This is a genomic window from Vibrio sp. 10N.222.55.C6, assembly GCF_041473395.1.
Lineage (GTDB): Bacteria > Pseudomonadota > Gammaproteobacteria > Enterobacterales > Vibrionaceae > Vibrio > Vibrio crassostreae_C.
The window spans coordinates 76,483-134,153 of sequence record NZ_JBFRSD010000019.1 but is presented as its reverse complement, the minus strand read 5'-3'; the positions used below and the strand labels follow the sequence as shown (position 1 = coordinate 134,153).

Below are 57,671 nucleotides of genomic sequence, written 5' to 3'. Positions count from 1 at the left end.
AAGAAAGGAATCGCTAAGAGTGTGTAGTGGCCTGCAAATGCATTAAACAGCGTTTGTGCGACTGAAGCTAATGACGCATCTGAGTGCATCAATAAGAATATTACGCTCGATAAACCGAGGGAAATTGCAATTGGTACACCGACCAACATGAAAGCAATTACCATTAAAAATAGAAATAACATTGCCATGATTAGTCTTCCTTACCGTTAGATTTTGTACTCGACTCATTCGCTTTGTTCTGCGGAGTCGAATTCAATACCGCTGTTGCATCTTCGTCAGGGCCCGCTAGCACGTCTGCTTTCAGCGCATCCAGCTCTTCTTCGGCTTCGTGTCCTGCAATCATGCGGTCAAGCTTGCCTGTGACGACTTGGTAAGCAACTTGAGCAAAACGGAACGTTAGCATTGCCATACCAATCGGCAGCGCCATATAAGGAATAAAACGTGGCAGTTTCTCGTATCGCTCGCCTTCATTCAGCCAGTCAGCAAGAAACTGAAGCATCTCTGGCATTGGAATATCGTCGGTCTCGTACCATGCGCGATCGGTCGCGAATGGGTACCAATAATTCCAAGAACCGATAAGAAGTAAGATTGAAAATGCTAGGCAGCTTGTCACGGCGATGAGCGCATACACTTTGCGTAGCTTTTCTGGGGCAAGGTTGATGATCACATCAACACCAATGTGGAAGTGTTTTTTAACGCCATAAGATGCGCCCACTAACACCATCCAAGCAAACATGAACACGGTCAGTTCCAGTGCCCATAAGATGTTGTCATTGAATGCGTATCGAAATACCACGTTGGCAAAAGTAAGTAGCGTCATTGCGCCAAGGAAAAATGCGATTAGTGACTCTTCAATCACATCCGTAACTCTTCCGACTTTGGAAAAAAGAGAGGTTTCCAGTGCTGATTCGCTAGAATTTGGTTGTTCCATTTGAGGCTTTTCCATAATTGACTCCGCTTATAATTGTTTTAATAAGGAGTGACGAATACTCGCCACTCCCTTAGCGGTGTTATTGGTTTGAAGCTAACGCTGCATCGATAAGGTCTGAACCGATGTCTTTTTCAAACTTCTTCCATACTGGTTGAAGTGCAGCTACCCATGCTTCACGCTGTTCAGGCGTAAGTGTACGAACCTCACCACCCGCTTCGATGATGTTGTTTTTGTTCGCTAGGTTAACTTTTGAAGATTCTGCGTTACGCGTCTCAGACACTTCTTGAACGATAGTGCCAAGCTGTGTGCGTACATCTTCAGGTAGGTCTTTCCAGAAGTCGTTTGACGTTACAACTAGGTAATCCAAGATACCGTGATTAGTTTCGGTCACGCCGTCTTGTACTTCAAAGAACTTCTTACCGTAGATGTTTGACCATGTGTTCTCTTGACCATCGATAACTTTAGTTTGCAAGCCACCGTACACTTCTTTGAAAGACATCTTCTGTGGGTTAGCGCCTAGTTGTTCAAACTGAGCCACCAATACATCCGATGCTTGAACACGGAATTTCAAACCTTTTGCATCTTCAGGGCTGATAAGAGGTTTGTTCGCCGACATCTGTTTCATGCCATTGTGCCAAAACGCAAGACCTTGCAGGCCACGACGCTTCATCGCGTTCTTCAGCTTTTCACCAGATTCTGAGTTTTGGAAACGGTCAACGGCTTCTACGTCTTCAAATAGGAAAGGAAGGTCAAAAATGCGGTATTTCTTAGTGAACTTCTCAAATTTTGACAGCGATGGCGCCGCCATTTGAACATCACCATTTAACAGGGCTTCCAGTACCTTATTATCATCGTAAAGTGTTGAGTTAGGGAAAACTTGCATACAAGCTTTTCCATTCATTTCTGTGTTTACTCGCTCTTCCAGTAAAGAAGCGGCGATGCCTTTCGGGTGCTTATCGGTATTGGTTACATGACTGAATTTAATCACGATTTCACCAGGGTCACAGTTTGCAGCTGCATTAAAACTTGTGAGCGCCAGAGCAGATACAGACAGCAGGGTAAGAGGCTTAAACATTATTATTCTCCTTAGTAAACAAAACAGCCCTTCAATGGGAACTGCGTGCATTCACTAAGGCAATTAGCGCGCCACATTGACACAAATCATTAACAACCCTTTAACCATAAGGCTTCATGATATCTGCCTGCTGCAATCACCAACTCGCTGCAAAAATCAATGGGTGGGAAATGACACATAGAATATTTGTAAATGGGTGGGAGTTGACCAACGCATCACTAATGGATACGGCCGAATGAGGTCTGACCAAGAGCCACATTGCCGATGATACCTTGAAGTAATTTCGACCTATCCTGTAGAGTGCTGCACAACTTAGTCAGATTTACTGATCCACTACTTACCAAGAGTTGCTACCCATGAGTCAGATCTACCATCACCCAGTACAGATTTACTACGAAGATACCGATCACTCAGGTGTGGTTTATCACCCTAACTTTCTTAAATACTTTGAGCGTGCGCGCGAGCATGTGTTGGGCAGCGATAAACTGGCAGAGTTGTGGAATGAGCACGGACTAGGTTTTGCAGTCTATAAAGCCAACATGACTTTTCAAGATGGGGTTGAGTTCGCTGAGATCTGCGACATCCGAACCTCTTTTGAACTCGATGGAAAATACAAAACCTTATGGCGACAAGAGGTTTGGCGTAAAGATGCAACCAAACCTGCCGTGATTGGTGATATCGAGATGGTTTGCCTAGATAAAGACAAACAACTTCAGCCTGTACCCGCAGAAGTATTAAAAGCGATGCTTGGCGAAACGAGTTAGCCAATATTACGAATGGCTGAGAGCGAGCCGTGTTCAAGATTAGAAGCTAAAGGTTCTAGTGTAACGAACGTAAACTCAGCCAAGTAGCTTCGATTTGGGGAAGCACTTAATCTCTAATTGCATAGGAAGCGTTGCACCACCAAGCGTCACGGCAAATCGAAACTGGTTATCCAGCCTTCCTAAACTGCATTGCCAATCTGTTGAAGTATTGTCATTTTCAGCAGCATCCAACCCTACACCGTTATGGACAATGATTCCTCCATGTAACTCTGGTCGTAAACCCGACGAATGAACTGGCAGCGTTTGTTGAGTTAGATTGGAAAAATCGAACGAAAAACTTTTCAATGATGTGGCCAACCCCTTACCTGTCGCTTTGATGTACGACTCTTTCAGTGCCCACAAATCAAAAAAACGTTCTCTTTGAGATACCTCATCCAGCTCGAGTAAATCGTTAATCTCAAATTCCGAAAAGTAATGCTTCATGATCGCCGCGATATTGGTCGAACTTCTTGCGTGTTCAATATCAACACCCAATTGAACTTGCTTCCCTTCTCTCTGGCAAACTGCAATCAACAAATGTTCTTTGCTATGACTAATATTGAAATTTAACCCCGTCTTGAGTTGCTGTTTGGCGACTAAACTTGGCTTTCCTTTCTCGCCATATTCAAAGCGCCACGCTTCAGGCATCAAATCAGAATAGCGAGACAGAACTTTTCTTAGGTAATTTCGAACATACAGAGCCTGAATTTGAGATGAGGGCATTCGATAGCGCTCAACTTTAGCTATCTCATCGGCTGCCAGTCTCTTTTTGAGCTGCGATACATTGTCTGGCTGGTCATTTAAATGACTCAGAGAACATAGCCACAAATCAACAACGGAAGTTTTCATTTAACTCGAACTCACTTCTAGAAATCACTCTTCAAAACACGATTGGAACAACCAAATCGAACAAATTTAACTCATCTATGATTTAAGTGAAACCTAGAGAATACGGGAGGGAAACACCCTTCATATGCGGACTTAAAACTAATTTTTCAAATAATAACAAATTAAAACACAGATCACACTTAGCCTTACGGAACAGGCATCTATTAAATGTTACTTACAAAAATCTGACATAGATCTCACCAAGTCAAAAAATAGAGCATAAACACTAAAAAACTACTCACACCCATTAATTATCAATAAGTTAATTGCATTAAAAATACAAAAAACAAAAGTTCAGTAAAATCATCTGGTCTGAACAGATCATAGTGGCCTCTGGGAGCATTGTATCGGCCACTCACCTCGGGTAGCCTGCTCAACCATTAAACAAATTCACACGTTTTTATTGCGGATACCTGCTTTGCATAAAGCAGTACTTTGGACAGGATTTAAATGGACATTAACCTCACATTCGAATACCCCCTTCACGCATGAAACACGTTCTCAACGTCTGCAAGTCAATGAACTTCGCACCCCCTATTTCAGTCAGGTGGCCAACTTTCGGCAGCCTTACTCTTCAGCTGCGTTTGCCCAAATCTGTTTCAGATTTATTTTCGATTCAATTAAAAGCGCAGCCTCAAAACACGACATCGCCCTCAGTGATTTCAAGTGGAGACTCATAATGAGCCAACCCGAAAAAAATACACCGGAATCAGTCGACGACACTCGACTTAATAAACGTCTTAAAGACATGCCTATTGCTATCGTTGGTATGGCAAGCATGTTTGCGAACTCTCGCTACCTAAACAAATTCTGGGATTTGATCAGCGAAAAGATCGATGCAATTACCGAAGTGCCTGATACACACTGGCGCCCAGAAGATTACTACGATTCAGATCGTACTACGCCAGACAAATCTTACTGTAAGCGCGGTGGCTTCATCCCAGAAGTTGACTTCAACCCTATGGAATTCGGCCTTCCGCCAAATATCCTAGAACTGACTGATACGTCACAGCTGCTATCTCTGATCGTGGCAAAAGAAGTACTTGAAGATGCGAAACTTCCTGAAGGTTACGATCGCGATAAGATCGGTATTACACTCGGTGTAGGCGGTGGTCAGAAGATCGCTCAAAGCTTGAATGCTCGTCTTCAATACCCTGTTTTGAAAAAAGTCTTCAAGAGCAGTGGCATCAACGACGAAGACAGCGAAATGCTGATCAAAAAATTCCAAGACCAATACATCCACTGGGAAGAGAACTCGTTCCCTGGTTCATTGGGTAACGTTATTTCAGGTCGTATTGCTAACCGCTTTGACCTTGGTGGCATTAACTGTGTAGTAGATGCTGCGTGTGCAGGTTCTCTAGCCGCAATGCGCATGGCTCTGAGTGAGCTGGTTGAAGGTCGCAGTGAAATGATGATCACAGGTGGTGTGTGTACTGATAACTCACCAACCATGTACATGAGTTTCTCTAAAACACCTGCATTTACCACTAATGAAACCATTCAACCTTTCGATATCGACTCCAAAGGCATGATGATTGGTGAAGGCATTGGCATGGTTGCTCTTAAGCGTCTTGAAGATGCAGAGCGCGATGGCGACAGAATCTACTCAGTGATTAAAGGTGTCGGTTCTTCTTCGGACGGTAAGTTCAAGAGTATCTACGCGCCTCGCCCTGAAGGACAAGCAAAAGCACTAAAACGCGCTTACGATGATGCTGGTTTCGCACCGCACACGCTTGGCCTTTTAGAAGCGCACGGCACAGGTACCGCAGCAGGTGATGTGGCTGAATTTGGTGGCTTAAACTCGGTATTCAGTGAGAACAACGAAGAGAAGCAACACATTGCGTTAGGCTCTGTGAAATCTCAAATTGGTCACACCAAATCAACCGCCGGTACTGCAGGTTTAATCAAAGCTGCACTGGCACTACACCACAAAGTACTTCCGCCAACGATCAACGTGTCGAGCCCGAATCCTAAACTGGACATCGAGAACTCACCATTCTACCTAAACACACAAACGCGCCCTTGGATGCAACGTGTCGACGGCACACCGCGCCGTGCAGGTATCAGCTCATTCGGTTTTGGTGGCACTAACTTCCACGTTGTATTAGAAGAGTACACGCCAGAGCACGCTCGCGGTGACAAATACCGTCAGCGCCAAGTACCGCAAACTCTGTTATTCAGCGCAGAATCTCGTCAAGCACTGATCAATGAACTTAAACAGGTTTCAACTCAAACTGCAGATGCAGCGTTCAAACTGGAAGCGCTTGCTGAGCAACACGCTCTACGCGAAGTTGACGCTAAGCATGCTCGTCTTGGTTTAGTTGTCACTGACCAAGCAGACCTTCAAGCGCAGCTGACTCAAGCGGTCTCTATGCTTGAGAGCCAAACCAAAACACATTGGCAGATGCCAAACGGCACTAGCTACCGTGAATCGGCACTGATTGCTGGCAACGGCGCAGGTAAAGTGGCAGCGCTATTTGCAGGTCAAGGTTCGCAATATCTCAACATGGGTCGCGAGCTTGCTTGTCATTACCCTGAAATGCGCCAACAGCTTGCTCAAGCGGATCAAGTATTTGGTCAGCACAAGAAAACGGCTCTGTCGCAAATTCTGTTCCCAATTCCAACCTTCACACCAGAAGCAACCAAAGCTCAAGAAGCTGTGCTAACCAACACCGCCAATGCGCAAAGTGCAATTGGTACTGTGTCTATGGGTCAGTTCGACATCATGACTCAAGCAGGCTTCAAAGCAGACATGGTTGCAGGCCACAGCTTTGGTGAGCTAAGCGCATTATGTGCATCGGGTGTTATCTCGCAAGACGATTACTACCAGTTAGCTTTCGCTCGTGGCGATGCAATGGCGGCGACACCAGAACAAGGTGACAGCGGTACGATGTTTGCGGTCATCCTAGACGCAGACAAACTTCCAGCCGTTGAAAGCTGCATCAGCCAATTCGAAGGCGTGAGCATTGCCAACTACAACGCTCCGACTCAACTGGTTATTGCAGGTCCAACTGCGACGGTTCAACAAGCAGCACAAGCGCTAACAGAACAAGGCTTCAAAGCGATTGCTCTGCCAGTGTCTGGCGCTTTCCACACACCGCTTGTTGCTCACGCTCAAAAACCATTTGCTTCTGCAATTGATAAAGCTTCATTCAGCGCTCCAACACTGCCGCTTTACTCAAATGCAACGGGCAAGCTGCACAGCAAAGACGCTAAAGCGATCAAGAAAGCGTTCAAGCAACACATGCTGCAATCGGTTCGTTTTAGCGAGCAAATTGAAGCGATGTACGAAGCCGGTGCGCGTGTATTCGTTGAGTTCGGTCCCAAGAACATTCTTCAAAAGCTGGTTGAAAAAACACTGGCTGATAAGAACGAAGAACTTTATGCAATCAGCATCAACCCAAACCCTAAAGGCGACAGTGACCAACAGCTTCGTTTAGCTGCCGTTCAACTGTGCGTGGCTGGTGTTTCATTAGACAACATTGACCCTTACCAAGCTGACATTGCTGAACCTGCAAAGGCATCACCAATGAACATCAAGCTGAATGCAACCAACTACATCAGCCCTGCTACTCGTAAGAAAATGGATCAATCATTGGCTTCGGGCAACGTCACCGAAAAGACTGAGATTGTTGAAGTGAAAGTTGAAGTCGAGAAAATCGTGGAAAAAGAAGTGATTAAAACAGAAATCGTTGAAGTACCTGTGGCTGCTCCTCAAGCTTCAAATGTACAACAGTCAGTTGCAGCAGCGCCAAGTGCACAAGTAGCTCAGCAACCTCAAGTGGCGCAAGCTGCACCAGCGACTATTCAACCAACAGCTTCAGTAACGGTTGATGAGTCTTCACTGCAATCATTCTTCAATGCTCAACAACAAGCAGCAGAAGTACATCAGCAGTTCCTTGCGATTCCTCAGCAATACGGTGACACGTTCAACACCCTAATGTCTGAGCAAGCGAAAATGGCAACAGCAGGCGTAGCAATTCCTGAGAACCTACAGCGTTCTATGGAGATGTTCCACCAGCACCAAGCTGAAACGCTAAAAGCTCACGCTCATTACCTAGAAATGCAAGCGCACAGCAACAACTCAGCACTTAACATGCTGACGCAAGGTTCAGTCGAAACAGCACAACCAACCTTCATTGCTTCTGTAAATGCTCAGCCAGCGATTCAAGCTCCAGCTACTCCAACAGCTATCATCCAACAGCCTGTAGCTCAAGTACAAGCAGCACCTGTTCAAAATGTGGTAGCTCAGAAAGCTCCAGTACAGAAAGCCGTTCCTGCAGCTCAAGCAGCAGCGCCTGTTGCAGCCCAACCTGTACCAGTTAAAGCACAACCAGCTCCTGTAGCAGCACCAGTAGCAGTACAATCAGCCGATGCTGAAAAAGTAATGCTTGAAGTCGTTGCCGAGAAAACGGGTTACCCAACGGAAATGCTTGATCTAGAAATGGACATGGAAGCAGACCTTGGTATCGACTCAATCAAGCGCGTAGAGATCCTTGGTACCGTTCAAGACGAAATGCCAAACCTACCTGAGCTGAACCCTGAAGATCTAGCTGAGTGTCGTACTCTTGGTGAAATCGTTACTTACATGAACAGCAAGATGCCAGCATCAGCGCCTGTGGCAGCACAGCCAAGCGCAGCCGTTCCTGTTCAAGCCGCTAACGGTCTTGATGCGAAAGTCGTTCAACAAACCATGCTTGAAGTGGTTGCTGAGAAGACAGGTTACCCAACGGAAATGCTTGATCTAGAAATGGATATGGAAGCAGACCTTGGTATCGACTCAATCAAACGTGTTGAGATTCTAGGCACGGTTCAAGATGAACTGCCTACTCTTCCAGAGCTAAACCCTGAAGATTTAGCTGAGTGCCGCACTCTTGGCGAAATTGTTGCTTACATGAATACTAAAAGCATGAACAGTAAACTTCCGACTTCTGCACCAGTTGCAGCAAAAACGGAAGTAGTGGCGCCAGCAGCAGCTAACAATGGACTAGATGCAGCTGTTGTTCAGAAGACGATGTTAGAAGTGGTAGCAGAGAAGACGGGCTACCCGACTGAAATGCTAGATCTAGCAATGGATATGGAAGCCGACCTTGGTATCGATTCAATCAAGCGTGTTGAGATTCTTGGTACGGTTCAAGATGAACTACCGACTCTTCCAGAACTAAACCCTGAAGACTTAGCTGAATGTCGCACTCTAGGCGAAATCGTAGCCTACATGAACAGCAAGCTTCCAGCTTCTGCTCCAGTAGCAGCTCAAGCATCTGCGCCAGCAGTATCAAACGGTTTAAACGCAGAACAAGTTCAAAGCACAATGTTGAGCGTAGTAGCGGATAAAACGGGCTACCCAACAGAAATGCTCGACCTAGCAATGGACATGGAAGCTGACCTTGGCATCGACTCAATCAAACGTGTTGAGATCCTTGGTACGGTTCAAGACCAACTACCAACCTTGCCAGAGCTAAACCCTGAAGACCTAGCTGAGTGTCGTACTCTGGGTGAAATTGTAGACTACATGAACAGCAAGCTAGCTCCGAATTCGGAAGCAGCGACAGTAGCTCCTGCTCCAGAAGCCGCTGTAGAAAGCACGAGCAACGACCTAAACCCTGCTCACGTTCAATCAACTATGATGGAAGTGGTTGCCGACAAAACAGGCTACCCAGCAGAAATGCTCGACCTAGCGATGGACATGGAAGCTGACCTTGGTATCGATTCGATTAAACGCGTTGAGATCTTGGGTACGGTTCAAGACCAGCTACCAACGCTGCCAGAGCTAAACCCTGAAGACTTAGCTGAGTGTCGTACTCTTGGTGAAATCGTTACCTACATGCAAAGCAAGCTATCCGTTGCTGCACCTGTAGCGACTGCTAAAGCTGAATCAGTAACGCCTATCGCAGAAACAGCGACAGCGGAACTTCCTCCACACAATGAGGTAGCGCTAAAAAAGCTACCAGCGGCAGATAAACTCGTCGATTGTTTCTCAAAAGACGCTTGTGTCGTGATCACAGATGATGGTCACAACGCCGGTGTTCTAGCAGAAAAGTTGACCGCTAACGGCATTCAAGTTGCTGTAGTGCGTAGTGCTCTTTCTGCCGCGTCACCTTTAAACAGTGAAATCGCAAGCTACACACTCAACAGCGTCGATGATGCTGGTGTGACTGCAGTTATTAACGACATCGAAGCAGACCTTAAAACGTCGAACAAAGTGATTGCTGGCTTCATTCACCTACAAGCTATCGTTGATGCTAAACAAAGCAACGAGCAAGCGGTTAACTTGAATGCAGACTCAAGAGCTTCACTGACGACAGCGTTCTTATTCGCCAAGCACCTAAATGGCCAACTGAATGCCGTTTCTGGTCGTAGCGTGTTCTTCACACTAAGCCGTATCGATGGTGGCTTTGGTTACCTAGATACTAAGCAATTAGCGAATGCAGAACTTAACCAAGCGGCTCTATCTGGTCTAACTAAGACACTGAGCCATGAATGGTCAAACGTATTCTGCCGTGCATTGGATGCTGACGCTTCTATTGATGCTCGTCACCTAGCTGAAGCTATCACAGGTGAACTGTTCGATATCGATACCAACACGGTTGAAATCGGCCTTAGCCATACGGAAAACGGTGAATCTGGTCGTGCAACACTGATTGCGACAACACCAGGCGCTGCACAAACTAAAAACACAGGCGCTCAACTCACCAAGAGCGACAAAGTTCTCGTAACTGGTGGCGCTAAAGGCGTGACGTTTGAATGTGCACTGACGCTTGCTAAGCAATGTAAATCTCATTTCGTTCTTGCAGGTCGTAGTAAGCATATTACTTCAGTTGAGCTACCTCAGTGGGCACAAGGTATGCAAGAGAAAGAGCTAAAACCAGCGGCTATCGCTCACCTACAAGCAACAGGTGACAAACCAACGCCGAAGAAAGTAGATGCCTTGCTAAAACCTGTATTGAGCAGCCTTGAAATCAACGCAGCACTTGCCGCTTTCAATGAGATCGGCGCGAGCGCTGAATACCTAAGCCTAGATGTATCGAACCATAAGTCAGTAGCAAAAACACTGGCAAACTTCGAAGGCATCACAGGTCTTATCCACGGTGCAGGTGTACTGGCTGACAAGCATATTCAAGACAAAACGCTTGATGAACTGAACATGGTTTACGGCACCAAAGTGGGCGGACTAGAAGCGGTTCTTGGTGGTCTTGATAGCAGCAAGCTAAAACTGATTGCTTTGTTCTCTTCGGCGGCGGGTTTCTACGGAAACACAGGCCAAAGCGATTACTCAATGTCCAACGAGATCCTGAACAAAGCGGCTCTACAGCTGTCTGCTCGTAACCCTCAAGCGAAAGTGATGAGCTTCAACTGGGGACCGTGGGACGGTGGCATGGTCAACGCAGCACTGAAACGTATGTTTACAGAGCGCGGTGTGTACGTAATTCCTCTTCAGGCGGGTGCAGAGCTATTTAGTTCTCAACTACTGAACGAAACTGGCATTCAACTGCTGGTTGGTACGAGCATGCAAGGTTCTGACAACAAGGAAGCTGCTGTAAAAAAGCTTAATGCGGAGTCTGTGCACCTTGCAGAGAGTCCGCTGAATACAAGCATTACTGTGACACGTCATCTTGATCCAAAGGCATTGCCTTTCATTCAAGATCACTGCATTGCCGGTAACCCAGTGTTACCGACAGTGTGTGCCATCCAATGGATGCGTGAAGTCGCAGAGCAACTGTTAGGGGTGAACGTTAGCGTTCACAACTACAAACTGCTGAAAGGTGTGATTTTTGATACTGATGAAGTGAAAGAGCTGAAACTGGTTCTTTCCTCTGATGCTAAATCAAAAGATCAGCTAAAAGCAGTAATCAGCTGCCAAGGACGACCACAGTATCAAGCTCAGTTGCAAGTTGCCTCTGTGCAAATGTCTGAAGATGTTCAACAAGCGTCGACAAAACGCTTTGAAGCCAGCACTTCAGCACCTGTAACAACGGCACAAGCTCTATACAGTGACGGCACTCTGTTTCATGGACCAAGATTGCAAGGTATTACCTCAGTTGAGCGCTTTGACGACTTAGGCTTATTGGCTCAGTGCCAGTTGCCTCAGATTGAAAACAGCGACTGCGGATCATTTATTCCTAAGCAAGGCTTTGGCGATAGCCAACCATTTGCTGAAGATTATCTGTTGCAAGCCATGTTGGTATGGGCTCGATTGAAATACGGCGCGGCAAGCCTACCGTCTGCAATCGGTGAGTTTGTGTGTTACGCACCGATGCACAATGGTGACCAAGGTTGGCTAGAACTGAGCGTGATAAAAAGCACGACTCGTTCACTGCAAGCTGATATCTCGCTTTACCACCAAGATGGTCGTTTAAGCGCAGTAATGAAAGGTGCCAAAGTCACCATCAGCAAGAGCTTAAATGACGCATTTTTGCCAAAATCTAGCTCAGCAGTGCCGAAGAAAGAAGCGACTAAGAACCCAGAAAAGGAGCAATTGTCATAGTGACTGTTCCTACTAATAAAGCGATGCCATTGCGCATCGCTCTTTTAGCTCAGCCAGCAAACGCGGCTGAGCTTTCTGCCGACTTATTTCCCTCGTTCCCAGAGATGATAACTGTTGTGGTTGATGGCAATTTTAATCAAGCACTTGCTCACGCCATCGAGACAGTCAATCAAGATAATGTCGTTAAGCTCTGTTTGGATCATCACTCACCATCATTGTTGATGTTAAGTGCGCTGAATGCTGCTCAGAATAAGATTCACCCACACGCGAATTTGGCGAGCTTTGTAGATACAGCTACCGGAAATAGCATTCAGCTAGCTCTGGATATTGCACGCCGCCCCGCTTCAGATTTAAGTCATCAACAGCAACACTCTGACTTATCGGCTTCGCAGCAGTTTGATGAATTGTTGAATATAGTTAATGCGATATCGAGCCGTTCATTACCGAGCCATTACTGGTTCACTGAGCCAAACAAAGCACGTGTTGCTGCGTTAACTTTCAGTAACGATAGCCCAAAAGCCACCAGCCTGATATTGACTCAAGCGACCGGTTTGCACGAGCCAAAGCCATTGCTATCCAGCGAGAGTTTGATGTTTGTGGTTTCTGGCTGCGAGCAAACTGAATTGGTTTCTCAGTTGGCCTCACTAAGAGCTGAGCTTAAATGCGTTAGTGATTCGGCAGACAGAGAACTTGCTATCGCCAGCTTGATGTATTCAAACCTAAGTCATTTCCAAAGCGCTCAACACAATGCTGACTGTGGTGCGAATATCGTGATTCAGGCGGCTTCAATCGATGCTGCACTGCAAGAGATCACAGCGCTAGAAAATGCGTTGCCAAAAATAATGGCTGACAATAGCCAATACAAGACTCCAGCAGGCAGTTGTTTCTCACCAAAGCCTCAAAGCAAAGGTGGCGTTGCATTTGTTTACCCTGGTGTTGGCACGGTTTATCCCGGTATGTTGCGCGATTTTCACCACCATTTCCCACAGTTATTTGCTCGTTTAGAACGTGAGGGTAACTTGAAAGAGATGCTGCAGGCAGAGAAAACCTACGCTGAAGATTCGCAAGAAATGTCGCTTAGTGAATTGGCAATTGCCGGTGTAGGCAGTAGTTACCTGTTAACACAACTGCTATGTGATGAATTCAAAGTGCAGCCAGATTTCGCTTTGGGTTACTCCAAGGGTGAGGCTTCCATGTGGGCCAGCTTAAATGTTTGGAAAAACCCACATGCGTTGATTGAGATGACTCAAACTAGCCCTATTTTCACCACGGCAATTTCTGGCGAACTCACTGCAGTGCGTCAAGATTGGCAGCTGAACGGCGACGAAAGCATCCAATGGAACAGCTTTGTGGTTCGCAGTGATGCGCAAGCGATTGAGGCTCTGTTACCAGAGTTTCCACGCGCTTATCTCGCTATCATCCAAGGTGACACTTGCGTACTGGCAGGTTGTGAAAGCACATGTCGTGCATTGCTCAAAAAACTGGGTAAACGTGGCATTGCCGCGAATCGTGTTACCGCAATGCACACCACACCAGCATTGAGCCAACATAGCCAAGTGCGTAAGTTTTACACGCAACCACTGTTCGACGAATTGCCAAAGCATATCCGCTTTATCAGCGCAGCAGGTCTAACGACGGGCGCACCAATCAATATCGACAGCGACAGCATCGCCCTTTCAATTGCCGATACTTTCTGTTCGACGCTGGATTTCACCGCGTTGATCCAGAGTGTGCGTCAGCAAGGTGCTCGTCTGTTTGTCGAAGTAGGTGCCGATCGTCAAACCAGCACATTGATCGACAAGATCAATCGTAGCGACAACGTAGCCGACCAGTACTGCACAATCGCTTCCAATGCCAAGGGTGGTGACGATATTGTCACGCTCATCAAGTGTATTGGCCAGCTCATTACTCATCAAATTCCACTGTCTGTCGAGCCACTTATTCAAGGGCTAGAACAACAGATCACCGCCGCTAAGCAATTACGTGGTGTGCCTCAAGGCAGCGCAGTGAATCATCAAGGAGAGCTAGTATGAGTTCTCAATCGAACCAGTATCAGGCTCAAACTAAGAATAAGCAGCAAGTGAAGTGCAATAAGATCGCGATTGTTGGTATTGCTAACCAGTATCCAGAAGCGGATACGCCAAAAGACTTTTGGCAAAACTTGCTAGATAAAAAAGATTCTCGCACCACATTAAGCGCTGAAAAGTTAGGTGCTAAACCTGAAAGCTATCAGGGCGTGCAAGGCGAATCAGACCGCTTTTACTGTGATAAAGGCGGCTACATCGAAAACTTCAATTTCGACAGCAATGGCTACCGCTTAACAGCTGAGTCATTCAACGGTGTTGACCAAAGTTTCCTATGGGCTTTGGACACCAGTCGTAAGGCTTTAGTCGACGCTGGCATTGATCTGAATGCCGATGTTTTAGAGCGCACAGGCGTGATCATGGGTGCCCTTTCGTTCCCAACCACACGCTCAAACGACTTGTTTCTGCCGATATATCACTCGGTGGTCGAGAAAGCACTACAAGCTAAATTGGCTAATGACCAGTTTTCACTGCTACCAACTAATGAAACCGCTCAAGACCTCAACCCGATCAACGGCGCTGCTGCACATAACGCCTCTAAGTTAGTGGCTGATGCATTGGGTCTAGGCAACGTGCAGCTTAGCCTAGACGCGGCATGTGCAAGCTCAGTGTATTCATTGAAGTTAGCGTGTGATTACTTGAACACGGGCAAAGCCGACATGATGTTGGCAGGTGCGGTATCCGGTGCTGACCCATTCTTTATCAACATGGGTTTCTCCATCTTCCACGCTTACCCTGACCACGGTGTGTCGGTTCCGTTTGATAGCAACAGTAAAGGTCTGTTTGCTGGCGAAGGTGCGGGGGTTTTAGTCCTAAAACGCTTAGCTGATGCAGAGCGTGATGGCGACAATATTTACGCAGTCGTCAGCGGTATTGGTTTGTCGAACGATGGCCGAGGCCAGTTTGTATTAAGCCCAAATAGCAAGGGACAAGTCCAAGCCTTTGAACGCGCTTACGAGGCTTCAAACCTAACACCAGACAGCATCGAAGTAATTGAGTGTCACGCAACCGGCACACCGTTAGGTGACAAGGTTGAGCTAACCTCAATGGAACGTTTCTTTGCTGACAAACTGAATGGTTCTAACCCGCCATTGATTGGCTCTGCGAAGTCCAACCTCGGTCACTTACTGACTGCGGCGGGTATGCCGGGGATCATGAAGATGATTTTTGCGATGAAAGAAGGTGTTCTTCCGCCAAGTATTAATTTGGACAAGCCGCTATCGTCGCCAGAAGGTTTATTTGGCTCACAGACGCTACCAACGCAAGTTCAACCTTGGCCAAGTAAAGCGGGCAACTCAGAGCGCTGTTCGGGTGTTTCTGTATTTGGTTTCGGTGGTTGTAACGCACACTTACTGCTTGAAGCGTACTCAGATAAGAGTCATGTAAACCAGACTCTAGAGTCTGCGTCTCCAAGACTACAGCCGTCTAATTTAAGCATTACTGGCCTAGCGTCTCACTTCGGTTCTCTGCAAAGCATCAACGCGCTGAGCACTGCGATTGAAACCAACAACGATGCTTTCATTGCTTTGCCTAAGAAGCGCTGGAAAGGTTTAGACCAACATCCAGAACTGCTGAATCAGTTTGGTTTACACGGCATTCCAAACGGGGCTTACATCGATCAATTCGACCTCGATTTCCTACGCTTCAAAGTACCGCCGAATGAAGATGACCGTTTGATCTCTCAGCAGTTGCTACTGATGAAAGTTGCAGACGAAGCGATCAAAGATGCCAAGCTTGTGGCAGGCCAAAAGGTTGCAGTACTGGTAGCGATGGAAACTGAGCTTGAGATGCACCAATTCCGTGGACGCGTAAACCTGCATAGCCAATTGGCTGACAGCTTTGCCAACATGGGTATTGAGCTAACACAAGACGAATACCAATCGCTAGAAACCATCGCGATGGACAGTGTGATGGACGCAGCCAAACTGAACCAATACACCAGTTTCATCGGCAATATCATGGCTTCGCGCATCTCTTCATTATGGGACTTTAATGGCCCTGCCTTTACGATTTCAGCCGCTGAACAGTCAGTTGCTCGTTGTGTCGATGTCGCGCAAAACCTGATGTCGCAAGAATCCATGGATGCAGTCGTGATTGCAGCCGTCGACCTAAGCGGCAGTGCGGAACATGTGATTCTGAAGAACAGCGTGAGCCCAGTGTCGCTTGATCCAAAATTCGGACAACCGCAAGACGGCAGTTGGAATGTGGGCGAAGGCGCAGGTGCAATTGTTCTTGTGGAAGAAGGTCGAGTAGCGAGCAACCAAGACACAGCTTACGGCAGCATTAACGCCTTGGCCTTTGGCTCAAGCGAGCGTAACAACGCCGTTGTTGATGAGTTACTGACTCAAGTCGGTATGAGCTCAAACGATGTTTCTCTGCTTGAGCTTAACCATGCACCTGAGTCTTTGTCACACGAGCTTGTATCTCTCAACTTAGAAGTTACCAAGACCACTCAAGCGAGCCAACGTGTTGGTCACTGCTCTGCAGCTTCTGGCATGGCAAGCCTGCTACACGGTCTCCTCAACCTGAACCTTGAGTCTCTGAATCCAAATATCAGCTCTAAGAGCGCGATTGTTGCCAACATCAGCGAAGGACAATGTTCACAGCTGCTAATAAGCCAGTCGAGTGTTGAATCTCAATCACTATCGGTTCGTTTAAGCAGTGAACTGGCGAGTGATGCTAAACGTCAATTGGTTAAGCAAGTGACTCTCGGTGGTCGCGATATCTATCAACATATTGCCCAAACCCCAGTGACTAACTTAGCAACGATTCAACAGAAAGCTTCTGGCAAACAAGCAGCAAAAGTGGCGTCGATTCCAACGACAGCAAACATCAAAGCAGCCCTTGCGCAAAAAGAGTTAGAGAAGAAGGCATTAGCGCAGAACGCGGTAGAGCCAGTCATCGAAACTCCTACATCAGTATCCCCTACTCTGGCGCCAACTCGTCACAGTCAGCTAACAGGTAACCACAGCAATATGACTCATGTCCTATCCGCTAAAAATGGCGTATCAAATATCGACGCTAATACGGATGCAGCATCACAGCCGTCTGTAACACCACACAACCAAGCTTTTGCTCAAAATCAGCAAGCAGCTCAACAGGTACACAAAGCATTCCTGCACACTCGAGCCCAAGGCATGCAGATGGCTGATGCGCTATTAAAAGCACAGTTAAACGCAATTACGTCTGGTTTAGATAGCTCAGCCGAAACATCAACTCAGCCTGTGCAAGCTCAACCAGCTCAGGTTCAGTCAGCGCCAGTAAACGCACTTGCGACACCAGCACCAGTAAAACCTATCCGTAAACCATGTATCTGGGATTACGATGATCTGGTTGAATACGCTGAAGGCGACATCGCCAATGTATTTGGCCCTGACTACGCGATCATCGATAGCTACTCGCGCCGCGTTCGCCTACCAACCACAGACTACCTATTGGTATCTCGTGTAACCAAGCTCAACGCGACAGTGAACGAATACAAGCCAAGCACCATGACCACAGAGTACGACATCCCAGTTGATGCGCCGTATCTTGTTGATGGTCAAATCCCTTGGGCTGTAGCGGTAGAATCTGGTCAGTGTGACCTAATGCTGATCAGCTACTTAGGCATTGATTTCGAAAACAAAGGCGAGCGTGTTTATCGCCTGCTTGATTGTACACTGACCTTCCTTGGCGACTTGCCTCGTGGTGGCGATACGCTGCGTTACGACATCTCAATCAACAGCTTTGCTCGCAATGGCGACACGCTACTGTTCTTCTTCTCGTACGAATGTTTCGTTGGCGACAAGATGATCCTGAAAATGGATAACGGCTGTGCGGGCTTCTTCACTGATGAAGAGCTAGCCGATGGCAAGGGCGTGATTCACACTGAAGATGAAATCAAGGCTCGTAAACTTGCCACTAAGCAACGTTTCGACCCTATGTTGCACTGCCCTAAAACCCAGTTTAACCACCAAGAACTGCGCCACCTACTGACTGCAAACATTGCAGAGTGTTTTGGCCCGACTCACCAATCTGATCGCCACCAGCCTTCTTTGTGCTTCAGCGCAGAGAAGTTCATGATGATCGAAAAGGTTAGCCGTGTTGAACCGCAAGGTGGCACATGGGGACTTGGTCTGATTGAAGGTCACAAACAGCTAGAGCCTGAGCACTGGTACTTCCCTTGTCACTTCAAAGATGACTCAGTAATGGCTGGCTCTTTGATGGCAGAAGGTTGTGGTCAACTGCTGCAATTCTTCATGATGCACCTTGGCATGCACACGCTTGTTCAAAATGGTCGTTTCCAACCGCTTGAAAATGCCCCTCAACAAGTACGCTGTCGTGGTCAAGTTCTACCACAATCGGCAGAACTGACTTACCGCATGGAAGTGACCGAGATTGGTCTAAGCCCTCGCCCATACGCGAAAGCTAACATCGATATTTTACTGAATGGCAAAGTGATTGTTGATTTCCAAAACTTGGGTGTGATGATCAAAGAAGATGACGAATGTACTCGTTACCTGCCTTCTTTAGAAACAGCTGTCGCGACCCCTGTTATCGAAAACTTGGGCCATACACCCGCCATTAATCAGCAGGCTTCAGCAAATGCGCCGTTGATGGCGCAAATTGAAGACCTAGAAACAGCGCCAAATAAAGGCGTGATTCCTCTTCAACATGTTGAAGCTCCGGTAACGCCTGATTACCCGAACCGCACACCCGATACGGTTCCATTCACGCCATACCACATGTTCGAATTCGCGACTGGCGACATCGAAAAATGTTTCGGCCCTGATTTCTCTATCTACCGTGGGATGATTCCACCACGTACTCCGTGTGGCGACTTGCAGTTAACCACTCGTGTCGTTGAGATCGACGGCAAGCGTGGCGACTTCAAGAAACCTTCATCGTGTATCGCTGAATACGAAGTGCCAGAAAATGCATGGTACTTTGATGAAAACAGCCACCATACCTTGATGCCTTACTCGGTGTTGATGGAGATTTCACTGCAGCCAAACGGCTTCATCTCTGGCTACATGGGCACCACACTAGGCTTCCCAGGTGAAGAACTGTTTTTCCGTAACCTAGACGGCAGCGGCAAAATGCTGCGTAACGTCGACTTGCGTGGCAAAACGATCACCAACGATTCTCGCCTGCTTTCAACCGTAATGATGGGTACAAACATCGTACAGAGCTTTAGCTTCGAACTGAGCACTGACGGCGTGCCATTCTACGAAGGTACAGCGGTATTTGGTTACTTCAAAGGCGCAGCACTGAAAGACCAACTGGGTTTGGACAACGGTAAGGTGACTCATCCTTGGCACGTTGATAACAACCGCACGCCGGATGTAAACATCAACCTGCTAGACAAAACGACGCGTTACTTCAATGCACCTGTCTCGTCTACTGGTGAAGTACAAGAGCACTACAAATTGGCCGGCGGTCGTTTGAACTTTATCGATACCGTGCAGATCACTAGCGATGGTGGTAAAGACGGTCTTGGTTACCTATACGCTGAGCGTACGATTGACCCAAGTGATTGGTTCTTCCAATTCCACTTCCATCAAGATCCTGTAATGCCAGGTTCTCTAGGTGTCGAAGCGATCATCGAGCTGATGCAAACCTATGCGCTAAACAAAGATCTTGGCGCTGACTTCCGCAATCCAAAGTTCGGTCAAATCCAATCTGAAGTGAAATGGAAATACCGTGGTCAGATTAACCCTCTGAACAAACAGATGTCTCTCGATGTACATATCACAGCGGTTAAAGACGAAGACGGCAAACGCATCATCGTTGGTGACGCAAACCTGAGCAAAGATGGTCTGCGTATTTACGAAGTGAAAGACATCGCAATTTGTATCGAAGAAGCCCCTGCTACCGATAAAGCTTCTGGTATCAATAAAGCTTAAGCCGCCATTAGAGACAGAGAATTAGGAAAGAATTTAGTATGACAACTCAAACTACTATCAATAACGAAAAGCTATCTCCGTGGCCTTGGCAGATCGAAGAGAGCACAACTCGCTTTGATAACGCAGCAATGTCGACAATATTGAAAGACTTAAGCCTTGCTTGTTACGTCGTGAACCACCCAGAAAAAGGTTTAGGCGTAAGCCAAAAATCTGAGATTGCATCGGGCGATTCAGCAAGCTCAGCGAACAGCCAACCTGTTAGCGCCTTTGCTCCAGCTCTTGGTACACAAAGCCTAGGCGACGAAGAGTTTCGTCGCTGTCATGGCGTAAAATACGCGTACTACGCAGGCGCAATGGCCAACGGCATCTCATCTGAAGAGCTTGTAATTGCGCTTGGTCAGGCAGGCATTCTTTGTTCATTTGGCGCGGCAGGCTTAATCCCGTCTCGCGTTGAGCAAGCGATCAACCGTATTCAAGCAGCGCTACCAAACGGCCCTTACGCGTTTAACCTGATTCACAGCCCAAGTGAACCTGCACTAGAGCGCGGCAGTGTAGAGCTGTTTTTGAAGCACAAAGTGAAAACGGTTGAGGCTTCAGCCTTCTTAGGTTTAACACCGCAAATTGTTCACTATCGTGCTGCTGGTCTAAGCCGTGATGCAAAAGGCGAAATCCAGATTGGCAACAAAGTCATCGCAAAAGTGAGCCGTACTGAAGTCGCAAGCAAGTTCATGCAGCCTGCTCCTGTGAAAATGCTGCAAGCTTTGGTTGATGAAGGTCGAATCACAGCAGAACAGATGGAGCTAGCACAGTTGGTTCCAATGGCGGATGACATTACTGCAGAAGCGGATTCTGGTGGTCACACCGATAACCGCCCTCTAGTTACCCTGTTACCAACGATTCTTGCGTTGAAAGAACAGATCCAAGCTCAGTACCAATTCAAAACACCGCTGCGTGTTGGTTGTGGTGGTGGCGTCGGCACGCCTGACGCAGCTCTAGCAACGTTTAACATGGGCGCGGCATACATTGTTACTGGTTCTATTAACCAAGCCTGTGTTGAAGCTGGCGCGAGCGAACACACACGTAAGCTGCTTTCGACAACTGAAATGGCTGACGTGACTATGGCTCCGGCAGCAGACATGTTCGAAATGGGCGTGAAGCTGCAAGTGGTTAAGCGCGGTACCTTGTTCCCAATGCGTGCAAACAAGCTTTACGAGCTTTATACACGTTACGATTCTATTGAAGCGATTCCAGTAGAAGAGCGTCTGAAGCTAGAGAAGCAAGTATTCCGTTCAACACTGGATGACATTTGGGCGGGGACTGCGGCGCACTTTAACGAGCGCGATCCTAAACAGATCGAACGTGCTGAAGGCAACCCAAAGCGTAAAATGGCGTTGATCTTCCGTTGGTACTTAGGGCTTTCTAGCCGCTGGTCAAACACAGGTGAACAAGGTCGTGAAATGGATTACCAAGTATGGGCTGGCCCTGCACTTGGCGCATTCAACGCATGGGCAAAAGACAGCTACCTAGATGATTACCAACAGCGTAATGCGGTCGACCTTGCTAAGCACCTGATGCACGGTGCTGCGTACTTGGCTCGTGTTAACCTGCTTACCTCACAAGGTATCAAGCTTGATCCAGAACTAGCACGATGGAAGCCAACTCAAAGAATGGCGTAAATGACCTAAATGGACTGGTTGACGAGTAACTAATTACTCAGCGACAGGAAACAAAAAAGCGACCTTATCGGGTCGCTTTTCTTTTGGTTGTTCTTGCCAGGCTCGCTACAAAATTAAGACTTCTGCATACGCTTTTTCAAGCGCGCTAAATCAATTGCACTTGAGCGTACAGTAAGCTTGATGCATTCGTAGTCGTATTCTTCCTTCACCACACTCATGTTTGAGCGAATCTCACCGATAATGCCTTGTCCAGAATAAGGAATCGTGATCTCTTCTTCGATCATGCCTTGTTCAGCCACACCCACAATGTACTTGTGTAGTTTGGTGATATCGAGCGGGTCACGAGTCGAGGTCAGCATTGCATCTGGGAATTCTTCAATCAGCTCTAACTGTTCTTCTTCGCTCAATCTATCGCACTTGTTCAGTACCAATAGTTTTTCGCTGCCTTCAACGCCCACTTGCGCTAATACTTCGTGTACCACATCAAGCTGTGCGCGGAATGAAACATCAGAAGCATCAACCACATAAAGCAGTAATGAAGCATCATGCGCTTCTGCTAGTGTTGAGTGGAATGAAGCAACCAGATCGTGTGGCAGTTTCTTGATGAAACCCACCGTATCTGACACTAAGATACGCGGCTGAGTGATCGGCTGAAGTGCACGAACCGTGGTATCTAAGGTCGCGAATAGCTTATCTTCACCGCTCACTTCGGTTGCGGTCATAGCGCGCATCATCGAAGATTTACCCGCGTTGGTGTAGCCAACCAGAGCAACAGTGAAAAGCTCCGAACGCTGAGTGCGTCGGTTCTTCATTTCGTCCTGTACGCTAACCAGCTCACGTTTAAGCGCAGCAATTTGATCACGTACTTTACGGCGGTCTAGCTCTAATGAAGTTTCACCAGCACCCTGACCCATTTGACGCTCTTTATCACCGTCGGCTGTTTCACGCAGTCGAGGCACTAGGTAGTTTAGTCGAGCGATTTCAACTTGCAGACGTGCGGTACGAGTACGAGCATGACGGCTGAAGATCTCAATGATGATACCAGTACGGTCAAACACCTCGACACCCAAGTGAGCTTCTACATTACGCAGTTGAGATGGGCTCAAATCACAGTCGAATACCACTACGTCAGCAGTACCAAACTCCACGTCTTCAGATGGAAGATCATCAAAATCTAACTCATCGATACCAGCACGAAAATCAAAAGACTCATCGATAAAATCTTCATCTTCGGCTTCTTCAATCGAACCTTGGTAACCGGTTAAGTGTGCAATTTCTGCAAGCTTACCTGCGCCCAACACGTTTTGTCGTTGTGTTGAACTGTGGTGCTGTGATTGTGTACCGACCACTTTAAACCCTAGGGTTGTTACTAAGCGAGCAAGTTCGGCAAGAGACTCTTTTGCTTCGTCACCTTTGAAGTCCGGTGTCGTAATAGAAATAAGTAAAGCGTTACTAGCTGAGGGTTTTGCTGTTAGTTTCATGTATTCTTCTGTTTATGCACTAATGTGCAACCTAGTATTTGGTCTAAAGTAGCGCGATCCTACGCTGTTCTCGGTCAGCTTTATAGAGCTAACGGAGGCTAATTAGCGATATTATTGCAGTTAATCCATTTATCTCGTTTATCCCTCTGTTTTCGTGAGGAAATAAAACAGGCTAAAACACAAAAAAGACAGCATCACGTTACTTATTATAAGTTAGTGATACTGCCTTTGTTTAAGCTTAGACTCTCATTGAGCTACTGTCTCAAAAACTAAAAATCAATTCTCGCTTCAGTCTGAGCATCAAAGAATACCGCCTTTGATAAGTCAAAATGCAGCGGCGCCATTTGCCCAACTGACACTTCAAATTCTGGCGACAAGCGACACGCTACTTCTTGGTCGTTCACTTTCACCATCGCAATCGTATCTGGCCCTGTAGGTTCCAAGACTTCCAGCTGTAAATCTAGCTTGGTCGTTGCCGACACATCTTCACTTTCCTGCTCAGTGATGTGTTCAGGGCGCAGGCCAATCACCACTTCTTTGCCATCTTGTTCACGCATGCTTTGTGGTAATCGAATGTGGTGCTCTTGCTCAGACGTACCCGTTACTTTGATGATCGGATTCTGATCATCATCCAAATCCACCATGGTCTTAATGAAGTTCATTGATGGTGAACCCATAAAGCCCGCGACAAACATATTGTTTGGCTTGGTGTAGATCTCTTGCGGCGTACCGAGTTGCTGCAGTTCACCATCTTTCATCACCGCAATACGATCCGCCAAGGTCATCGCCTCTATTTGGTCATGGGTGACGTAAACAATGGTGGTGTTAAGCTTTTGGTGAAGGCGTTTAATCTGATGACGCATTTCAACACGCAGCTTGGCATCCAAGTTAGAAAGCGGTTCATCGAACAGGTACAACTTAGGACGACGCGCTAGTGCACGTCCCATCGCGACACGCTGGCGCTGACCACCAGATAGCTGTGATGGTTTACGATCAAGCAGTTGTTCAATTTGCAGCATTTCAGCGACGCGATTCACTTCTGCGTCGATTTCGTCTTGTGGCATCTTGCGGATCTTCAAGCCGAAGGCGATATTGCCGCGTACCGTCATGTTTGGGTAAAGTGCGTACGACTGGAATACCATCGCGATGTCGCGGTCTTTAGGTTCAACCTGGGCCACGTCAACACCATCAATCACGATTTCACCCGAGCTAATATTTTCTAGCCCAGCAATGGTGTTCATTAGGGTGGATTTTCCACACCCCGAAGGGCCGACAAGTATCAAGAACTCCCCCGAATCGATACTGATGTCGATGCCCTTTAACGTTTCGTTGTCCGCGTTGCGATAGGTTTTACGGATCTGTTTTAAATCTAATGTTGCCATGGGTAATTATCCTTTTACTGATCCTGCCGTTAGGCCACGAACAAAATATTTTCCTGCGAAGACATACACCAACAGCGTTGGCAGCGCGGCGATGATCGCGGCAGCCATATCAACGTTGTATTCTTTAACGCCCGTGCTGGTGTTGACTAAGTTATTTAATGCTACGGTGATTGGCTGAGTCTCTGAGCCGGAATACACCACCCCGAACAAGAAATCGTTCCAGATTGCGGTGAACTGCCAGATCACCGTCACCATGATGATAGGCGTAGAGATCGGTAATAAGATCTTGAAGAAAATGGTAAAGAAGCCTGCACCATCCAGTTTTGCTGCTTTGATCAATTCATCCGGAATCGAGATGTAGAAGTTACGGAAAAACAGAGTTGTAAACGCCATGCCGTAGATAACGTGCACAATCACCAAGCCGATGGTTGTGTTCGCTAGCCCCATCTTGCCGAGCATGGTTGCCATTGGTAGTAGCACCACTTGGAACGGAATGAAGCAACCAAACAACAGTAAGCTGAAGAACAGATTCGAGCCTCGGAATTGCCATTTCGTCACTACATAACCATTGAATGCACCGAGCAATGTTGAAATCGCAACCGCAGGAATCACCATTTGGAACGAGTTCCAGAAGTAGCCTTTGATGCCTTCACATTTCACGCCCGTACAGGCGGTGTCCCACGCTTTATACCAAGCATCAAACACCCACTCTTTCGGTAAGCTCATCAAGTTACCTGCCTTAATGTCTGGCAGAGTTTTGAATGAGGTCAGCGCCATGACAAACAATGGCATTAGATACACCAAGCAGAAGAAAAGCAGTGCTGAATAAATAAAGATTCGAGCAAAATTGATGTTATTCATCATGACTTTTTCTCCCTAAGTTCAGAGTAAAGATAAGGCACGAGAATCGCTAAGATACCAGCAAGCATCATCATGGCACTGGCAGCACCAAGGCCGATTTGTCCACGCGTAAATGAGTGTGCGTACATGAATAGCGCAGGAAGATCCGATGAATAACCTGGGCCACCCGCTGTCATCGCGGTCACAAGGTCGAAACTCTTAATCGCAATGTGTGAGGTGATGATCACCGCGCTGAAAACCACAGGGCGCAAGCAAGGTAGAATGATTTTCAGATAAATAGTGGGTAAGCTTGCCCCATCAATTTGAGCGGCTTTGATGATTGAAGAATCAATGCCACGAAGGCCGGCTAAGAACATCGCCATCACGAAGCCTGACGACTGCCAAAGTGCTGCGATAACCAAGGTATAGACCGACATTTCAGAGTCGACTAACCAATCGAATTTGAAGTCGGTAAAGCCCCAATCTTGCATCAGTTTTTCAATGCCAAGACCCGGATTGAGAATCCATTTCCAAGCGGTACCCGTCACGATGAATGACAACGCCATTGGGTAAAGGTAGATAGTACGAATCGCCCCTTCTTGGCGGATGTTCTGGTCAAGCAATACCGCTAAACCAACACCAAGTAAGATGGCAATCGCCATAAATAGAAAACCAAACACACCGAGGTTGGTGATTGAGGTGATCCAGCGATCGTTATCCATCAGCTTTTCATATTGGGTTAAACCAACGAAGTTAAAACTTGGCAGAAATCGAGAGTTAGTGAACGACAGCGCTGCCGTCCAAAATATATAGCCGTAGATACACACCACGGTCACTAACGCGGTCGGCGCCAGTACTATTTTAGGTAACCAATGTTGCAACCTGTCAGCAAAGCTAGGCTTGGGCGCAGGCTGGCTCCTTGTGGGTTTTGGAGTCGACTCAGTCAAAACATGCTCCATAACTTATCCTTGTTGCACAATCGAGCCGATGGCTTACCTTTCGGCACCACATCAGCATCACGCATATCAGAATTGGGAGTGAAGAGTAGATAGGCTCCCTACGAGCCTACCTACCCTGGGGGTTTGGTAAAGCAACACAACCCGTCACTGACGTGCGTTGTGTGTCGCTTATCAAGTTATATTAGATAGCCGCTTTCACAGCTTTCGCTAACTTAGCCGCCGCTTGTTTTGGATCGGCATCTTTTTCGTTGAAGAAGTTGGTTACCACGTCGTAAATCGCGCCTTGAGCGTAGCTTGTTGTCGCTAGGCCGTGAGCCATACTCGGAACAAGATCGCCAGATTTCGCACTCGCTTTGAAGGTTGCCATTGAATCCAACGCACATTGGTCGAACTTAGACATGTCCATATCTAGACGTACAGGGATAGAACCCTTGTTAAGGTTGAAGACTTCTTGGAAATCTTTGGTAAGAATGGTTTTCGCTAGGTCTTGCTGCGCTTTTTGGTTCTCTTTGTCACTCAGATCAAAGAACGCAAAGCTATCGATGTTGAAAGTGAATTGGCCATCAGTGCCCGGTGCTGGTGCACAGATGTAATCTTTACCCGGTACTTTGCCTGCCGCAGTAAATTCACCTTTCGCCCAGTCACCCATGATCTGCATTGCCGCTTCGCCATTGATAACCATCGAAGTTGCTACGTTCCAATCACGACCCGGAGAGTTGCTGTCGATGTAATCACGCATCTTTTTGAACTTGGTGAACACTTCCACCATTTTGTCGCCAGATAACACGTCCATATCCAGATCAACGAACGCTTTGTTGTAATCTTCACTGCCTAGTACATCAAGTGCTACAGCTTCGAATACCGTAGCGTCTTGCCAAGGTTGACCACCGTGAGCCAGTGGAATGAAGCCAGCCGCTTTAATCTTGTCTGCGGCAACAAAGAACTCATCTAACGTAGTTGGAACCGTCACTCCTGATTTTTCTAAAACAACAGGGTTAGCCCAAAGCCAGTTAACACGGTGAACGTTGACAGGAACTGCGACATATTCGCCATCCCACTTCATCACTTTAGTGACCACTTCTGGCAGTAGCTCATCCCATTTTTCTTGTTTCGCAGTTGCATCGAGAGACGTTAGAAAACCTAAACCACCCCACTCTTGAATATCATGACCTTTAATCTGCGCCGCAGATGGAGGATTGCCCGACACTGCTCGAGTTTTCAAAACAGTCATCGCACTTTCACCGCCGCCACCAGCAACAGCGAAATCTTTCCAAGTATGGCCTTGTTCTTCAATCATCTCTTTCAGTACAGCTGCGGATTTCGCTTCGCCACCGGCAGTCCACCAGTGAAGCACTTCCACTTCACCAGCTTGAGAAAATGTTGAGGCAGCAAGAAGAGATAGAGTAAGTAGGGTTTTATTGATTTTCATTATTATCTTCCATGTTTTAGCGGACTCGACGTCCGGTTCAATACAGAGTCTACTTATTCTGATTTGTAAGATTGAAACAAAAGGTAAGCTCAATGTAACACAATTGTTACATTAAACTTCTAGGCCGCGTGGAATATAGACTTTAGCTTCTAAGCCGCCTTGAGGGGAGTTACGAATAATGAGATCTCCGCCGTGTCCATGCAGGATATTTCGGCAGATCCCGAGGCCAAGACCGTGTCCTTGATCATCCGTTGCTAACCTAAAGTAAGGTTCAAAAACTAACTCTAGCTTGTCTTCTGGAATACCGAGACCACGGTCTTGAATGGTCACGACCACCCAAAGATCATCACCGCTGATTTCAACAACTGCTGAGGAACCATACTTAACCGCGTTGTCGATTAAGTTGGTGAGTACACGCTTTATCGCCAGTGGTTTAGCGACCAATGGCTCAATGACGACCGGCTCGAACTCAACCTTTGTCTGATACTGGTTATGAGATTCAATCACTGCAAGTACCATTTCGTTGAGGTCAATAATGGCATTATTCTCGTGTAGATCGGTGTCTCTTACCGCTTGCAAAGCACCTTTAACCATCATCTCAAGCTCATCGAGATCTTTGTTGAATTTGTCTTTCTTTACTTCACTCTCCAACAACTCTGCACGCAATCTAAGCCGTGTTATTGGTGTCTTTAAATCATGTGAGATTGCAGAGAAAAGGTGCTCACGGTCGGCAACATAGCGACGAATCCGTTGCTGCATTCGATTAAACGCTCGGGTCGCCGTCACCAGCTCAGTAGCCCCCTCTTCGTTAAGTGGCGGCTGCTGAATATCCATACTCATCTCATTGGCCGCTCTTGCTAATTTTTTAAGAGGGCGTACTTGCCGACGAATCATCAAGTAAGTCAAAACCAAAAGAATGAGGGTCGAGGAAACTAAGAAGATCACCTGTTCTCTGCCGAGAATCGTATCGTCGAGTTTGACGTAAGGCGCAGGCAACAACGCGGCGATATACACCCATTCATGACTGGCTAATTCTATCTGAACAACCAGAATAGGAGGGTTAAGAGGTTCTAAGGTTAAAGTATGATGTGCCCACGATCGTGGGAGATCGCTCAAGTAGATGTCATTTTTAAGCAAACGAAGATGTTCAGGGCGAGAGAAATCAACCCGCACTGATTCGACTTTATTGAGCTTGCTACTCAAAACACTTTCTATCGCTTCAATCGAGGCGGTTTTTAAACGGGTATCAGGGATCGGTTCGACAATCAACGCCTCTTTATTGAAAGAAACGAAGAAGCGCGTACCGCCCATATTGCGGATTTGATCCAACACGATATGGCGATATTTAACGGGCAGAGACTGGAAGAAAGTCACCGTCGAGGCAAACATATTGGCCATGCTTGAAGAGGCAGAACGAATCCCCTCCAGTTCTTTGTGTTTGGATTCGCTATACCAAATAGACGTTGCGATACCTTGAGCTATCACCACAGCTAACAAGGTCAGTAACAATGTTCTGGCAACCAAAGAGTTTGGCTTTAACCGACTCAACCCGTTCATAGGAAATACTTCATTGCCGAGGTGCTCATTAACATCACTTGATTATCAGTGTTCATACTGAACAGGCACAGCGAGGATATAGCCATTACCGCGCATGGTTTTGATGTAGTGAGGATACTTGCCACTGTCGCCCAATCGGCTTCTCAGACGACTAAGCTGCACATCAATGCCTCGCTCAAAAGGCAACGCTTCACGGCCTCTGGTCGCGAATGAGATAGTGTCACGGTCGAGAACTTCGTTAGGGCGAGTTAAGAACAACATCAACAGAGAAAAATCACTGCCCGACAAATCCATCTCTTCCGAGTTTTCATTGTGGGAAATTCGATGCGCTAACGTATCAAGCGTCCAATCACCAAAAACAATCTGTTTTGGCAATGCATCACTTGTCTTGTCATCCACCACTTGAACGCGGCGCAACAACGCTTTGATACGCGCCATTAACTGACGAGGGCTAAACGGCTTGGCAATGTAATCATCAGCACCAATTTCTAAGCCGATAATTTGGTCGGTTTCATCCGATACGGCAGTCAGCATGATGATAGGCACATTCGATTGCTTACGGACGCGTTGACACAAGGTAAAACCATCGTCACCGGGTAGCATCACATCAAGCAGAATCAGATCTGGATAACCTTGGTTTTGCAGATGAGCTTCTAGTTCAACACCGTCTCCCACAGAAGAAACATCGAAACCAGATTTTGTGAGGTACTCTTCCAGCAGCTCGCGGATTTCTTGATCATCATCCACCACGAGAATTCGAGTATTTGTTGGCATCGCCCAAACCTATTAAATTTACAACTTATTCACATAGTGTATAGGCTGGCCGATTGTTTGATTATTGACATGTTTGTAAAGTTAGAAGAACAAACAGATAAAGATCACAACTTAGTGACCTCTATCTGAATCTTTAGGGCTTAATCCGCTATTGGTTGGTTATGAAGAGCAGCTGATCTCCATGGCTTTACCCCACTCAGGAGGTAAAGCCGCAAGGTGCTCATAATCCGGGTGTTCCGCGTAAGGGTCTGCCAGTACCACCATCAAAGCGTCAATATCGCTGCTATCACCGCGCTCTGCTTTGTCTATCGCTAGCTGAGCTAGGTAGTTTCTGAGGATGTATTTCGGGTTTACCTGTCTCATATTTTCGCAGCGCTCGACCACTGAGCTATCTTCCAATTCGCAGCGTTGTAAGTAGTTATCTACCCACAGTTTTGCTGCCTCTCGATCAATTATCAGATCAATCACTTCTTGTGGCGACAAGGTGTCTAGGTTCGATAGCGTTCTAAAGAACCTTGGGTAGTCGACTTTGTTTTGCGACATCAGCTCGAACATAGATTCAAACAAACGACTGTCGCCTTCTTGTTTCGAAAGTAGCCCCAACTTACGACGCATCATCTGACTAAAGTAACCGTTCATTTGCGGTTCGTACTGCTCTAAAGCCGCCTCTAAGTCGGCCTTATCCACCAGCGGAGAAAGTGAGTGAGCCAGTGCCGACAGGTTCCAAAGCCCTATTCTTGGCTGCTGGTTAAAAGCATAACGACCTTGGTAATCCGAGTGATTACAGATCAATCTTGGGTCATATTCATCAAGAAACGCGAACGGACCATAATCGAAAGTTTGCCCGATGATCGACATGTTATCGGTGTTCATCACGCCATGAGCAAAACCATTCGCTTGCCACAACGCAATCATCTCCGCGGTACGGTCAACAATCTGATTAAACATAGCAGCGTAGGGTTTCTCTTCATCGAGACACTCAGGGAAGTGCCATTCAATGACTTTATCGGCCAGCAACTTATGCTCAGCCAACTGATTGGTATAAAACAGATGCTCAAAGTGACCGAAACGGATGTGTGATTCGGCAGCACGCACCAACAATGCGCCCCACTCTTGCTTCTCTCGATATACCGGTGTGTCGCTGGTCATCATAGCCAACGCGCGAGTGGTTGGGATATTGAGCCCTGCCATCGCTTCGCTACATAAGTACTCACGAACGGTTGATCGAATAACAGCGCGTCCATCGCCCATACGTGAATAGGGCGTTTTACCGGCACCTTTAAGGTGTAAATCGAACGTTTCGCCACTTTTCGCGACAATTTGAGCTAATAACAGCCCTCTTCCATCACCTAAATCCGGGTTATAAGAACCAAACTGGTGGCCTGCGTATTTCATTGCTACAGGCGAAAACTGCTCAGGTTCAACATTGCCAGATAACGTTTCAAGCAATTCCTCGGAAGCATCATCAAATGACAAAAAACCGAGTTCATCCGCAAGCTTATGATTCCATGCGAGCCATTGGACATTGCTGAGCGGTGTAGGTTGAATTGGGGTATAGAACAGTCGAGGTAATGCAGTAAATCGATTGTTAAATGAAATAGAATCCCAGACAGACATGAGAGATACACTGTAGATAAAAGATAACTTAAGATTATCACAGTTTCGTAACAACTTCAGAAGTGCGATGGCGCTTGTTTATAGAGGTAAGGTGATAAACCATTCCACAGGAAGAAAGTGGTGACTAGGAGTAAATTACTGGGGGATGCTTGCTAGAAGAAGATGACTAAGAAAAAGTTAAGTGGCTAGCCTGATGAGAAAAGCCACATTTATAAGAGAAAGAGTTCTGACTTTGAAGACTTTTTAACAAGTGATTTCATAATAAAAACTAAAACTATAGAGCCATGAAGCTGACTACATTAGAGCAAGAATACCCACTAGAGAAAGGGTAGAGAAAATCCAAGTACGACTGATTACGCCAAAGTTACTGTGTTGAATCATTTCTTGATGCTGCATATGTCTCTCCTTGAGAACGTGATGGTGTAACTACAATATATCGGCTTTTCGCCAAAAGCAGCAAGCACATTAATATTAACCTTTTATGACAGCATCAAGAATATTCTGTAACCATTCACCTCTCTGATAAAACAGAAAGTTATGCTCGACTGGTCGTCGAAAGCAGTGCGCCAGCCCCAATAAAGACACCTCCAGTGACACGATTAAAGACCTTGGCTCGACCTTTCGCAAACAACCAATTTGACGACTTCGCCCCCAAGTAGGCATACACCAATAACCAAGACAATTCCATCACTGCGAAGGTAAAAGCAAACACGGTAAACTGTGGTAATAGCGCAATTGAGGGATCAATAAACTGTGGGAAAAGTGCAGTAAAAAACAAGATAGCTTTGGGGTTACTCGCGCCAACAATAAAGCCACTTAAGTAATGCTGCGCAGCGCTTTCTTTGACAGATTGAGCACCGCCTTGTTGATCCGATAACTTGTCATAATCTTGTTGGCTAGAGCGCAGAGACTTCCAACCGAGGAAGATCAGATAAGCTGCACCAGTCCATTTTATGACATTAAATACCACTTCAGACGAAGCAATAATTACCCCTAGCCCGGTAAACGATAAAGTTAAAATACCAGTAATCGCAGTTAAGCTCCCCAAGGCAGTAAATATCGATAATTTAAAGCCAGATTGCACACTTTTGGTCATGCACAATAAAGAACTTGGGCCTGGTGATGCCGTTAAAATTAGCACCGCTAATAAATAATAAATCCATGTATCAAAGCTCATCGTGAATCCTCCTTAACTCACTAAAACGACTAAATATTAAACACCAATATGTAATAAGCCCTCATATTAATCAACTAAATATTGCGCTTAACGTCTTCGATATAAATGCAAACATCTTTAATCTAGGCAATAAAAAACGCCATGCATTGCTGCATGGCGTTTAAATAAAAACGTTTCAAATCGAACGTCTTACTAGATGTCAGGTTCTAAGCTTACAGCCCTAAGATAGGGGCACTAACCTAATAATTGAAACCTAGTCTTTGTAGATAGAGAACTCATCAGCGCAAGCAACAAGCTGCTCACGAGTGATCATGAATACGCCATGACCACCGTTAGAGAATTCAATCCAAGTGAATGGAATCTCTGGGTACTGATCCATCATATGAACCATTGAGTTACCAACTTCACAGATAAGAATACCGTCGTCAGTTAGGTAGTCTGGTGCATTAGCTAAGATGCGACGAACCAATTTCAGACCGTCTGTACCCGCTGCTAGGCCAAGTTCTGGCTCGTGAGTAAACTCATCTGGCAGGCTGTTCATATCTTCTTCGTCCACGTAAGGTGGGTTAGATACGATCAGGTTGTATTTCTCTTTTGGCAAATCACGGAAAAGATCTGAACGGATTGGGAACACTTGCTGCTCCATGCCGTGATCTTGAACGTTCTGCTCTGCAACTTGCAATGCGTCAGTAGAGATATCAATCGCATCTACTTCAGCGTCTGGGAATGCGTGAGCACAAGCAATAGCGATACAACCACTACCCGTACACATATCCATGATGCGAGTTGGCTCTTCAGTTAACCAAGGTTGGAATTGAGCTTCGATCAGCTCACCAATTGGAGAACGAGGCACAAGAACGCGCTCATCAACGAAGAACTCAAGACCACAGAACCAAGCTTTGTTGGTTAGGTAAGCCGTTGGTGTACGATCATTAATACGCTTGATTACGCGCTCAACAATACGTAGACGTTCGCTGCTCGTTAGACGAGAGTTCATCACATGCGAAGGAACATCAATCGGCAGATAAAGAGTAGGTAAGATAAGTTGTACTGCCTCATCCCACGCGTTATCAGTGCCGTGACCATAAAATAGGCCCGCTGCGTTAAAGCGGCTAACAGTCCAACGAATCACATCTTGAAGCGTGTGTAGTTCTGATACCGCTTCTTCTACAAAAATCTTATCCAAAATTGTCTCCGAAAAGCGCTACAATACTGCTAATTACGTTTCTAATTAGAATTCATAACCTGATGAGCAAAAAAGACACCGACTTCGATGACGATTTCGCCCTGTTCAACGATGCAGTAAAGGGCGTTAAAAAGTTGCAACAGGATACCATAGTCCAGCAGCCAAAAAGAAATGCCAAGCAAAAAGAAATTACTCGAACGGCAAGACAAGCCAGTGATAGCGAGTTTTATTTCTCGGATGAGTTCATTCCGCATCTTAGCGAAGACGGTCCGACGCGTTATGCGCGTGATGATGTCTCTAAATATGAGGTCAAGCGCCTCCGTCGTGGTGTCTACGTGCCTGACGTGTATCTCGATATGCATGGTATGACTCAACAAGAAGCCAAACGTGAGCTTGGCGCGATGATTGCGCACTGCGTGAAAGAGAGCGTGGCGTGTGCCTGTGTTCAACACGGTATCGGTAAACACATCCTTAAACAGAAGGTGCCTTTGTGGTTAGCACAGCACCCAGACGTGATGGCTTTCCACCAAGCACCGTTAGAGTTTGGCGGCAATGGCGCGCTGTTAGTCTTGCTTTCGGTTCCTGAGAAGTAATTCTGGTTAACAAACTCTCTCTCACCAAAAAACAACAAAGGGCATCCCAATCATATTGAGATGCCCTTTCTAATTGTCTGCAACTTTGTCATCAAACAGAGCTCAACGAGCTTATGGATTGATGTTCCAAAGCAACTCACCTTTTTGTGTCTCAAGGTTGAAGTCGATACACGCTAGGCCCGAAGTGGGAAACATAGGCGGCGCCATGCCTGTTGCAAACTCTGCAGTTAGGTAGCCAACTAGAGGTAAATGAGAAACAAATAAAATGGTCTCTAGTTTTTCTACTTCAGCCATTGCTAAGGTCAAATCAAACACATCGTCGGACATTCCATAAGGCGTAATATCATCACAGGTTTCTACTTTCTTTCCAGAAAACGCCTGAGAGATCTCTAACCACGTTTCTTGTGCCCTTAAATATGGGCTCACCAGCACTTTATCGAATTGACTAATCCCCTGCTCATTTGCAGCTTGTGCCACGGCAAGAGAAGCCATTTTCCCGCGCTTGGTCAACGCTCTTTCTGCATCCGAGTTGGCAAAATGTTCTGCTTCACCGTGGCGCATAATGAATATTTTCATGTTCAATCCTGTCTTCGTAACATGTCGAAAGTCGATATATCCCATATATCAGCGAAACGCTACTTAGGTTTGGCTCTCAATCCAGAGAAACCGCAGTCAATATAAATAATTATATCAAGTCACTTGCCAAAGAGTTCGACTTTCTTAACAATCTTGTTAAAAGAAAATAAATTACTGATAAAAATCGATAAAAGTGATTTAGAAATCGCCAAAAAGCACTTCATATCCCAAAATATGATCACAAGGTTTGCACGCCGAATCATCGGGTACATAATTTAAAAACCACCTTCTCTGGAGATGCTCCTGTGCACTTAAGCCCAAATGATGAACATCAATACCGCTACATAACCTTAAATAACGGGTTACGTGTACTGTTAGTTCAGGATCAAAATGCTCAAAAAGCAGCAGCCGCATTAGCCGTCAATGTGGGGCATTTTGATGACCCTACAGACCGAGAGGGTTTAGCTCACTACTTAGAGCATATGCTATTTTTGGGAACTGAAAAGTATCCAAAGGTCGGAGAGTTCCAAAGTTTTATCAGCCAGCATGGCGGTAGCAACAACGCTTGGACAGGAACAGAGCACACCTGCTTCTTTTTTGATGTTGAATTGAATGCCTTTGAAACCGCACTCGATCGCTTCAGCCAATTTTTTACCGCTCCCCTTTTCAACGAAGAAGCGTTAGACAAAGAACGCCAAGCCGTTGACTCCGAATACAAGATGAAACTCAACGACGACTCACGACGCTTGTACCAAGTTACCAAAGAACTGGTGAATCACAATCACCCATTCTCGAAGTTTTCTGTCGGTAATATCGATACGTTGGGTGACAGAAACGGCGAGACGATTCGACAAGAGATCTTGGCTTTCCACCAGCAACAATACTCTGCTGACTTGATGACACTGACACTGTCTGGCAATCAGTCGTTAGATGAGATGCAAAGCTGGGTTGAGGATCGCTTTAGCTCAATCACCAATCACAACCTACAAGGCAAAAAGGTTGAAGTTCCGATTGTCGGCGAGTTAAGTACGGGTGTACAAGTCCGCGTTGAGCCGATTAAAGAAGTGCGCAAACTGATCTTAACCTTCCCGATGCCAAGCATGGACGAACACTACGGCGTTAAGCCTTTGTCGTTCTTTGCCCACCTTTTAGGTTACGAAGGTGAAGGCAGTTTGATGATGCAACTCAAAGAGAAAGGCTGGATAACATCTCTCTCTGCAGGTGGTGGCGCGAGTGGCAGTAACTACCGTGATTTCACAGTCAGTTGCTCATTGACCATAGAAGGTTTAACCAAAACCGATAACATCATCCAAGCGATATTTCAGTACATCAAGTTAGTCGAACAACAAGGCATAGAAGAGTGGCGCTACCTAGAAAAACGCGCCGTTTTAGAGTCTGCTTTCCGCTTTCAAGAGCCAGCAAGACCGCTTGATGTCGTCAGCCACCTCGTCATCAACATGCAGCACTACCAAGAGCAAGATGTGGTGTATGGCGATTACAAAATGTCGCATTTCGATGACGAATTACAGCGTGCTTTGCTGCCTTACTTAACCGTCGACAACATGCGGGCAACCATTGTTGCTCAGGGATTCGAGTATGACAGGGAAGCGAAGTGGTACTTTACGCCCTACTCGGTCACACCTTTTAGCGCTGAACAAGTTCAATGCTTTACGTGCATTAACCCCGGTTGGCAGTTTGAACTCCCAAGCAAAAACCCGTTTATTTGCTACGATCTAGACCCGACTGAACTCGAAGGTGACGCTAAGTTCCCACAACTGTTAGAAGAGCTCGATGGCTTTAAGCTATGGCATCTGCAAGACCATCAATTCCGGGTGCCAAAAGGTGTGGTGTATGTTGCTATCGATAGCCCGCACTCAGTCGCTAGCCCAAGAAATATCGTTAAAACACGCTTGTGTGTAGAAATGTTCTTAGACTCACTCGAAAAAGATACGTATCAGGCTGAAATCGCCGGAATGGGCTACAACATGTACACCCATCAGGGCGGTGTAACGCTCACTCTGTCCGGGTTTAGCGAGAAACAGCCACAACTGCTCAATATGATTCTTGAACGTTTCCAAGCACGCGACTTTAGTCCAACACGCTTCGAAACCATCAAGCATCAATTGCTCAGAAACTGGAACAACGCGTCGCAAGATCGCCCTATTTCGCAGTTGTTTAATGCAATGACTGGGATACTTCAACCAAATAACCCGCCTTATTCCGTGTTAATTGAAGCCCTAGAAACGATAGAGGTCGATGAGCTCTCCTCTTTTGTTCAAGCAATCTTGGCGGAACTTCATGTTGAGATGTTTGTGTATGGCGACTGGAAAAAAGCCGATGCACACAAGATGGCTGAAACGCTAAAAGATGCACTGCGTGTTCAAGATCAGGCTTACGAAGAATCACTGCGTCCGCTCATCATGCTCGGTGAAAACGGCAGCTTCCAACGTGAAGTGGTGTGTAACCAAGATGATTCAGCAATTGTGGTTTATTACCAATGCCCTGATATTTCACCTAAAAATATCGCGCTGTATTCATTGGCAAACCATTTGATGTCGGCCACTTTCTTCCATGAGATACGAACCAAGCAGCAGCTAGGTTACATGGTCGGTACTGGCAATATGCCGCTCAACCGACACCCTGGTATTGTGTTGTATGTGCAATCACCGAATGCCGCCCCTGCTGACTTGTTAGCTTCAATAGATGAGTTCCTCAATGCCTTTTACATGGTGCTGTTGGAGCTTAACGACTATCAATGGCACAGCAGTAAGCGCGGTCTCTGGAATCAGATTTCGACACCAGATACGACTTTGCGAGGGCGAGCTCAGCGCTTATGGGTTGCGATAGGCAATAAGGATGTTGAGTTCAACCAGAGAGAGCGCGTATTGGAAGACCTTAAGGGGTTAACTCGCTCAGACATGATGCGTTTTGTGGTTAGCCAGCTAAAACCACGCACGGCAAATCGCCTGATTATGCATGCTCACGGTAATGCTCATAATGAGGAAGAGAAGCTGTCAGCAGGTGTTGAAATTGGCTCTATTGATGAGTTTCAGTTACGCCCGAAAGATACTGAGCTAGGCTGATAAAGCTGGAATGAAAATCATAAGGTTGATGTGAAAGCATCAACCTTTTTTATTGGATGCAGCCCAAAAGCAGATCTCCTATTACGCTCCTTCGTCGCTTTAGGAGATGACGGTAGTTTTGATTGACGTGTGTTTGACCACCTTTCTAATCAACGCAATAACTTACTTTTTATCTCTCAATCATCATTCCCGAGAAGGAGGAACGACTGAGTCGGGAATCTCATTCCTTTCACACTCGTTCATAAAACAGAAAAGCCCGCATCAATTGCTTGATACGGGCTTCTTAATCAATGAGTTAGAGAGTTACTTGTAGAAAGACTCACCCAAACCAGCACGTGTCAGTAGGCCATCGCATGGCGCAAAACGATCACCGTACTTCTTAGCGAAGTCGTTCATCATTTCGACCAATGACTTAATACCAATTTGATCCATGTATCGGAACGGACCTCCTAAGAATGGAGGGAAACCGATACCGAAAATAGCACCAATATCGCCATCACGTGGGCTGCGGATAATACCGTCATCCAAACAACGAACCGCTTCGTTTAGCATAGGTAACACACAGCGCATCGCGATATCGTTGTCGCTCAACTTAGGATCGGGTTGCAGCTTAAGCAGCTTGTAAACTGACTTATCGACTTCTTTCTTCTTACCTTTGTAAGTGTAGAAACCTTTGCCACTCTTACGGCCTTTACGGTTGTCATTCAAAAGAATATCGAACACATCAGGGCCTTGGAAACGATCGCCAAGCTCATTCACTAAAATTGGAATAATCTTCGCGCCGATATCAACACCCACCTCATCTAACAAAGTAATTGGGCCGACCGGGAAACCGAAGTCCAATAACGTGCTATCGAGCTTTTCGATCGGCTCGTTTGCCAATAATAAGTGCGCGGCTTCATTCATGTACGGAGCAAGAATACGGTTCACATAGAAACCAGCCGTGTCTTTAACAACAATCGGCGTTTTGCCTTGCTTCTTCGCTAATGCTACAACCGTCGAGATCGTCTCTTCTGAGGTTGTTTCATGAGGGATAACTTCAACCAACGGCATTTTCTCTGCAGGGCTGAAGTAGTGAAGACCGACCACGTTTTCTGGTCGCTGCGCCTTCTCTGCAATCTTATGGATCGGCAGTGAAGACGTATTCGTCGCGAAAATAGTCTCTGGCTTGGCATTGGCTTCGATGTCCGCAACCATTGATTGCTTAAGGTCGAGATCTTCAAATACCGCTTCAATCACTACATCAGTGTGGTTGAAACTCGTAAAGTCGATACCACCAGATAGCTGAAGCATCTTACTTTCCAGACCAGCTTTAGTCAGAATGCGACGCTTACGCTGCTTATCGAACAACTTGAAGTTGTAGTTAAGCGCGTTCAGTACACCTTCATTTGATACGTCTTTAATGCGTACAGGCACTTTCGCCTTAGCAACACTGACATGGCTGATGCCTGCGCCCATAAGACCACCGCCTAGCACACCAACACGCTTAACCGCTTTGGGTTCTGCGTCTGCGCCGTGTTCTTTTTTCATTTCCGTGGTTGCAAAGAAAATCGAACGAAGGGCTTTAGACTCTGAAGTCATAACCAGTTCTGAGAAACGCTTCGCTTCATACTGAAGACCTTTATCAAAGCCGTTCTCAAGGCCATAACGAATCACGTCTAAAATCGCATCCGCTGCTGGGTAATTGCCGCGTGTTTTCTGATTGGTCTTCTTAGAAGCTTGTTCAAAAATCACTTTACGACCAAGGCCGTTACGTGAAATCAGCTTTTCTTTGGTCGACGCTTGGCTTTTCGACGCAAGGCGCTTACCTTTTTTACTGCCCGTATTCTTTTCAACAAAGCTTTTAGCGACTTCAAGCAGGATAGTTTCAGGCACACAAGCATCGACAACACCGAGCGATTTCGCTTTCTTAGCGCGCAGTTGCTTACCCGTAAGGATTAGGTCAAGAGATGGCAACAAACCAATAAGGCGAGGTAGACGCTGTGTACCGCCAGAGCCTGGTAACAGACCTAACTGTACTTCTGGCAGACCAACGCGAGTCTTATCTGAATCGGTACATACACGGTAATCACACGCCAGTGCAAGCTCTAAACCACCACCTAAACATGGGCCGTGAATCGCTGCGACTACTGGGTACGGTAGTTCAGAAAGCGTTTGGAACATCTCCTGCCCTTGGCGAGCCAGAGACTGTGCTTCGTCAGCCGTTTTACACGCATCAAGCATTCTTACATCAGCACCAGCGATAAAGTTATCTGGCTTAAGAGAATGAACGATTAGGCCCTTAACTCGGCCTTGCTTTTCTTTGAGTTGCTCGAAGATGGCTTTCATTTCTTCAGCAAAAGCCGCTTGCAGCGTGTTCATTTTCTCGTTTGGTACATCAATCGCTAACCAAGCAATATCTTGCTCATCGATATTGAGAGTAAATGCTGTCGCTTTCTTTTTGGTTGATTCAGTCGCAGAGGTTGAATCTGGTTGAGCGACGGTTTCTTTTTCTGTTGTTGCATCAAGAGTCGTAGACATTATTCTACCTCCAAGATCATTGCTGCACCTAAACCACCAGCCGCACACGCTGTGTTCAGTGCCAAGCCGCCACCGCGACGTTTCAGTTCACGTAATGTTTGAGTCATCATGCGTGCGCCAGTCGCTGCAAACGGATGTCCGTAAGCAATCGAGCTACCCAGCACGTTGAACTTCTCCATATCAATCTCACCGATCGCTTTATCGCGGCCAAGATTCTTCTGTGCAAACTCATCGCTTGCGAACATTTTCACGTTAGCCAAAACTTGGGCAGCGAATGCTTCGTGCATTTCGATTAGAGTTAGGTCTGACAACTCTAGACCGGTGTTCTTTAATACTTGTGAGGTCGCGTAAGTCGGGCCCATCAGCATATCTGTTTCAACACCAATCGCTGAGAACGCATAACCACGAATATAACCAAGCACTTCTAAGCCTAGTTCTTTCGCTTTACCTTCGCGCATCAACATCACTGCTGCACCGCCATCGGTAAGAGGCGTAGCATTGGCTGCCGTTACACTGCCGTACTTTCTATCAAAAGCAGGACGCAGCTTGGCGTATCCTTCAACCGTTGAGTCGTGGCGAATGTTGTTGTCTTCCGCTAGATACTTTTTGTAAGGTGCCGGGAATGCCGTCATCACTTCGTCTTTAATCTTGCCTTCTTTCCATGCCTGAGAAGCCAAAGAGTGAGAACGGTGAGCAAGTGCATCTTGAGCTTCGCGAGTAATACCATGCGTCTTAGCCATTTGCTCAGCCGTTTGTCCCATGGATAAACCGGTCGAGTATTCAGCAACTGCAGGTGGTACTGGCATCAAATCTTTTACGGAAAGTGTTTTAAGAATTTTCAGCTTTTGACCCATAGTTTTCGTTTTACTCAGCGCTAATAGATTTGCCGCTAACTTTTTCGAAACACCGATAGGCAATACAGAAGAAGAGTCCGCACCGCCCGCAATACCGATATCAATCGTGCCAGCCATAATGCTTTCGGTCACGTTAACTGCCGCTTGGAAGCTGGTCGCACATGCTCGTGTGACACTGTAGGCATCGGTATTGATGTTCATGCCTGTGCCCAACACGATTTCACGCGCAATGTTCGGCGCTTCTGGCATTTGCACTACTTGGCCGAACACAACTTGTTCGATAAGCGCAGGATCGACATCTGTTCTTGCAAGCATTTCGCTCACAACCATTTTGCCTAGGTCAACCGCAGGCACTTGGCTAAATTCTGTACTCTGACGAGCGAATGGGGTTCGTAGTCCAGCGACAACGGCAACACGTTCTCCAGAACGCGTTTTGACTTCCTGTTTGCCCATGGTTTCTCCTTAAAGTTAAGAGGTCTGACCTGAAGCATTGTAAAGAAGTTGTTAATTAAATCAAACGAGCGTTTAAATAAACGTGATACGAGTATCTCACTGTTTGAAAATATAACTGCGCATTCAGGCGAACCTTTTTGGGGGAAAGGTTGTCGTAAGAGACTAAACTATTGTAAGCAAAGACTGTTATCGCTGTGTAGGGAATGGTTTTCTTGAGGCAAAAAAAAACCACACAAAACTGTGTGGTCGGAATGTATATAAAGCAATTAACTTAACGCCAATTGAAATAATCAGTTTCCTGATTAGGAGAAAGTAAAGTCAGCCTTCAAAAGGAAGTGTCGTCTTGCTCAACATGCTAGCCACGAATGACTAACTAGACGACAAGGTGTACTATAGCTTGTTCGAGGCCTTAGATTTTGAAGTAGATCAATTTTAATGTGATTTTACGGTTTCCTGCCGATCGTTAGCCCTAAAAACGAAACAGAATATAAAAACGAAGCACAACGTATAGAGGACAGCTATACGCAGAGCAATTATGGAGGCTCGTGTGTCAATAATAAAAATGTTTGGAAAGAAAACAGCCAAGCGTCCGGTCAACTCTGATATGGACAAACAAAGAAAATACGAAGCACTCGTGCGTGCCTATCATCGTGACCTCTTTCGCTACGCCTATTGGTTATGCAAAGACAAAAGCATTGCCGAAGACTTAGTTCAAGAAACTTGCCTTCGTGCATGGAAGTCACTCGATAGCCTTCAAGATGAAAAAGCCGCCAAATCTTGGCTGATTACCATCTTGAGACGCGAGAACGCTCGACGTTTTGAACGCAAACAGTTTGATCTGGTTGATATCGACGATCACGGTAACGATGCTAGTGTCAGTGATGACCCGCACCATCAGCATCAGTGGTTGCAAGCCCAGATCATGAAACTTGAAATTGATTACCGTGAACCTCTCTTCTTGCAAGTGATTGGTGGTTTTAGTGGTGATGAGATTGCCGATATTCTCGATCTCAACAAAAACACGGTGATGACACGTTTATTCAGAGCTCGAAATCAGTTGAAAGAGCTGTTGGATACAGAAGAGGCAGAGAGGGGGCAACATAATGGATGATTTGGAATTTCGTCGTCGTGTATTGTCGGAACCTAAACAACGTACACAAGATATTGTTGATGCGACCGCGAATAGCGAAGCCAATAGTAACTTCTTAGACGATGTACTAGCGCTTGATAAACAGATCCACTCTGCGATGAATGTGGATGTGCCAGACGATCTTGCTGATCGTATTCTGTTCAATCAGACCTCAAGCGAAGAAAGCAAAGTAGTAAGGCCAACGTTTGCGAGACGAGCAATGGCAATGGCCGCCTCAGTAGCATTCGTTGCAGGTTTATTAGTTGGCCAAGTGAATTGGGGAAATGCATTCGTTTCACCTGCGCAAGCTAGTTTAGTTGATACAGCGATGAAGCATGTTGTTGATGAGAAGAGCTTTGTTAGTAGCATCGATGAACAGGTTACATCGCAGCAGATCAACGCAAAAATGAACCCATTTGCTTTTCAGTTTGATGACGCTTTCCCTTACCATGTTTATTACCTAAACCACTGTGGCTTTGGTAAATCCAACGCAGTACATATGGTCTTCCAAGGCGCAAAAGGCAAAGTAACACTGTTTTTAACCGGTATTCCAACAGACAAACCTATCGATTTTGATGAAAAAGGCATGTCCGGCTCGGTAACACCCGTAGATGGCAGCAGCTTAATCCTTGTGGGTGAAAATGGTGAGGATGTTTCCAAAATCGCCGAAAAGCTGACAAAAATGATCAAACCAATGAGCTGATTCGCTCTTAAAGCCCCGTCACAAAAGGCCCAGCAATTATATTACTGATATTGCTGGGCTTTATTTATAAATAAACCACAAAACCATTCACACCACCAATACCTCTAGAGTTAAAACTCTAAAAAACAGCATTTCACACCATTTTCGTGCCAGATAGGCGTCATTTCCATAATTTTCCACTCAAAATTCCCAATGGTCGGATTTGTATATCGTATACTTGCGAATAGGATCAGCCACCATTGAGCAATTGCTCAAATTAATCGCCCTGTAGAGGCGGATATATAAAGGAATAAATGAATGACTACCAACAACACGCGTCTGTTTAAAAAGTCTCTTTTAGCAGTAACAATTACACTGGCGTCTTCGCAAGCGATGGCAGCAGGTTTCCAACTTAACGCACAATCAGCTACCGGTATCGGCCGTGCTTTCGCTGGTGATGCAGTAATCGCAGATAACGCGTCAGTAATGGCACGTAACCCTGCGGCAATGGCACTGTTTGACAAAACTGAGCTATCTCTTGGTTTTGAAAGTATTACTTCAATGATTGAAGTTAAGGATGCTACCTATAAAGGCTTCATGGGAAGCACCTCCAGCAATGCTGATTATGACGATGCTGGTGATACTTCTATAGCTCCAAATATTCACCTTATTGTTCCTATCAACGAAAAATTTGCTGTAGGCTTCAATGCTTATTCGAACTTTGGTACAAAAACTGAGTTCAGCGATAGCTATGTGGGTGGTGAATACGGCGGTCTTACAGATGTAAAAAGTGTTAACTTTGGCCTAGCTGGTTCGTACCGTTTAAACGATCAATGGAGCTTCGGCGCTGGCCTTGATCTTATTTACGGTAAAGGCGAGCTGAAACGAACAATGAGTTCAGAAGTTGGTACTCCACCTAGCCCATTGCTACCTCAAGCAGGACAAACCGTTCTTGACGCTGAAGCAGATGGCTGGGCTGTTGGCTTTAACCTTGGTACTGTTTTCGAATTGAATGAAAACAACCGTTTTGGTTTGGCTTATCACTACTCTCCGAAACTTGAAGCTGAAGGAGATATCAGTTACCAAGGCACTGAATATAAAGATGATACTCTTTATATGCCTCTACCTGATATTGTTGAGTTCTCTGGCTTTCACAAAATCGAAGATACTAAATTCGCGGTTCACTATTCAGTACAATGGATTGGTTGGAGCTCATTTGACAAGCTAGAAGCAGAAAAAGCGGGTGTTCTAAATAATTACGAATGGCAAAATGGTATGCACTACTCTCTAGGTGGTACATATTACATGAATCGTGATTGGACACTTCGTGCCGGCTACATGTATGACACTAGCGCACAAGATGAAGTAACTTCAGTTTCAGTGCCAGATTCAGATCGCCAATGGTTCTCAGCTGGTTTCACATACCACATCAACGAAGCGTCAAACGTAGACTTTGGTTTCACATACTTAATGGGCGACGATGTTAAAGTTAATGAATCAACTTCTGTTGTTTCGTCAATTTCAGCAACAACTCGTGCAGATGCAATCCTAATGGGTCTACAGTACAGCCGTAGCTTCTAATAAAAGCTAGGTTATAAACCTCAAAGGGTCGCATAATGCGACCCTTTTTTATTGCCTAAACCACTGACCTACATCAATTTAAGCTTACAACTGTAGCCTGCAAGGTCAATATATGACTACAAGTGTACGCTCAAACTTCGCAACACAGCAGAAACATTTAGATTATTTCTCTAATAATTAAACACATTTACTCATTAAATCCCTAAAACACTGTTTTATTCGAATTTCATTTTTAAAGTAATGACTCTAAACGTAGAATCACGCCACTAAATACTTATGATTCAGCGAACATAATAATGAAAATGAATAAGACTCTTCTATCTGCTGCAGTGGCAGTTGGACTACTTTCGACTTCTACCGTCACTCACGCGGCAGGTTTTCAACTAGCAGAATACTCAGCAACAGGCCTTGGCCGCGCATACGCTGGTGAAGCTACAATGGCTGACGGCGCAGACGCACAATGGCGTAACCCTGCCATGCTGACTTACCTAGAAGGTACTCAGGTTTCTGTTGGTGCTATCTATGTTGACCCTAACATCGATATCGACGGTACTTCTACGTCCATGATGGGACAATCTACTTCGTCAAATTCTAGCGATTTTGCGCACAGTGCAGTAATCCCAAACTTTTATGTTTCTCATAAGTACAACGACAAGTTCGCATTAGGCTTTGCTGCTGGCACTAACTACGGTATGGAAACAGACCTAGGTAAAGACTTTGGTGGCGCAAACCACGGTAACGAAGCAAGTGTTACCACAATGGAGCTAAACTTAAACGCGGCATACCAAGTACTTGAGAATGTATCTATTGGTGGTGGTGTTCGTTACATCATGGCTGAAGGCAGTTTTGGTGCGGTATCAGCAACTTCTATTCAACAGATTGGAGTATCAAAAGGCGACGCTCTGAAATACATGGAAGGCGATGACACCGCATGGGGTTGGCAAGTCGGTACGGCTTGGCAAATCAACGAAAACAACCGCCTTGGTTTTACCTACAAATCAGAAGTTGATTTAACTCTATCAGGCCATGCTAACGGTCACGGTTTTAACTTCGGTCAACCAAATAAGAAAGATGCAGGCTCTATGGATCTTGCGCTTCCTGCTACAGCAGAACTTGCAAGTTTCCACCAATTGACAGATAAAGTCGCGGTTCACGCAAGCATTAACTGGACAAACTGGAGCAGTTTTAAAGAGCTTGTTGCTGATTTTCCGGGTGAAAACAGCGTAGAAATCAAACAAGAGAACTGGGAAGACAACTACCGTTTTGCAGTTGGTACGACTTACCAAATGACGCCTAAGTTAGCTTTACGTTCTGGTATTGCATACGATACTTCAGCTGTAAGTGAAGAGCACCGTACAGCAACGATCCCAGAAACAGACCGCACTTGGTTAAGTATTGGTGCAGGCTATCAATGGTCTGAGCAATTAACTCTAGATGCAGGCTTCACTTACATTTTAGCGAAAGATGCGAAAATGCTAGAAGATGACGCAGCATCAGCACCGTTTGGCGGCACTTTTGAAGGTGAAGTAACGGGTAGCATTTGGCTAGTAGGTATCCAAGCTAACTACCGTTTCTAATCTGGTTACTTAATCTAAAGTAGCAAATATAAAAAAGGCTCGATGTTGCATCAACATCGAGCCTTTCTTTTATCGATTTTCTAAATCATGTTTCTAGTAGTCTTCTAGATAACCATCGATCAAATCTTCTTCTTCAAGGTCGACCTCTTCAGGCTCGATCTCGGCTTTAAAGTCACGACGTTGAATATAAACATCTCGCGTTAACGCATATGGATCTGGCGAGTCATCCAACAGCGCTTCTTGTGACACTAACTGAGCACGAGTTTCCATGCCTTCGAATGCCCACTTTCCTAAGCTAGCCCAGAAGTTCAAGAAAGACAGAGGCACATACATACCATCGACGGTTTCAGTCACTTCTCGAGTTGTTAGTGGACCATAACCCGGCACCATGAAGTAGGGACCATTCCCTACCCCGTAATGACCAATCGCATCAGAGAACGACTTATCATCGTACTTGGTGATCCCAGCTTCGCTAGCAATATCGATTAAGCCTAACAAACCAATCGTTGAGTTAATCCAAAAACGATTGAAATGGTCGAGTGCTTTTTCACCATTGCCCATAATAAGGTTATTCACCATGCTTGATGGTTCGTCTAAGTTGGCTAGAAAATTGGATATACCAGAACGTACTGGCACAGGGGTGTAGTCAACATAAGCGAGGGAAACAGGGCGAACTAAATAAGGATCTAGATATTCGTAGTTGATATCCCACATCGCTCGGTTGAAGCCTTCAAAAGGATCATTCGGGTGGGACTCTTCGACGTATTCAGAGGTTTCGAGGTTATCATCGTCAACACTTTCGTCCGGCGCACTTGAACACCCAACCGTTAAGCTTGCGATAAAAAGTAAACTCGAGAGTCTTAAAACACTGACAGACATATCACCTTTTCCATAAGGAATTCAAATAATAAAAAAGGCCAGCAATCGCTGGCCTCAATTGTTTGGCTAAGTCTATACCGTTTATCTGCAAATCGGAATAGCTAACACCTATGCAAAGTGATGATTAATATTGCTTATTGATATCAATGGTAACTGGAGCACCCAGTCCAACCACTTCACTTTCACCGTACCAATCGCCTTCGCGAGTTGAAACGTTGCCGTCTGTATCAAGCCTAGCTCTAACCATCAGAGTTTCAAGGCTAGACAGCTCTTGTCCTTCCAGCATGCTGTTGCCGTCATCTAGAACAACAGTACGAGGGAAAGTCCCTAGTGGGTAACGAGCGGCTGCGATAGGCATTGGAGAACCATCTGCTCTGTGTACTGAAACAATTAACACTGAGTTAGGGTCAGCATTCACGTCTGCAGATAGATCGAGCGTTACAGCAACAGTCTTGCCTTGGTCGACACCCATATTGTCGCCCATTTTCTTCTGAGCACTTTCAATACTGCGCGAAAGCATTTCATAGCGACTGTCTTGTGGACCAATCATCTGCTGCATGATGCTCCAGTACTTCACCGCACCTGGGTAGTCTTGACGCTCAAACGCATCAAACGCAAGCAGTGAGAACACACGAAGGTCAACGTAATCGTTTTGAATCAAACGGCTCAAAATCAAACGAGCTTGGTTTTGATCAGCTTCATCAGGAGAAAGCATCAGTGCTTGTGCGAAACCTAACTGAACATCTTCATTCTTAGGTTCAAGCTTGTAAGCTCGTTCCATAGAATCTTTTGCTGTTTCAGCGTCGCGGTTAGCCAGTGCAATACGACCGAGTAGCAACCAACCTGTTGAATCTTTTGGTTGGTAATGCAGACGAGTACGAAGCGCTAGAGTCAAATCTTCCAAGTCATCATCCGTTAGTGCACCACCTTCCGATGACATTAGCTTTTTAGACAATTCAGGAAGGTTCGAGCTCACTTCTTGCCAGTGTTGAACTTTGTCCAACGCACCGAACTTAAAGTACATACCATAAGTCACAACGACGACAAGGATGATCGACGGTACAACCACACCAAGCGTAGAGATTTGAGTCTTCTTCATCTCTTCTTGTGCAGGAACATCATCAAGCAGAGACTGTTTCAAATCATCGATCAGTTCTTGTTGGTTATCAACAAGACCTTCCTCTGCTTCTACTTCTAACTCGACAAGACGGTCTTTATAGAATGCTTTGTTCAACTCGTCGCGAAGCATTTCGTCATTGTTTGCCTTCTTGTTAATGAAAGGCAGAACAATTAAGAAAATTGCCGCTAGCGAAAGGATAATGGTAGAAATCCAAAATAGAGTCATTACTTCTTATCTCCGTCGTTCTCTTCATCGAGTAACGCTTTTAAGCGAGCTTCTTTGTCTGCATCCCAGTCTTTATCTGACTCTACTGCCGCTTTCGATTTTGACTTTCTGCTTCGCAAAATGATCAAGCCAAATCCAAACACAACCACCGCAAACGGACCAATCCAAAGGATCGATGTTGCTAGTGTCAGTGGTGGATTGTAAGTCACAAAGTTACCGTAGCGAGCAATCATGTAATCAATGATATCTTGCTTCGACTTACCGTCTTTTGTCATCTCGTACACTTTTTGACGTAAGTCGACCGCTAACTCAGCGTTCGAATCACCAATCGTGTTGTTCTGACATTTAGGGCAGCGTAATGTATTGCTTAGCTCTTTGAACTGCTGCTCTTGATCTACGGTATCAAATTCATGAAATTCGATAGGTGCAGCAGAAACCGTCGCTGAGATTGCGAACGTAGCAAATAGAGTAATCAATGCCTTTCTAATCATTTCGATTCCTCCAACAACTCTTGATACATCGGCTCAAGCGTCGATGCCCAGTTGGTCGGGTTCACATCACCAACATGGCGGTAACGAACCACACCGTTAGCATCAATTAGGAAAGTTTCAGGTGCGCCATACACGCCGAGGTCAAGACCTAGCATGCCATTACCATCAAACAGGCTGATTAGGTACGGGTTACCCAGCTCTTTTAACCAACCAACCGCTTTATTGCGATCATCTTTGTAATTAAGACCAATGATCTTAACCCCTTGACCAGCAAGTTTGTTCAGGTAAGAGTGCTCTGCATAACAAGTAGGGCACCAAGTCGCCCATACGTTAAGAAGCAACGGCTCACCTTTAAAGATAGCTTGATCATGCAGCTTACCTGGTTGCTCTAAATCTTCTAGGTCAAACTCAGGCACAGGCTTACCAATCAATACGGATTCAAGCTTAGTTGGGTCATCACCCGACTGGTTGCGCATTAATTGCGTTGCAAAGATTCCAGCTAGAACCATGAACGCAATCAATGGAATGAATAAAATCTTCTTGTTCATTCGGATTAAGCCTCCTGCTCTTCAGCCGACTTTTTGGTTGGCTTACGGAAACGGTAACGACGGTCACTGATAGCAATAGCGCCACCAATCGACATGATCAAAGAGCCTGCCCAGATCCAACGTACAAATGGTTTGTAGTAGATACGTACAGCCCAAGATTTGTTGTCGTCTAAACGTTCACCCATCGCGATGTAAAGATCGCGCGTTACACCACGGTCAATCGCTGCTTCCGTCATCATAGACTTAGCGGTGGTGTAGAAACGTTTTTCAGCGTGAAGCGTGTTGATGTATTTGCCTTCTTTAGTAATTTCAAAGTCAGCAATGTAACCATCGTAGTTAGGACCATCTTTGTCACGAACCCCTGTAAACAGGAAGCTGTATTCTTCAAGCTGGTAGCTTTCACCAGGTGCCAGACGAACATCGCGTTCGATGCTGTAGTTTTGCACCATCGCGATACCAATCACTGTCACAGCTAAACCGATGTGACCACACACCATCGCCCAGTGACTACGAGGCAACTTAGTTAGACCTTTCATAAACGTATGACGGTGAGTCGCACGTTCATGCAGCTCAAAGCCGTGCATGAAGATGATCCAGAATGCCATTACCCAGCCAGAAAACGCAGTACCACTGAAGCGGTCAGCCAATAGAGCAACCATTAGCGCACTCAAGCCCAGTGAGAATGCACCTGAAATCAGCATTGGTTTAACAAGCTTAGACAGGTTGTCACGTTTCCAGCGGATCAGAGGACCGATACCAAGCAAGAACGAGAACGGAATCATTAACCAAAAGAACAGCATGTCAAAGAATGGAGCACCGATAGATACCGATCCCAAGCCTAACTGTTTGTGAACTAGTGGTAATAACGTACCTACTAACACAACCACTAGGGCTGCAATCAATAAGATGTTGTTGCCAAGCAGTGCGTTTTCACGAGAAACCAGATCGAAGTTACCACGAACACGAACCGATGCGCCTTTAACAGCAAACAACAGCAGTGAACCACCGATAACGAAGACTAGGAAACCTAGGATAAACATACCGCGAGCAGGATCCGACGCAAACGCGTGAACCGATACCAAGATGCCTGAACGAACTAAGAATGTACCTAGTAAGCTTAGCGAGAATGCAGAGATAGCCAGCAATACTGTCCATGCTTTAAATGTGCCACGCTTTTCTGTTACCGCAAGCGAGTGCATCAGCGCTGTACCAGCCAACCAAGGCATGAATGAAGCGTTTTCTACTGGATCCCAGAACCACCAGCCACCCCAGCCGAGTTCGTAGTAAGCCCACCATGAACCTAGTGCGATACCTACCGTTAGGAATAACCAAGCAGCAATTGTCCAAGGACGCGACCAACGAGCCCATGCCGTATCAAGACGACCACTCATTAGAGAAGCGATTGCGAAAGAGAACGCAACAGAGAAACCTACATAACCCATGTAAAGCATTGGCGGGTGAATAATCAAACCCGGGTCTTGCAGTAGTGGGTTCAAGTCACGGCCATCTACAGGGAAGAAAGGCAATGTACGTAGAAACGGGTTAGACGTTACGATAATGAACAGCAAGAAGCCGACCGTAATCAAACCCATGATAGCCAGTACGCGAGCCACAGACTCTTGAGGCATACCACGGCTAAACGTCGCTACAGCAACCGTCCAACCCGCTTGGATAAGAACCCAAAGCAGTAATGAACCTTCGTGAGCGCCCCAAACCGCCGTAATTCGGTAGTACCAAGGCAGTTGGCTATTCGAGTTACTTGCTACGTATTGAATCGTAAAATCATTTGTGTAGAACGCGTAACACAGGATAAAGAACGAAATCGCTAAGAATCCGAACATACCCCACGACAACGGTCGTGCGCTGTTCATCAGTAATGTGTTATTTCGAGCGGCTCCATACAATGGGAGCACGCTCAGCAGCAATGCAAGTCCCAAGGACAGGATCATCGCAAAATGGCCGATCTCGGCTATCATTGAGCATTTCCTTCTTTTTGTTCAGTCGTGTATTGCAAAGGCTCATGGGTTTTCTTCATTGCTTCCGCAACTTCAGAAGGCATGTACTCTTCATCGTGCTTCGCCAACACCTCAAACGCTTCGATTGTCGTTGCATTTTTAAGAACACCCTGAGCAACAATACCTTGGCCTTCACGGAAAAGATCAGGAAGGATGCCATCGTATAGAATCGTTACTTTAGGGCCTACATCTTGCAAATCAAAGCTTACACGTAGTGATTCATTGTCACGGCTTACAGAGCCGACTACGACCATGCCACCAATACGTAGGCGTTGACCAACTTCAGGTTTTTTACCATCTTTGCCGTTGACCAGCTCAGTTGGTGTGTAGAACAGATCCATGTTCTGGTTAAGTGCGTAAACCATCAATCCAACAGTCGCACTGATACCAAAAAAGATCGCTAAGACAATGCTCAGCCTCTTTTTACGTCTTGGGTTCATAGAGTGTTCTCCATATTTTTTGCTGCATCGATACGAGCCTGACGATCAATCTTAGCTTGTACTTCATTTAGTAATTGCTTACCACGACGAACGCTTACGACCAGTAAAATGATCATCGCGAGAAATGTGATTCCAAATGCACTCCATACATATGAGGCGTAGCCCCCCATGGCAAAGAAATCACTCAAAGATTCAAAATACATAATTACCTACCCTACTACGCTTTTTCGGCCGCAAGCTTGCGAACCCATGGACGGTGACTCTCTTTACTGATGATTTCGTTACGGAAACGAACCATAGTCACAGCACCAAAGAAAAAGGCGAAGCCGAAGATGTTAAGAAGAAGCGGCCATAGCATGTCACTTGAGATCGAAGGTTTTGCGAACTTAGTAATGGTCGCGCCTTGATGAAGTGTATTCCACCACTCTACAGAGAAGTGAATGATAGGGAGGTTAATCACGCCTACGATAGCCAAGATACCCGCCGCTTTCGCTGCTGTTTTTTGGTCGTCAAAAGCGTGGTGTAGTGCGATCACACCCAAGTATAGGAATAGAAGAATCAGCTCTGAGGTTAAACGCGCATCCCAAACCCACCAAGCACCCCACATTGGTTTACCCCAAACTGCGCCAGTTAGTAACGCAATGAAGGTAAACACAGCGCCAATCGGTGCCATCGCCAGTGCGGCCATGTCTGATAGCCTTACCTGCCATACCAAACCGATAAAGGCAGCAATCGCCATCGACATGTAAACGCCCATCGACCAGATTGCAGACGGAACATGGATGTAGATGATACGGAAGCTATCGCCTTGTTGGTAATCAGAAGGCGCAAATGCAAGCCCCCACACGGTACCGACGGATAGACACAATAGCGCTAGGATCGAAAACCATGGCAAAAGTTTACCAGCAAGCTGATAAGAGGTTTCTGCTTTGGCATAGGGATGGAGCCATTTCCACATGTTGTAATCTCACTCTTACTTCATATTGCTTACAGCTATTAAAGCTATAATTATAATAATTTTATTTGTCTTGCTTTCAGTTTTATTGACTCTATGAGTCCAATCGACACATTTGGTTCACATTGGCTATACGATAACGGAACCCCAATCAGTTCACACTTACTCTAAGTGCGGCACTGATCGCAAAAGGCGTCATAGTCATCGCACCCATTAACATTGCCCCAAGCACCGCCAATTGACCGTTGTATGCAACGCCCAAAGCCGCAGCGTCAATTGCTGACGTCGCGAAGATTAAAATGGGGATGTAAAGCGGCAAGATTAACAGGCTTAACAGGACTCCGCCCTTCTGTAACCCAACGGTTAACGCAACACCAATCGCACCAATAAAACTCAATGCGGGTGTTCCTACCAGCAAGGTCAACACAACTGAGAGCCATGTATCAAAATCTAAAGACAACAAAACAGCCAATAATGGGCTGATTAAAATCAATGGTAACCCGGTCAACAACCAGTGTGCTATGACTTTGGACAATACTACCAACTGCAACGGGATTGGCATCAGCATCATCTGTTCAAGGGCGCCATCTTGAAAATCATCACGGAAAAGACGCTCTAAAGAGAGCAATGCAGAGAGCAAAGCGGCCACCCAAACAATACCCGCAGCAATACGCGCAAGTAGGTTTGGCTCTGGGCCAATACTCAAAGGGAAAAGCGTGATAACAATGATGAAGAACCACAAAGGGTTAAAGATATCCGCTTGACGTCGAAACGCGATAAGCAGTTCGCGTCGGATAATCGTGGTCATTGAAGAGATCATATTACTCACCCAACTTTATTTTTCTTAGTTTCGGGCTATCAGCAAACATATCTTGGTGTGTGGTTAACAACACAATGCCACCGTTGTCTGCATGCTGAGAAAAAAGAGATTCGAGAACTTTCACGCCCTGCTTATCAATGGCAGTCAGCGGCTCATCAAGAATCCACAACATTTGCTTGCTCAACCAAAGGCGAGCCAACGCAACTCGGCGTTGTTGGCCTGCTGAAAGTTGCCCCGCAGGTACGTCCTCTCTGCCCGCAAGCCCGACTTGAGCCAGCGCGTGATAAAGCTCTTCTTTGCTGGTACCGCCACTGTGAATCGACTGATAAAAGCTCAGATTCTCATAAGCACTAAGCTCGCGCTTTACGCCTGTTTGGTGACCAAGAAAAAGTAAATTTTGATGATAAACATCTCGACTCGATTCAATAGACTCACCGTCCCAAGAGATAGTGCCGTCATCGCGATCGCCTAAGCCAGTAATAATCCTAAGGAGTGTCGTTTTCCCGGTACCGTTACGACCTTCAACTTGAACCAGCTCACCTGGTTTCAATTGAAAAGACAACGATTCAAACAGAATCCTGTCGTCACGAATAGCAGTTAAATTTGAGACTTCTAGCATAGGTAAATTTAGTCGAGTAATGAGAGCGCTATAGTAGCACACCAACATGGTGACAAAACAGGACTAGGCGTTTTCGATAGAACAAAGTCGGTAAGAAACTGTTACCACCTCATCACAATTTACACATTTTCATCAACAAACAAGATATTGTCGTAGATACAAGCACTTATAAACATCGTTCTATATAGATCGGACAGGCATAAAAAAAGAAGCCGAAGCTTCTTTTAAGAGGAATACGTAATAAACATCAATTGCTCAATACGAATTAAGCGCTCAATTTAACGACGTCGAGGCGGGTCTCTGCGATCGCGAGAGGCATCGGGTTGCTGATCGTACGATGAAGGGTCGCTTCGTAATGAAGGAATTTTCTCTTTACCAGCAAGCTTGTTCTGCAGAGACATCATCAGCTCAGCTTCTGCTTTGGGTAATTCACATTCTTCAATTAACTCGTTAATCCCAGCGCCAAGCTGAACCATTTTCGTTGCACGTGTGTACAAACGTCCATCGGTATCCGCATGTTCCAGCTCAACAATACGTTCATTCAAATGTTTGATAAGATCTTGTTGTTCAGTCACTTTCTGGCCAAGGCCAACCACAACAGAGCGAACCTCAAGTAATTGCTTACTCGATTTTTGAAGCTCTTTGTCCAAGTTACGAACTTGCAGGCGTGACTGATCGAGCTGCTTTTGAATCGCACGTTTTACTTTGCTAATCAAAATCAGGATAAATAACGTAAAAACCCCAACGCCTGATATCAGAGCGACAGGGCTTAAAGGAAGCGCTTCAAACATTACAGGTGAGCCATCTCATCCCATTCGTCTTCGCTTAGTAGTTTGTTTAGATCTACTAAGATAAGTAGCTTGCCATCTCGGTTACTTACACCTTGGATGAACTTAGCACTTTCATCAGTACCAACACTTGGCGTTGTGTCGATTTCAGAAGAACGCAGGTAAACCACTTCAGCAACGCTATCTACTAGAATGCCAATTACTTGACGCTCAGATTCAATAACGATGATACGAGTGTTGTCTGTGATTTCACCTTGCATCAAACCAAAGCGAGAACGAGTGTCGATAACAGTAACAACGTTACCACGTAGGTTAATAATACCTAGAACGTAATCTGGAGCACCCGGTACTGGAGCAATTTCGCTGTAACGTAGTACTTCACGTACTTGCATTACGTTGATGCCGTAAGTTTCTTCTTCTAGCTGGAAAGTCACCCATTGAAGTACTTCATCATTCGTTTGCTCTTTTCTTACTTCAACTTCACTCATATGAGACATAGATAATCCTCTTGCCGTCGTTACCGACCACTATTATTAACTTGATGCTTATTGTTAGCCCAATGCTTATTACTAGCTTAATGCTTTTACATCTAGCCCTGCGTTTAGCATGGCGATTAATGCTTCAACATGAATCAAAGCACACATTTTTTCTTTTACCATACCAGCGAGCCATGGGCGTTTCCCTGCCATTTCTCGCCAACGTACTTTGTCTGTATTAAGTAGCTCGGTGCCTTTGAGCTCTGTGCCCGCCAGGCCCCACAAGCTCTCTCCAAGCATCACTATATATTGATAGTTTTCTTTGTATTCGTCACCTGATAGTTTCTCAGACATCACCCATTTTGCGGTGTCGACCACATCTAGCTGACTATCACGGTTGGTTTGTAAACCCAAATACCAAGCTGGCTTACCAATGATATGACTTAACTCTTCAAGGCGATGGATGCCGCCAAGCTCATCAAGTGGCACCGCAAAGGTCACGCCGTTTACATCAAAATACAAGACTTGAAAGTCTTCTTTGCGAACCGTACTTTCCCAAGAGGTAAACTGGTCAGCACCTCCTGCTTGAGTTTCGGGTTCAATAACTGTCTCGGGATCAGGAACGTCAAGTTCAGGCTCAACAGCCTTAACTTCTACTTGTTCCGTCTCCAACGATTCAGCTTGTAACTCTTCAATTTGCTGCGATTCAACAGGTGGCTCTAAAACAATTGATAAATCGGGTTCTGGAAGATTCCAATCCTGAATCTCTGGCTCTTCGAACACTTGAACAGACTCAACCGCGGCATCAAACATTTGCATGTCTGCTTGCTGGGCGATTTTCTGGGTGTTCTGATCCATCAACTCATCAAGGTTCAGTTCATCAACAACATTGGTCGCCTCTAAACGGCTGAGTAGTTTCTGAACATCTTCAAGGTTAGGAACCTCAAACTCAGCCGCGCGTATTTCTGCGTAGCTAGAGTGGTGACTCGAAAATTGGCGCTCTGGCTCTGGCTCTGGC

41 protein-coding genes (1 of these 41 running past the window's edge) are annotated in these 57,671 nt (G+C 45.9%); 11 read left to right on the top strand and 30 right to left on the bottom strand.

Annotation, left to right across the window (positions count from 1 at the left end; genetic code table 11):
• From AB4486_RS13730 to AB4486_RS13720, 3 genes are all read right to left on the bottom strand, one after another.
• Nucleotides 1–188, bottom strand: partial view of a TRAP transporter large permease gene (locus AB4486_RS13730; protein ID WP_017060625.1) — the 5' end (the start) only. It extends 1,174 nt beyond the left edge of the window; only the first 188 of its 1,362 coding nucleotides appear in the window; its start codon is at nucleotides 186–188; the stop codon falls past the left edge of the window.
• A 2-nt stretch (nucleotides 189–190) separates the two neighbouring features.
• Entirely contained in the window at nucleotides 191–946 is a 756-nt protein-coding gene (locus AB4486_RS13725) for a TRAP transporter small permease (RefSeq protein ID WP_029235189.1), read from the bottom strand.
• A 64-nt stretch (nucleotides 947–1,010) separates the two neighbouring features.
• On the bottom strand, nucleotides 1,011–2,006 hold the full coding sequence (locus tag AB4486_RS13720) for a TRAP transporter substrate-binding protein (protein ID WP_016788636.1): 996 nt from the start codon (nucleotides 2,004–2,006) through the stop codon (nucleotides 1,011–1,013).
• Between the two features lie 356 nt (nucleotides 2,007–2,362).
• Between AB4486_RS13720 and AB4486_RS13715 the strand changes: the two genes are divergently transcribed.
• Complete coding sequence (locus AB4486_RS13715; RefSeq protein ID WP_004736070.1) at nucleotides 2,363–2,770, top strand: thioesterase family protein; 408 nt, start codon at nucleotides 2,363–2,365, stop codon at nucleotides 2,768–2,770.
• Nucleotides 2,771–2,845: 75 nt separating this feature from the next.
• Here AB4486_RS13715 and AB4486_RS13710 read toward each other — a convergent pair whose 3' ends face one another.
• Nucleotides 2,846–3,658: a 4'-phosphopantetheinyl transferase superfamily protein gene (locus AB4486_RS13710; RefSeq protein ID WP_372117382.1), complete on the bottom strand. Its 813-nt coding sequence runs from the start codon at nucleotides 3,656–3,658 to the stop codon at nucleotides 2,846–2,848.
• Nucleotides 3,659–4,376: 718 nt separating this feature from the next.
• Between AB4486_RS13710 and AB4486_RS13705 the strand changes: the two genes are divergently transcribed.
• From AB4486_RS13705 to pfaD, 4 genes are read left to right on the top strand one after another with little or no spacing between them, the layout of a single operon-like run.
• Nucleotides 4,377–12,182: a phosphopantetheine-binding protein gene (locus tag AB4486_RS13705; protein WP_372117380.1), complete on the top strand. Its 7,806-nt coding sequence runs from the start codon at nucleotides 4,377–4,379 to the stop codon at nucleotides 12,180–12,182.
• The gene (locus AB4486_RS13700; protein ID WP_372117378.1) at nucleotides 12,182–14,215 is read left to right on the top strand and encodes a PfaB family protein; all 2,034 of its coding nucleotides are present in this window, start codon (nucleotides 12,182–12,184) and stop codon (nucleotides 14,213–14,215) included. Before AB4486_RS13705 ends, AB4486_RS13700 begins: the two co-directional genes overlap by 1 nt.
• A complete protein-coding gene (locus tag AB4486_RS13695) occupies nucleotides 14,212–20,151 on the top strand; it encodes a beta-ketoacyl synthase N-terminal-like domain-containing protein (RefSeq protein WP_372117377.1) in 5,940 nt (1,979 codons plus the stop codon). The genes AB4486_RS13700 and AB4486_RS13695 overlap by 4 nt, the downstream gene beginning before the upstream one ends.
• A gap of 38 nt (nucleotides 20,152–20,189) precedes the next feature.
• Nucleotides 20,190–21,827, top strand: coding sequence for an eicosapentaenoate synthase subunit PfaD (gene pfaD / locus AB4486_RS13690; protein ID WP_372117375.1), 1,638 nt, complete (start codon nucleotides 20,190–20,192; stop codon nucleotides 21,825–21,827).
• A gap of 113 nt (nucleotides 21,828–21,940) precedes the next feature.
• Here pfaD and hflX read toward each other — a convergent pair whose 3' ends face one another.
• The 10 genes from hflX to prmB form a co-directional block, all read right to left on the bottom strand.
• A complete protein-coding gene (hflX, locus tag AB4486_RS13685; RefSeq protein WP_017071725.1) occupies nucleotides 21,941–23,308 on the bottom strand; it encodes a GTPase HflX in 1,368 nt (455 codons plus the stop codon).
• Between the two features lie 269 nt (nucleotides 23,309–23,577).
• On the bottom strand, nucleotides 23,578–24,690 hold the full coding sequence (locus AB4486_RS13680; RefSeq protein ID WP_017068959.1) for an ABC transporter ATP-binding protein: 1,113 nt from the start codon (nucleotides 24,688–24,690) through the stop codon (nucleotides 23,578–23,580).
• Between the two features lie 6 nt (nucleotides 24,691–24,696).
• On the bottom strand, nucleotides 24,697–25,554 hold the full coding sequence (locus tag AB4486_RS13675) for a carbohydrate ABC transporter permease (protein ID WP_009848502.1): 858 nt from the start codon (nucleotides 25,552–25,554) through the stop codon (nucleotides 24,697–24,699).
• On the bottom strand, nucleotides 25,551–26,489 hold the full coding sequence (locus tag AB4486_RS13670) for a carbohydrate ABC transporter permease (RefSeq protein ID WP_009848503.1): 939 nt from the start codon (nucleotides 26,487–26,489) through the stop codon (nucleotides 25,551–25,553). The genes AB4486_RS13675 and AB4486_RS13670 overlap by 4 nt, the downstream gene beginning before the upstream one ends.
• Nucleotides 26,490–26,670: 181 nt before the next feature.
• Nucleotides 26,671–27,918 carry an ABC transporter substrate-binding protein gene (locus AB4486_RS13665; protein ID WP_372117373.1) on the bottom strand — a complete coding sequence of 416 codons (1,248 nt, stop codon included), beginning with the start codon at nucleotides 27,916–27,918 and terminating at the stop codon, nucleotides 26,671–26,673.
• A gap of 111 nt (nucleotides 27,919–28,029) precedes the next feature.
• Nucleotides 28,030–29,475: an ATP-binding protein gene (locus AB4486_RS13660; protein ID WP_017068960.1), complete on the bottom strand. Its 1,446-nt coding sequence runs from the start codon at nucleotides 29,473–29,475 to the stop codon at nucleotides 28,030–28,032.
• Nucleotides 29,476–29,520: 45 nt separating this feature from the next.
• On the bottom strand, nucleotides 29,521–30,249 hold the full coding sequence (locus tag AB4486_RS13655) for a response regulator (protein WP_017060637.1): 729 nt from the start codon (nucleotides 30,247–30,249) through the stop codon (nucleotides 29,521–29,523).
• Between the two features lie 159 nt (nucleotides 30,250–30,408).
• On the bottom strand, nucleotides 30,409–31,866 hold the full coding sequence (locus AB4486_RS13650) for a protein adenylyltransferase SelO (protein WP_372117371.1): 1,458 nt from the start codon (nucleotides 31,864–31,866) through the stop codon (nucleotides 30,409–30,411).
• A 535-nt stretch (nucleotides 31,867–32,401) separates the two neighbouring features.
• A complete protein-coding gene (locus AB4486_RS13645; protein WP_372117369.1) occupies nucleotides 32,402–33,043 on the bottom strand; it encodes a LysE family translocator in 642 nt (213 codons plus the stop codon).
• Between the two features lie 253 nt (nucleotides 33,044–33,296).
• Nucleotides 33,297–34,229 (bottom strand): 50S ribosomal protein L3 N(5)-glutamine methyltransferase, encoded by a 933-nt coding sequence (gene prmB, locus AB4486_RS13640; RefSeq protein WP_017060640.1) that lies wholly within the window; start codon nucleotides 34,227–34,229, stop codon nucleotides 33,297–33,299.
• 62 nt (nucleotides 34,230–34,291) lie between these two features.
• Between prmB and smrB the strand changes: the two genes are divergently transcribed.
• Entirely contained in the window at nucleotides 34,292–34,822 is a 531-nt protein-coding gene (smrB, locus tag AB4486_RS13635; protein WP_017064096.1) for an endonuclease SmrB, read from the top strand.
• Between the two features lie 111 nt (nucleotides 34,823–34,933).
• Here smrB and sixA read toward each other — a convergent pair whose 3' ends face one another.
• Entirely contained in the window at nucleotides 34,934–35,398 is a 465-nt protein-coding gene (sixA, locus tag AB4486_RS13630; protein WP_017064097.1) for a phosphohistidine phosphatase SixA, read from the bottom strand.
• A gap of 305 nt (nucleotides 35,399–35,703) precedes the next feature.
• On the opposite strand from sixA, the gene AB4486_RS13625 reads away from it, so the two are divergent.
• Nucleotides 35,704–38,481 carry an insulinase family protein gene (locus AB4486_RS13625; RefSeq protein ID WP_017060643.1) on the top strand — a complete coding sequence of 926 codons (2,778 nt, stop codon included), beginning with the start codon at nucleotides 35,704–35,706 and terminating at the stop codon, nucleotides 38,479–38,481.
• Between the two features lie 303 nt (nucleotides 38,482–38,784).
• Here AB4486_RS13625 and fadJ read toward each other — a convergent pair whose 3' ends face one another.
• On the bottom strand, nucleotides 38,785–41,001 hold the full coding sequence (fadJ, locus tag AB4486_RS13620) for a fatty acid oxidation complex subunit alpha FadJ (RefSeq protein WP_372117367.1): 2,217 nt from the start codon (nucleotides 40,999–41,001) through the stop codon (nucleotides 38,785–38,787).
• Entirely contained in the window at nucleotides 41,001–42,308 is a 1,308-nt protein-coding gene (gene fadI / locus AB4486_RS13615; protein WP_017060645.1) for an acetyl-CoA C-acyltransferase FadI, read from the bottom strand. The genes fadJ and fadI overlap by 1 nt, the downstream gene beginning before the upstream one ends.
• 562 nt (nucleotides 42,309–42,870) lie before the next feature.
• Between fadI and AB4486_RS13610 the strand changes: the two genes are divergently transcribed.
• The 4 genes from AB4486_RS13610 to AB4486_RS13595 all read left to right on the top strand — a co-directional run bounded on the left by AB4486_RS13610 (nucleotide 42,871) and on the right by AB4486_RS13595 (nucleotide 47,277).
• Complete coding sequence (locus AB4486_RS13610; protein ID WP_017060646.1) at nucleotides 42,871–43,419, top strand: sigma-70 family RNA polymerase sigma factor; 549 nt, start codon at nucleotides 42,871–42,873, stop codon at nucleotides 43,417–43,419.
• Entirely contained in the window at nucleotides 43,412–44,140 is a 729-nt protein-coding gene (locus AB4486_RS13605; RefSeq protein ID WP_017060647.1) for a DUF3379 domain-containing protein, read from the top strand. Before AB4486_RS13610 ends, AB4486_RS13605 begins: the two co-directional genes overlap by 8 nt.
• Before the next feature lie 297 nt (nucleotides 44,141–44,437).
• Complete coding sequence (locus tag AB4486_RS13600; protein WP_065605063.1) at nucleotides 44,438–45,700, top strand: outer membrane protein transport protein; 1,263 nt, start codon at nucleotides 44,438–44,440, stop codon at nucleotides 45,698–45,700.
• 296 nt (nucleotides 45,701–45,996) lie between these two features.
• Complete coding sequence (locus AB4486_RS13595; RefSeq protein WP_372117365.1) at nucleotides 45,997–47,277, top strand: outer membrane protein transport protein; 1,281 nt, start codon at nucleotides 45,997–45,999, stop codon at nucleotides 47,275–47,277.
• 93 nt (nucleotides 47,278–47,370) lie between these two features.
• Here the strand turns inward: AB4486_RS13595 and AB4486_RS13590 are convergent, their stop codons facing one another.
• The 13 genes from AB4486_RS13590 to AB4486_RS13530 all read right to left on the bottom strand — a co-directional run.
• Complete coding sequence (locus AB4486_RS13590) at nucleotides 47,371–48,156, bottom strand: VacJ family lipoprotein (RefSeq protein ID WP_372117363.1); 786 nt, start codon at nucleotides 48,154–48,156, stop codon at nucleotides 47,371–47,373.
• 124 nt (nucleotides 48,157–48,280) lie between these two features.
• On the bottom strand, nucleotides 48,281–49,501 hold the full coding sequence (ccmI, locus tag AB4486_RS13585; RefSeq protein WP_372117362.1) for a c-type cytochrome biogenesis protein CcmI: 1,221 nt from the start codon (nucleotides 49,499–49,501) through the stop codon (nucleotides 48,281–48,283).
• A complete protein-coding gene (locus tag AB4486_RS13580) occupies nucleotides 49,501–49,992 on the bottom strand; it encodes a cytochrome c-type biogenesis protein (RefSeq protein ID WP_017066364.1) in 492 nt (163 codons plus the stop codon). The genes ccmI and AB4486_RS13580 overlap by 1 nt, the downstream gene beginning before the upstream one ends.
• Nucleotides 49,989–50,540 (bottom strand): DsbE family thiol:disulfide interchange protein, encoded by a 552-nt coding sequence (locus tag AB4486_RS13575; RefSeq protein WP_017066365.1) that lies wholly within the window; start codon nucleotides 50,538–50,540, stop codon nucleotides 49,989–49,991. The genes AB4486_RS13580 and AB4486_RS13575 overlap by 4 nt, the downstream gene beginning before the upstream one ends.
• Nucleotides 50,541–50,545: 5 nt before the next feature.
• A complete protein-coding gene (locus AB4486_RS13570) occupies nucleotides 50,546–52,516 on the bottom strand; it encodes a heme lyase CcmF/NrfE family subunit (RefSeq protein ID WP_372117360.1) in 1,971 nt (656 codons plus the stop codon).
• Entirely contained in the window at nucleotides 52,513–52,995 is a 483-nt protein-coding gene (gene ccmE / locus AB4486_RS13565; protein ID WP_372117359.1) for a cytochrome c maturation protein CcmE, read from the bottom strand. The genes AB4486_RS13570 and ccmE overlap by 4 nt, the downstream gene beginning before the upstream one ends.
• On the bottom strand, nucleotides 52,992–53,198 hold the full coding sequence (gene ccmD / locus AB4486_RS13560; RefSeq protein ID WP_009848525.1) for a heme exporter protein CcmD: 207 nt from the start codon (nucleotides 53,196–53,198) through the stop codon (nucleotides 52,992–52,994). The genes ccmE and ccmD overlap by 4 nt, the downstream gene beginning before the upstream one ends.
• A gap of 14 nt (nucleotides 53,199–53,212) precedes the next feature.
• Nucleotides 53,213–53,953, bottom strand: coding sequence for a heme ABC transporter permease (locus tag AB4486_RS13555; protein WP_102332830.1), 741 nt, complete (start codon nucleotides 53,951–53,953; stop codon nucleotides 53,213–53,215).
• 148 nt (nucleotides 53,954–54,101) lie between these two features.
• Nucleotides 54,102–54,770, bottom strand: coding sequence for a heme exporter protein CcmB (gene ccmB, locus AB4486_RS13550; protein ID WP_017060658.1), 669 nt, complete (start codon nucleotides 54,768–54,770; stop codon nucleotides 54,102–54,104).
• Nucleotide 54,771: 1 nt separating this feature from the next.
• The gene (gene ccmA, locus AB4486_RS13545) at nucleotides 54,772–55,389 is read right to left on the bottom strand and encodes a cytochrome c biogenesis heme-transporting ATPase CcmA (RefSeq protein WP_017060659.1); all 618 of its coding nucleotides are present in this window, start codon (nucleotides 55,387–55,389) and stop codon (nucleotides 54,772–54,774) included.
• Nucleotides 55,390–55,667: 278 nt separating this feature from the next.
• Nucleotides 55,668–56,180 (bottom strand): DUF2802 domain-containing protein, encoded by a 513-nt coding sequence (locus AB4486_RS13540; RefSeq protein WP_017060660.1) that lies wholly within the window; start codon nucleotides 56,178–56,180, stop codon nucleotides 55,668–55,670.
• Nucleotides 56,180–56,674 carry a chemotaxis protein CheW gene (locus AB4486_RS13535; RefSeq protein WP_017064109.1) on the bottom strand — a complete coding sequence of 165 codons (495 nt, stop codon included), beginning with the start codon at nucleotides 56,672–56,674 and terminating at the stop codon, nucleotides 56,180–56,182. The genes AB4486_RS13540 and AB4486_RS13535 overlap by 1 nt, the downstream gene beginning before the upstream one ends.
• Nucleotides 56,675–56,746: 72 nt before the next feature.
• Nucleotides 56,747–57,671, bottom strand: a 925-nt coding sequence (locus AB4486_RS13530) for a chemotaxis protein CheW (protein ID WP_136974976.1), incomplete at its 5' end; no start/stop codon positions are given.

What these genes read in the sequence shown, in the direction of transcription:
- AB4486_RS13725 (WP_029235189.1), bottom strand. Translation starts at nt 946, where the DNA reads ATGGAAAAGCCTCAAATGGAACAACCAAATTCTAGCGAATCAGCACTG.
- AB4486_RS13720 (WP_016788636.1), bottom strand. Translation starts at nt 2,006, where the DNA reads ATGTTTAAGCCTCTTACCCTGCTGTCTGTATCTGCTCTGGCGCTCACA.
- AB4486_RS13715 (WP_004736070.1), top strand. Translation starts at nt 2,363, where the DNA reads ATGAGTCAGATCTACCATCACCCAGTACAGATTTACTACGAAGATACC.
- AB4486_RS13710 (WP_372117382.1), bottom strand. Translation starts at nt 3,658, where the DNA reads ATGAAAACTTCCGTTGTTGATTTGTGGCTATGTTCTCTGAGTCATTTA.
- AB4486_RS13705 (WP_372117380.1), top strand. Translation starts at nt 4,377, where the DNA reads ATGAGCCAACCCGAAAAAAATACACCGGAATCAGTCGACGACACTCGA.
- AB4486_RS13695 (WP_372117377.1), top strand. Translation starts at nt 14,212, where the DNA reads ATGAGTTCTCAATCGAACCAGTATCAGGCTCAAACTAAGAATAAGCAG.
- pfaD (WP_372117375.1), top strand. Translation starts at nt 20,190, where the DNA reads ATGACAACTCAAACTACTATCAATAACGAAAAGCTATCTCCGTGGCCT.
- hflX (WP_017071725.1), bottom strand. Translation starts at nt 23,308, where the DNA reads ATGAAACTAACAGCAAAACCCTCAGCTAGTAACGCTTTACTTATTTCT.
- AB4486_RS13680 (WP_017068959.1), bottom strand. Translation starts at nt 24,690, where the DNA reads ATGGCAACATTAGATTTAAAACAGATCCGTAAAACCTATCGCAACGCG.
- AB4486_RS13675 (WP_009848502.1), bottom strand. Translation starts at nt 25,554, where the DNA reads ATGATGAATAACATCAATTTTGCTCGAATCTTTATTTATTCAGCACTG.
- AB4486_RS13670 (WP_009848503.1), bottom strand. Translation starts at nt 26,489, where the DNA reads ATGGAGCATGTTTTGACTGAGTCGACTCCAAAACCCACAAGGAGCCAG.
- AB4486_RS13665 (WP_372117373.1), bottom strand. Translation starts at nt 27,918, where the DNA reads ATGAAAATCAATAAAACCCTACTTACTCTATCTCTTCTTGCTGCCTCA.
- AB4486_RS13660 (WP_017068960.1), bottom strand. Translation starts at nt 29,475, where the DNA reads ATGAACGGGTTGAGTCGGTTAAAGCCAAACTCTTTGGTTGCCAGAACA.
- AB4486_RS13655 (WP_017060637.1), bottom strand. Translation starts at nt 30,249, where the DNA reads ATGCCAACAAATACTCGAATTCTCGTGGTGGATGATGATCAAGAAATC.
- AB4486_RS13650 (WP_372117371.1), bottom strand. Translation starts at nt 31,866, where the DNA reads ATGTCTGTCTGGGATTCTATTTCATTTAACAATCGATTTACTGCATTA.
- AB4486_RS13645 (WP_372117369.1), bottom strand. Translation starts at nt 33,043, where the DNA reads ATGAGCTTTGATACATGGATTTATTATTTATTAGCGGTGCTAATTTTA.
- smrB (WP_017064096.1), top strand. Translation starts at nt 34,292, where the DNA reads ATGAGCAAAAAAGACACCGACTTCGATGACGATTTCGCCCTGTTCAAC.
- sixA (WP_017064097.1), bottom strand. Translation starts at nt 35,398, where the DNA reads ATGAAAATATTCATTATGCGCCACGGTGAAGCAGAACATTTTGCCAAC.
- fadJ (WP_372117367.1), bottom strand. Translation starts at nt 41,001, where the DNA reads ATGTCTACGACTCTTGATGCAACAACAGAAAAAGAAACCGTCGCTCAA.
- fadI (WP_017060645.1), bottom strand. Translation starts at nt 42,308, where the DNA reads ATGGGCAAACAGGAAGTCAAAACGCGTTCTGGAGAACGTGTTGCCGTT.
- AB4486_RS13610 (WP_017060646.1), top strand. Translation starts at nt 42,871, where the DNA reads ATGTTTGGAAAGAAAACAGCCAAGCGTCCGGTCAACTCTGATATGGAC.
- AB4486_RS13605 (WP_017060647.1), top strand. Translation starts at nt 43,412, where the DNA reads ATGGATGATTTGGAATTTCGTCGTCGTGTATTGTCGGAACCTAAACAA.
- AB4486_RS13600 (WP_065605063.1), top strand. Translation starts at nt 44,438, where the DNA reads ATGACTACCAACAACACGCGTCTGTTTAAAAAGTCTCTTTTAGCAGTA.
- AB4486_RS13595 (WP_372117365.1), top strand. Translation starts at nt 45,997, where the DNA reads ATGAAAATGAATAAGACTCTTCTATCTGCTGCAGTGGCAGTTGGACTA.
- AB4486_RS13590 (WP_372117363.1), bottom strand. Translation starts at nt 48,156, where the DNA reads ATGTCTGTCAGTGTTTTAAGACTCTCGAGTTTACTTTTTATCGCAAGC.
- ccmI (WP_372117362.1), bottom strand. Translation starts at nt 49,501, where the DNA reads ATGACTCTATTTTGGATTTCTACCATTATCCTTTCGCTAGCGGCAATT.
- AB4486_RS13580 (WP_017066364.1), bottom strand. Translation starts at nt 49,992, where the DNA reads ATGATTAGAAAGGCATTGATTACTCTATTTGCTACGTTCGCAATCTCA.
- AB4486_RS13575 (WP_017066365.1), bottom strand. Translation starts at nt 50,540, where the DNA reads ATGAACAAGAAGATTTTATTCATTCCATTGATTGCGTTCATGGTTCTA.
- AB4486_RS13570 (WP_372117360.1), bottom strand. Translation starts at nt 52,516, where the DNA reads ATGATAGCCGAGATCGGCCATTTTGCGATGATCCTGTCCTTGGGACTT.
- ccmE (WP_372117359.1), bottom strand. Translation starts at nt 52,995, where the DNA reads ATGAACCCAAGACGTAAAAAGAGGCTGAGCATTGTCTTAGCGATCTTT.
- ccmD (WP_009848525.1), bottom strand. Translation starts at nt 53,198, where the DNA reads ATGTATTTTGAATCTTTGAGTGATTTCTTTGCCATGGGGGGCTACGCC.
- AB4486_RS13555 (WP_102332830.1), bottom strand. Translation starts at nt 53,953, where the DNA reads ATGTGGAAATGGCTCCATCCCTATGCCAAAGCAGAAACCTCTTATCAG.
- ccmB (WP_017060658.1), bottom strand. Translation starts at nt 54,770, where the DNA reads ATGATCTCTTCAATGACCACGATTATCCGACGCGAACTGCTTATCGCG.
- ccmA (WP_017060659.1), bottom strand. Translation starts at nt 55,389, where the DNA reads ATGCTAGAAGTCTCAAATTTAACTGCTATTCGTGACGACAGGATTCTG.
- AB4486_RS13540 (WP_017060660.1), bottom strand. Translation starts at nt 56,180, where the DNA reads ATGTTTGAAGCGCTTCCTTTAAGCCCTGTCGCTCTGATATCAGGCGTT.
- AB4486_RS13535 (WP_017064109.1), bottom strand. Translation starts at nt 56,674, where the DNA reads ATGTCTCATATGAGTGAAGTTGAAGTAAGAAAAGAGCAAACGAATGAT.